Source organism: Franconibacter helveticus LMG 23732, assembly GCF_000463115.2.
GTDB classification, from domain to species: domain Bacteria; phylum Pseudomonadota; class Gammaproteobacteria; order Enterobacterales; family Enterobacteriaceae; genus Franconibacter; species Franconibacter helveticus.
On sequence record NZ_AWFX01000054.1, the window covers coordinates 115,777 to 171,199 of the forward strand.

Here is a 55,423-nt window from a genome sequence, read left to right on the forward strand (position 1 = left end):
GTAAACAGCAGCCCGTCGATATCGCGTTGCGAGGAGAGCGCCTGCCCGGTATCGCGCCCGCCCTGCACCAGGTTAAGCACGCCCGCCGGCAGCCCCGCCTGCTCCCAGAGTTTCATTACCGCTTCGCCGGTCTGCGGCGTTAATTCGCTCGGCTTGAACACCAGCGTATTGCCCGCCAGCAGCCCCGGCACAATGTGGCCGTTAGGCAAATGCCCCGGAAAGTTATAAGGCCCGAACACCGCCAGCACGCCATGCGGGCGGTGGCGCAGCGAGGCGGCGCCATCCGGCATCGGGCTTTGCTGCTCGCCAGTGCGGGTGTGATAAGCCTTTACGGAAATGCCCACTTTATTGATCATCGCCGTGACTTCTGTCGCCGCTTCCCAGCGCGGTTTGCCGGTTTCCCGGGCGATAATTTCGGTGAGCTGCGTTTTATTTTCATCCAGCAGCCCGGCAAACTTTTCCGCTATCGCCTGACGTTCGGCAAAGGGGCGTTTCGCCCAGCCGGGAAAAGCCTGACGCGCGCTGAGGCACGCCTGCGCCACCTGTTCAGCATCCGCCGCCCGTCCCTGCCAGAGCATTTCGCCGCTTACCGGGTTGGTTTTCTCAAGCTGCTCGCCGTTGCCGTTCAGCCACTGGCCGTTTATCCACAAACTCATGCTTTTTTCTCCTCAGGGCACAGACGAACCAGCCGCACGGTATCGCCGGGGCGGCATTTCAGCGCGTCGAGCGTAGCGCCGTCGAGCACCAGCCGGTCGGTATGGGGGTTTGCGCGAATCAGCATCACGCGGAACATGTCGTAATTTTCATTGGCTACCATGCAGGCCGGCAGCTCGTCACCCGTGGCGGGCTGGCCTTCCGCCACCTCCACCAGCCGGCTTTTGCGAATGGCGCGCACCCGGTCGATGTCGCATTCAAGGGTCGGGCCGCCGTCAAAGATGTCGACGTAATTGCGATAGCGAAACCCTTCAGCTTCGAGCACGGCGCGGGCAGGCGCCGTTTGCGGATGGACCTGGCCGATGACCTCCTGCGCCGCCTTGCTAAGAAAATGGGTGTAGATCGGGTGCTTGGGCATGAGCTCGGCGATAAACGCTTTCTGGCCGGTGCCGCACAGGTAGTCGGCGCGGCTAAATTCCATAGAGAAAAAGCGCTGGCCGAGGCTGTCCCAGAACGGCGAATAGCCGTGCTCGTCAATCACGCCGCGCATCTCCGCCACAACCTTTTCATTAAACCGGTCGCGAAAGGCGGCCATAAACATAAAGCGCGATTTGGAAAGCAGGTAGCCGTTGCCCTCTTTTCGCCACTGCGGGTCGAGAAACAGGGTACAGAGCTCGCTGCTGCCGGTATGGTCATTACTTAAAAACAAGGTGGGCAGCGCGTTATAAACATTCAGCTCTTTCGAGGCGTGCACCAGGGTGCCGACACGGTAGTTATACCAGGGGTCGTTCAGCCCCACCGCCACTTCAATGGCGCAAATACCCGCTACCGCGCCGCTTTGGGTCTCTTCCAGCACAAAAACATAGCCCTGATCGGCCTTCGAAAGGCCGCCTCGCCAGGTTTGCAGGGAACGTTCAATGCGGGCGCTGAGCGTGCCTTCGTCAACCGGCAGCGAAGTCAGCCCGCCGCCCGTTTTCCGGGCCAGCGCCAGCAGCGCGCCGATGTCGTTATGTTCAATGGGACGAATCACCATCATGATGAACCCTCCGCCAGAAAACGTGCGCACGCGCGGGAGAATCGTTCAAGCCCGGCGGCGATCTCTGCATCGCTGATGTTAAGCGCAGGCGCGAAGCGCACCACGTTGCCGCCAGCAATCAGCACCATCACCCCTTCTTGCGCGGCAAGCGTAGAGATAGCTTTGGCTTTGCCGGCGTGATCGTCGTTCAGCACGCAGCCCAGCAGCAGCCCAAGGCCGCGGATCTCTTTAAACAGATTCAAACGGCTGTTCAGGGCGTTAAGCTGTTCCACAAAAGCGTGGTGGCGCGCCTTTACCCCTTGCAGGGTTTCCGGGGTGTTGATGAGCGCCAGCACGCGCCCGGCTACTGCGCCCGCCAGCGGGTTGCCGCCATAAGTCGTGCCATGCGTGCCGACGCCCATGACCTGAGAAAAACGCTCCGTGGTGAGGATCGCGCCAATCGGGAAGCCGCCGCCCAGCGCTTTCGCCGTGGAAAGCACATCCGGCGTAACGCCATAGTGCATATAGGCATAGAGCGAGCCGGTACGGCCAACGCCGGTCTGCACTTCGTCAAAAATCAGCACCGCGTTGTGCTTGTCGCACAATTCGCGCAGCCCTTGCAGAAACGCCGGGTCGGCAGGCACCACGCCGCCTTCGCCCTGCATTGGCTCTACAATCACCGCGCAGGTCTCATCGGTAATCAGTTCGCGGGCAGAGGCGAGATCGTTATAAACGGCATGGGTAATCTGCGGCGGCAACGGCGCAAAGTCCTGCGAATAGGCAGGCTGACCGCCAGCAGAAACGGTAAACAGGGTGCGGCCATGAAAGGCATTTTTGAACGCCACGATGCCGCTCTTTTGCGGGCCGAATTTGTCGTGCGCATATTTGCGCGCAAGTTTCAGCGCCGCTTCGTTGGCTTCCGCTCCCGAGTTGCAGAAGAAAACGCGGTCGGCAAAGGTGGCGTCGATAAGCTGTTTAGCCAGCCTGAGTACCGGTTCGTTGGTATAGCCGTTGCCGGTGTGCCACAGCTTCGCCGCCTGCTCCTCCAGCGCTTTGCGCAGTTCAGGGTTGGCGTGGCCCAGCGCGTTAACGGCGATGCCGCCTGCGAAATCAATATACGCTTTGCCCTGCTGGTCCCACAGCGTGGATCCTTCAGCCCGTACCGGAATAAAAGGCGCCGGCGCATAAACCGGGATCATCCATTCATCAAAGTTCTGGCGGGTAATTGACTGCGTCATAGCGACCTCGTTCCGGTAAATTAAAAGTTGATTGTTTGTTAATAAATATGGTGTGTTTGCGCTCTTACAATAGATTGCAGACTTTGTGCCAGCCAGAGGGAAAAATGAATAACTTGAGCGCAACCATGAAAAATCAACAATTTACGAACCAGAATTATTCACTATTAGTGCATAATCAGTGAATATTCGCGTGATGCGCTGCGGTTGTAGAGAAATAAATAAGCAATGTTATGCATAAACCGAATATCATTCTGTATTTGTGATCGCAGGCAGGATTCAGCAGAAAAAAACGCCCTTTTTTGGGGCGCCTTGCGCTGAAATAGGGCGAGGTTCATTTGCGCTGTCGATTAAAAGGATTGCTGATGAGAGCAGCGATGCGGGGGCTTTTCTGGTAAGCTCAGGCCCTTGTTTAATCTGCAATGTGGCAGTGATTATGAAATTCGTCTCTTTTAATATCAACGGCCTGCGCGCCCGTCCTCATCAGCTTGAAGCGCTGGTGGAACAGCATCAGCCTGATGTCATTGGCCTTCAGGAAACCAAAGTGCACGACGACATGTTTCCTCTCGAAGAGGTAGCTAAACTCGGTTACAACGTTTTCTACCACGGCCAGAAAGGGCATTACGGTGTGGCGTTGCTGACAAAAGAGCCTCCTGTCGCAGTGCGCCGCGGTTTCCCGGGCGATGATGAAGAGGCCCAGCGCCGCATCATCATGGCGGAAATCCCTTCTGAGATTGGCAATATCACGGTTATCAACGGCTATTTCCCGCAAGGAGAAAGCCGCGACCATCCGGTGAAGTTTCCCGCTAAAGCGGCCTTTTATCAGAACCTGCAAGATTATCTGGAAAACGCGCTTCAGCGCGAAAACCCGGTAATTGTTATGGGCGATATGAATATCAGCCCGACCGATCTGGACATCGGTATTGGCGAAGAGAGCCGCAAGCGCTGGCTGCGCACCGGCAAGTGCTCGTTTCTGCCAGAGGAACGTGAATGGATGGGCCGCCTGCTTAACTGGGGACTGGTTGACACTTACCGCCACGCCAATCCCGACGCGGTTGATCGCTTCTCCTGGTTTGACTACCGCTCGCGCGGTTTTGACGATAACCGCGGTCTGCGCATCGATCTGCTGCTGGCAAGCGCGCCATTGCTGGAACGCCTTGAGGAAACGGGCATCGACTACGCTATTCGCGCCATGGAAAAACCGTCCGACCATGCTCCGGTGTGGGCGAAGTTCAGGCTGTAAACGCCAGCAAAAGCGGCTGCTTTTCCTCTCCCTTGCCGGGAGAGGGTTGTCTGGCGGACCGTTAATCTTTCAGGACGGGTTTATTAAAACAGATGAAAATCATTGACGTTGTCGCCGCCATTATTGAACGCCACGGAAAAATCTTGCTGGCGCAGCGCCCCGCAGGCGGCGACCAGCCGGGGCTGTGGGAGTTTCCCGGCGGCAAAGTGGAAAGCGGCGAAAGCCAGCCACAGGCGCTGGCCCGGGAGCTTAAGGAAGAGTTAGGCATTCAGGCGACGCCAGGAAATTATGTGGCGAGCCACGAGCGGGACGTTAGCGGTCGCCGTATTCATCTGCATGCCTGGCACGTGGCGGATTTCAGCGGCGAACCCATCGCCCATTGCCACAGTTCGCTGGTATGGTGCGAGCCCGCCGAGGCATTACGCTATGACCTTGCCCCGGCGGATATTCCGCTGCTCGTTGCGTTTATGTCCGCACGCGACGCCAGACCAGCGGGTTCGTACTAAGCGTTTTCTCGTCGCGCTGGCATTGCAGCACAATGCCGTCGGCGTTTACTACCGCCCCTTCTGAATAGTTCTGATCCTGATAAATACAGCACTGATTACAGGGCGGCGGGCGATGACCGCCGCTACTGAACACCTCCGGCGGCACGGCGACGCCGATATCCGGCGGATAACTCTCATCCGGATAACCACCCGACCCGGAATGGTAACGCTCTGCCGCTGCGCATAAACCTGTCAACAACAGCAACCCGCCTGCCAGCACTACGTTTAACTTAATCATGCATTTTCTCCTGATGGCCGCGGTTTCGCCGCTCCGTTATCGCTTACTGCGCCATATCTCACAAGTTTCGTCAATACATCCTCTTTTGCCATAAGTTTTCATGATGATAATAAAAACAATCGCCGGAACAGCAGGCAAATTTTGCTTGCTTTATCGCCTTTACCGGATGGTATAGTCAGCGGGCTGGTGCATTTTTATGCATTAATTAAGAAAATAAAGTCACTAAACTATAAACGGAGCTTATACCTTATGGGGCAACACCTTACTCTGGAACAGTTTCTCTCCTCCACGCAACAGCGCGACCCGCATCAACCGGAATTTGCCCAGGCGGTGCGAGAAGTCATGACCACCCTGTGGCCTTTCCTGGACGCTCACCCTCGCTATCGCGATCACGCCCTGCTGGCGCGTCTTGTGGAGCCGGAGCGGGTGATCCAGTTTCGCGTGGTGTGGGTGGACGATCGCAATCAGGTGCAGGTGAACCGCGCCTGGCGCGTGCAGTTCAACTCGGCTATCGGTCCTTTTAAAGGCGGTATGCGCTTTCACCCCTCCGTTAATTTATCGATTCTGAAATTCCTCGGCTTTGAACAGACATTCAAAAATGCCCTTACCACCTTGCCCATGGGCGGCGGCAAAGGCGGCAGCGATTTTGACCCGAAAGGCAAGAGCGAAGGCGAAGTCATGCGCTTTTGCCAGGCGCTGATGACCGAACTGTGGCGCCATCTCGGCCCGGATACCGACGTCCCGGCGGGCGACATCGGCGTCGGCGGACGTGAAGTCGGTTATATGGCTGGCATGATGAAAAAGCTCGGCAACCATAACGCCTGCGTTTTTACCGGCAAAGGCCTCTCTTTCGGCGGCAGCCTGATCCGCCCTGAGGCGACAGGCTATGGGCTGATTTATTTCACCGACGCCATGCTGAAGCAGCACGGCATGTCGCTTGAAGGGATGCGCGTGGCGGTCTCCGGCTCCGGTAACGTGGCGCAATACGCCATCGAAAAAGCGATGCTCTATGGCGCGCGCGTGGTGACCGCTTCCGACTCCAACGGCACGGTAGTGGATGAAGCGGGCTTTAACGCTGAAAAACTGGCGCGCCTTGCAGAAATCAAATCCAGCCGCGACGGCCGCGTAGCCGACTACGCGCGCGAATTTGGCCTCGCTTATCTCGAAGGCAAGCAGCCCTGGTCGGTGCCGGTGGATATTGCCCTGCCCTGCGCCACGCAGAATGAGCTGGATGCAGACGCGGCGCGCACGCTGATTGCAAACGGCGTGAAAGCGGTGGCTGAAGGGGCGAATATGCCAACGACCATCGAGGCGACCGACGCCTTTCTGGACGCGGGCGTGCTGTTCGCGCCGGGCAAGGCCGCTAACGCGGGCGGCGTCGCCACCTCCGGGCTGGAGATGGCGCAGAATGCCGCGCGCATGGGCTGGAAAGCGGAGAAAGTGGATGCGCGTCTGCACCATATCATGCATGACATTCACCATGCCTGCGTGACCTACGGCGAAGGCGAACGCCAGGTTAATTATGTTCGCGGAGCGAATATTGCGGGCTTTGTGAAAGTCGCAGACGCCATGCTGGCGCAGGGCGTTATCTAAGCCCGGCAGAAAAGCCTGCGTCGCAGGACGCAGGCCAGCCGCTATTCTTCCGTACGTCCTGATGCGGCCGCGTCGCGTTTCTTGCCGCGCACGGCGCTTTTTTTACCGCTTTTAAATTTACGCTGTCCCTTCGCCTGCGGCGCCGCAAGGCCGCGGAACTGGCGAACCGGCGCGCTTCGCGCCTGGTCTATCAGCGTATAGAGCGTTTGCACCAGCGGCGTCATGAAGTCCTGATAACGACACTGCTTTTCGCTGATTTGCGTAAGGGTGGATTCCCACTGCGCCGTCATGTCCGGGCGCGCCGCAAGCTCGGGGAGCGCATGGATAAGCGCCCGTCCGGGCTCCGTCGCGCGGATATAGCGCCCCTGCTTTTCCAGAAAACCGCGCTTAAACAGCAGCTCGATAATGCCCGCGCGCGTGGCCTCGGTTCCCAGCCCGTCGGTGGCGCGCAGAATTTTTTTCAGCGCTTTATCCTGCACAAAACGGGCGATGCCGGTCATGGCGGAAAGCAGCGTGGCGTCGGTAAAATGGCGCGGCGGCTGGGTCTGTCGCTCCACCACTTCGCCCTGTTCGCACAGCAGTTCGTCGCCTTTGGCTACTATCGGCAGCGGCGAGCCGTCGTTCTCTTCGTCGCGCTCTTTCGCCCCCAGCATGGCACGCCAGCCCGCCTCCGCCAGAAAGCGCGCTTTGGCGATAAACTTGCCGCCTGCGATATCCAGATCGATGACGCATTTACGAAAGACCGCATCGGCACAGAACTGCATCAGATACTGGCGGGCAATCAGCCCGTAGACCTTCGCCTCGCCGTCGCTCAGGGAAACAGACGCGCTGCGCGCGGTGGGAATAATGGCATGGTGAGCGTCCACTTTTTTATCATCCCAGCAGCGGTTGCGCCGGTCCGGATCAACGGCAGGCTGCGGCAGCAATTCGCTGGCGTGAACGCCAATTGCTTTCATCACCGCATGGCGACCGGCAAAATGCTCTTCCGGCAGATAGCGGCAGTCGGAACGCGGATAGGTGATGAGCTTGTGGGTTTCATAGAGTTTCTGGCAGATATCCAGCACGTTTTGCGCCGAAAGGCCGAACCGCTTCGCCGCTTCAATCTGTAAGACCGAGAGCGAAAAAGGCAGCGGCGCAGCTTCAGTTTCACGTTTGTCGCTGTAGGCGGTGACGTGGGCAGGCTGGCCGGCGATGCGCCTGACCACATGCTCGGCAAGCGCCCGGTTAAGCAACCTTCCCTCTTCGTCCTGATGCGGCTCGCAGGCCTCGCTGGGCTGCCAGATAGCGACGAAAAGCTCCTCTTTCGGCGTAACGATGTGGGCTTTTACTTCGAAGTAATCTTTGGGAACGAAGTTTTCTATCTCTTCGTCGCGCCGCACCACCAGCCCCAGCACAGGCGTCTGAACGCGCCCAACCGACAATACCCCCTGGTAGCCAGCGTTTTGCCCAAGCAGGGTATACGCGCGGGTCATGTTAATGCCGTAGAGCCAGTCGGCGCGGGCGCGGGCCAGCGCCGAAGTGCTGAGCGGCACAAAGTCACGGTTTTCACGCAGGCGGGAAATAGCCCGCTCTACCGCCTGCGGGTTAAGGTCGTTTATCAGGCACCGTTGTACCTGCCTGCGCTTTTCAGGGGCGAGTTGCAGATAGTCCAGCACCTCATCCACCAGCAGTTGCCCTTCGCGGTCCGGGTCGCCTGCGTGCACCACTTCGCTCGCCTCGCGCAGCAGCTTTTTGATGACGTTAAGCTGTTTTGTGACCGAAGCGCGCGGCTGAAGCTGCCATTTTTCCGGCACGATAGGCAGATCCGCCAGGTTCCAGCGCCCGTAGCGGCTGTCATAGGCGTCGGGCTGCGCCTGCTCAAGCAGGTGGCCCACGCACCAGGTGACTACCTGGCCGTTGCCGCATTCAATAAAGCCATCGCCTCTGCGGTGCGGCTTTGGCAGCACGTCGGCGATAGCGCGCCCGAGACTGGGCTTTTCAGCGATAAACAACCGCATGGCGTTAGCGGATCTCAATCATTGGACGCCCCGCACGGGCCTCTTTCAGTTCGCCAATGGCGGCGAGCGTGATGCCATGCTCCGCTGCGATGGCGGCGACCTCCGCCTCCGCCTGCGGCGTGACAGCCAGCAGCAGGCCGCCGGAAGTTTGCGGATCGCACAGCAGGTTACGCCAGGCTTCCGGCATGTCGCCCATCAGATGGCCATAGCTTGCGAAATTGCGCGCTGAGCCGCCCGGCACGGCGCCTTCGGCAATATACGCCTCTACGCCCGGCAGCTTCGGCACCTCCTGATACCAGATTTCCGCCTGCACGCCTGCGCCCTGGCATACTTCGCTCAGATGCCCAAGCAGGCCGAAGCCGGTTACGTCCGTCATGGCCTTCACGCCCTCGACGCGCGCGAAGTCCGCGCCTGCTTTGTTCATACGGCACATCACTTCAGCGGCAAGGCCTTTGTGTTCGTCGCGCAGCAGCGATTTTTTCTCCGCCGTGGTCAGCACGCCAATGCCGAGCGGCTTGGTAAGAAAGAGTTTGCAGCCCGCTTCAGCGGTGCTGTTTTTCTTCACGCGCTCGGTGGGCACCACGCCGGTCACCGCAAGGCCGAAGATAGGTTCCGGCGCGTCGATAGAGTGGCCGCCAGCCAGGCTGATACCCGCCAGCTGACAGGCGGCGCGGCCGCCCTCGATAACTTCACGGGCGATTTCCGGCGCCAGCGTATTGACCGGCCAGCCGAGAATCGCTATCGCCATGACAGGCTTGCCGCCCATGGCGTAAATATCGCTGATGGCATTCGTGGCAGCGATGCGGCCAAAATCAAAGGGGTTGTCGACAACAGGCATGAAAAAATCGGTGGTGCTGATGATGCAGGTGCCGTTGCCCAGATCATAGACCGCGGCGTCGTCGCGGGTTTCATTCCCCACAAGCAGGTTCGGGTCGACAAACTTCGCCTGCTCGCTGTGCAGGATCGTTTCCAGCACCTTCGGGGAAATTTTACAACCGCAACCGGCTCCGTGGCTGTATTGCGTCAAACGAATAGCATGCTCACTCATGGACCTCTCCTGTAGATGAACGGTGTCGCACCCAGCGGGCGGGACGACGCGCGCCTATGGTAGCGCCAGAAAGAGGGAGTGATAAGTACGGCTGTCTGAATTGCGCCGCTTTTGCTCACTATCCAGACAGCCAAAGGCGCTTTTATCAGAAATAACGGACAAAAGGCGCGGTATCGGGCACGGTGATGGTGGTAGACGCTTTCAGCTGCGGTGTGCCGAGGTAGAGGAAACCGACGATCTGATCCTGCTCGCGGCATTCGAATGCCTCGCGAACCTGCGGGCTTTCCGTTAATGCGCCGCTGCGCCAGATACCGTTAAACCCCTGGGCCAGCGCCGCCATCTGCATCGCCATAACCGCGCAGCTCGCAGAAGCCACCTGCTCCCACTGCGGCACTTTCGGGTGCGCTTCACAGTGCGCGACTACGGTGATAATCATCGGCGCGCGAAACGGCGCGTTGCGCGCTTTCTCAAGCGCTTTTTCATCCTGTCCCGCTTCCCGCGCCGCTTTTTCCAGCAGCTGGCTGAAGCGCTCGCGCCCTTCGCCTTCAATAATGAAGAAACGCCAGGGTTGCAGGGTGCCGTGATCGGGGGCGCGCATCGCTGCGCGCAGGATATTTTCCAGCGCCTCGCCCGCTGGCGCAGGTTCGGCCAGCCGGGAAGCGCTACGGCGGTTAACGAGCAGTTCAAGTGCGTCCATCAGGTCTCTCCTGTTATGCATTTTGTTTACAAAATTAACACAGCACTCTTTTTTGTTACAGCATCGCCCCTCTTTCCTGCTGACAAGCCGCCAGCCTCTATTTACACTTTGAGCGCACCCGCGTCTGATGCGGGCGGTTTACGGGATACCCCCGTTCACACGATTAGGGAGAGGACATGCGCACCCTGTGGCGAATTATTGCCGGTTTTTTTAAGTGGACATGGCGTCTGCTGAATTTTATCCGCGAACTGGTGCTTAACCTGTTCTTTATTTTGCTCATTCTGGTGGGCGTCGGCATCTGGATGCAGCTTGGCGGCGGCGAGTCGTCGCAGCCGGGACGCGGCGCTTTGCTGCTCGATATTACCGGGGTGGTGGTGGATAAACCCTCCGTTAACAACAAGCTTGGCGCGCTGGGCCGCCAGCTCTTCGGCGCCAACTCCGACAGGCTTCAGGAGAATTCGCTGTTTGATATTGTGGCCGCCATTCGCCAGGCGAAAAACGACCGCAACATTACAGGCATCGTGCTGGATCTGAAAGATTTCGCCGGCGCCGATCAACCCTCAATGCAATATATCGGTAAAGCGCTGCGCGAATTCCGCGACAGCGGCAAGCCGGTGCTGGCGGTGGGCGAAAGCTACACCCAGGGTCAGTACTATCTTGCAAGCTTCGCCAATAAAATCTGGCTGTCGCCGCAAGGTGAAGTGGACTTGCACGGCTTCGCCACTAACGGGCTGTACTATAAGTCGCTGCTCGACAAGCTTAAGGTAAGCACCCACGTTTTCCGCGTTGGCACGTATAAATCCGCCGTCGAGCCGTTTATTCGCGACGACATGTCGCCGCAGGCGCGCGAAGCGGACAGCCGCTGGATTGGCGAGCTGTGGCAAAACTACCTTAATACGCTCGCGGCTAACCGGCAGATCCCCGCCTCGCAAGTCTTCCCTGGCGCTCAGGGGCTGCTGGCCGGGCTGCAAAAAGTGGGCGGCGATACGGCGAAATATGCGCTCGACAATAAGCTGGTGGATGCGCTCGCCTCCAGCGCAGAGGTAGAAAAAGCGCTGGTGAAACAGTTTGGCTGGAGCAAGAAAGATAAAGACTTCAGCGCAGTGAGCCTCTATGACTACCCGGTAAACAAACCGGCCCAGCAAGGCGCGTCCGTGGCCGTGATTTTCGCCAACGGGGCGATTATGGATGGCGAAGAGACGCAGGGTAACGTGGGCGGCGACACCACCGCCTCGCAGATCCGCGACGCGCGCCTTGACCCGCAGGTCAAAGCGATTGTGCTGCGGGTTAACAGCCCGGGCGGCAGCGTGACCGCGTCTGAAGTCATTCGCTCGGAGCTGGCGGCAGCGAAAGCAGCCGGCAAACCGGTGGTGGTTTCAATGGGCGGTATGGCGGCCTCCGGCGGTTACTGGATTTCGACCCCTGCGAACTACATTGTGGCTAACCCCAGCACCCTGACAGGCTCCATCGGCATCTTCGGCGTGATCAACACCGTGGAAAATAGCCTGGATTCGATCGGCGTGCATACCGATGGCGTGGCTACGTCGCCGCTGGCGGATGTTTCCGTGACGAAAGCGTTGCCGCCGGAAGTGCAGCAGATGATGCAGCTCACCATTGAAAATGGGTATCAGCGCTTTATCAATCTGGTGGCGCAGTCGCGCAGCAAAACGCCGCAGCAGATTGACGAAATAGCGCAGGGCCACGTCTGGACCGGACAGGATGCGAAAAACAACGGCCTGGTAGACAGCCTTGGCGACTTTGACGACGCCGTGGCGAAAGCGGCGGAGCTGGCGAAACTGAAAAGCTGGCACGTCGATTATTATCAGGACGAGCCGACCTTTATGGATATGGTGATAAGCGGCGTAAGCGGTTCAGTGCAGGCGATGCTGCCCCAGGCGTTGCAGGCTTACTTGCCGGCGTCTCTTAGCGAGGCGGCCAAAACGGTGAAAGCGCAAAGCGATAAGCTGGCCGCGTTCAACGACCCGCAAAACCGTTATGCCTTCTGTCTGACCTGCGGCAACGTACGTTAATCTCTCCCCGGCCCGGCTTTTGCCGGGCTGTTTTTTTTGCCCCGCGCCACTATACTGCGCCTGTTTATGCACAACCTAAGCGATCCCATGCAAAAGAAATCGATTTACGTTGCCTATACCGGCGGCACCATCGGTATGCAACGCTCTGAACAGGGTTACATTCCGGTTTCCGGTCATTTGCAGCACCAGCTTTCGCAAATGCCGGAGTTTCACCGCCCCGAAATGCCGGATTTCACTATCCATGAATATGCCCCGCTGATGGACTCCTCCGATATGACGCCGCAGGACTGGCAACATATCGCCGAAGATATCAAGGCCCACTATGACGACTACGACGGCTTTGTCATCCTTCACGGCACCGACACCATGGCGTTTACCGCGTCAGCCCTCTCTTTCATGCTGGAGAACCTCAGCAAACCGGTTATCGTGACCGGCTCGCAAATCCCGCTCGCGGAGTTGCGTTCTGACGGCCAGACTAACCTCCTGAACTCGCTTTACGTCGCGGCGAATTACCCGATCAACGAGGTAACGCTCTTTTTCAATAATCGCCTTTATCGCGGCAACCGCACCACTAAAGCCCATGCCGACGGTTTCGATGCTTTCGCCTCGCCTAACCTGGCGCCGCTGCTGGAAGCGGGCATCCATATTCGTCGTCTTAATACGCCTCCCGCCCCGCACGGGCGCGGCGAATTGCAGGTGCACCCGATTACGCCGCAACCTATCGGCGTGGTGACTATCTACCCGGGCATTTCCGCTGATGTAGTGCGCAACTTCCTTCGCCAGCCCGTGCGGGCGCTTATCCTGCGCTCCTATGGCGTCGGCAACGCGCCTCAACACGGCGATTTTCTCAATGAGCTGCGCGAAGCCTGCGCGCGCGGCATTGTGGTGGTTAACCTCACGCAATGCATGTCAGGCAAGGTCAATATGGGCGGTTACGCCACCGGCAACGCGCTGGCGCATGCGGGCGTTATCAGCGGCTTCGATATGACAGTAGAAGCGACGCTGACTAAACTCCATTACTTGCTAAGCCAGGGGCTGGAAGCCCAGGAAATCCGCGAAGCGATGATGCGCAACCTGCGCGGCGAACTCACCCCGGACGAATGATAAGGAGACCTCCATGACTTTACGCGCCCTGCTGCTGGTCGATTTGCAAAACGATTTTTGCGCCGGCGGCGCGCTTTCGGTGCCGGAAGGCGACAGTACGGTGGATGTGGCGAATGCGCTTATCGAATGGTGTAAAGCGCGCAGCATTCCGGTGGTGGCGAGCCTGGACTGGCATCCGGCGAATCACGGCAGCTTTGCGTCGGTGCAGGGCACAGAGCCGTTTACTCAGGGCATGCTTGATGGCCTGCCGCAAACCTGGTGGCCTGTCCATTGCGTGCAAAATACCGAAGGGGCGCAGCTGCATCCGCTGCTGAATCAAAAAGCGATTGAAGCGGTATTTTACAAAGGCGAGAACTCTGCCATCGACAGCTACAGCGCCTTCTTTGATAACGGTCATCGTCAGAAAACGGCGCTGGACGACTGGCTGCGGGAACGCGGCGTCAGCGAGCTTATTGTCATGGGGCTTGCTACCGACTACTGCGTAAAATTCACCACGCTGGACGCGCTGAAGCTTGGCTATGAGGTGAACGTTATCACCGATGGCTGTCGCGGCGTGAACCTGCAACCGCAGGACAGCGCCCGCGCGTTTATGGAACTGGCGACGGAAGGCGCAACGCTCTATACGCTGGACGACTGGCGCGAAACGCAGGCGTGAGACGCTGAGCTTCCGGTTTGAATGCCGCCCAATAAAAAGCCCTCTTTGCAGAGGGCTTTTTGCGTTCAGCATAAAGTTCAGCTTTTTCAGCTTAGTCAGGTTTTAGCTTCGCGATGGGCGGCGGCACGATGCCGAATTCCTCTTTGAGCTGCTGTTTGCTCTTTGTCACGATAGCGCCGTCCGTGCCAATGGTCATGTGCTGGGGCGCCGTGTTATTGCGCATTTGCCACATCATCACCAGTTGCAGGCTGTTCTCTTTTTGCTCCGGCGTCAGCGCCACCCCATCCGGCCATTTCCCTAATTCCACCGCCGTGGCGAGACGCTGATAGACTTCCGGCGTCATGCTGCTGATAAGGTCATCAAGGTTCATAAAAGCAAGGCTCCTGGAATAATTTGCTGAATCGATTCTTCAGCCTTTGATTTGTTCGCTGCCGTCATCGTCGGAGAAGCTCAGCGAGGCGGAGTTAACGCAATAACGTTCGCCTGTCGGCTGCGGGCCGTCCGGAAAAACGTGGCCCAGATGCGCATCGCAGCTGCCGCAGCGAATTTCGATACGCTGCATACCATGCGAGTAATCATTAAGATAACGGATGGCGTTTTCGCTTACCGGCTCGTAAAAGCTCGGCCAGCCGCAGCCTGAATCATATTTAGATTGCGAGTTAAACAGCGGCGCATCGCACACCAGGCAGTGGTAAACGCCTTCCCGCTTGTTATGCAGCAGACGCCCGGTAAACGGCGGCTCGGTGCCGTGGTTCTGGGTGACGTAAAACTGCATTTCCGTCAGGTTTTTCTTGAGGTCGTCCGGGGAGTTTTGATTAGCCATAATTTACATCTCGGGGCAGGTTAAGCAGTCACATTATCTGGCAGATTCTAACAAAACATTAACAGTGGCGTGTCATCTTTTAGACTAAACTTAGCGCTGAAAGAAAGCCCAGGGGCTAAATGTGATGGTGTTCACGTTTTTGGTTTTATGGGCCTTTAAAATTCACCGCAACGTCCCCATGTGGGGTTGTAGCCCAAAAGGAATAGTGAGCGAGTCAGTCGAGCAAAGGTTGTGCACAGGATTGATTTGTCGCAATGATTGACACGATTCCGCTTGACGCTGCGTAAGGTTTTTGTAATTTTACAACCAACCTTTTATTCACTAACAAATAGCTGGTGGAATATATGACTATCAAAGTAGGTATCAACGGTTTTGGCCGTATCGGTCGCATTGTTTTCCGTGCTGCTCAGAAACGTTCTGACGTTGAGATCGTTGCGATCAACGACCTGTTAGACGCTGAATACATGGCTTACATGCTGAAGTATGACTCCACTCACGGCCGTTTCGACGGTACCGTTGAAGTGCAGGACGGCCACCTGATCGTTAACGGTAAAAAAATCCGCGTTACCGCTGAAAAAGACCCGGCTAACCTGAAATGGGATGAAGTGGGGGTTGACGTAGTCGCTGAAGCAACCGGTATCTTCCTGACCGACGAAACCGCTCGTAAGCATATCACCGCTGGCGCTAAAAAAGTGGTTATGACTGGCCCGTCCAAAGACAACACCCCGATGTTCGTACGTGGTGCCAACTTTGACAAATACGCAGGCCAGGACATCGTTTCCAACGCCTCCTGCACCACCAACTGCCTGGCTCCGCTGGCTAAAGTTATCAACGACAACTTCGGCATCATCGAAGGTCTGATGACCACCGTTCACGCGACCACCGCTACTCAGAAAACCGTTGATGGCCCGTCTCACAAAGACTGGCGCGGCGGCCGTGGCGCGGCTCAGAACATCATCCCGTCTTCTACTGGCGCAGCGAAAGCAGTAGGTAAAGTTCTGCCGGAACTGAACGGCAAACTGACCGGTATGGCGTTCCGCGTTCCGACTCCGAACGTATCCGTTGTTGACCTGACCGTTCGTCTGGAAAAAGCAGCGACCTACGAGCAGATCAAAGACGCAATCAAGAAAGCCGCTGAAGGCGAAATGAAAGGCGTTCTGGGTTACACCGAAGATGACGTGGTATCCACCGACTTCAACGGCGAAGTATGCACTTCCGTGTTCGATGCTAAAGCGGGTATCGCACTGAACGACAACTTCGTGAAACTGGTTTCCTGGTACGACAACGAAACCGGCTACTCCAACAAAGTTCTGGACCTGATCGCTCACATCTCCAAATAAGACGAGATGAGAATCTGATCCTAAGGGCGACTTCGGTCGCCCTTTTTTATGGCTTCGAGACAGAGGATTGCCCGAAATGATTAATAAGATTTTTGCGCTACCGGTAGTTGAACAGATTACGCCTGTCCTTTCCCGCCGCCAGCAGGATGAGCTGGAAGTAATTGTTGTTGACCATCCGCAGGTTCGCGCTTCCTTCGCCTTGCAGGGCGCGCATCTGCTCTCATGGAAACCGGCCGGGGAAGAAGAAGTGTTGTGGCTGAGCGACATTACGCCGTTTAAAAATGGCGTAGCGCTGCGCGGCGGCGTGCCGATTTGCTGGCCGTGGTTTGGCCCGGCGGCGCAGAAAGAATTACCGTCGCACGGCTTCGCCCGCAACCTGCCATGGACCTTAAGCGCGCATAACGAAGATGAGAATGGCGTCGTGCTGACGTTCGAACTACACAGCAGCGAAGCCAGCCGCCAGTACTGGCCGCACGAATTTACGCTCTACGCGCGTTTTAAAATCGGCAAAACCTGTGAAATGGAACTGGAAGCGCACGGCGATTTTGAAACCACTTCCGCGCTGCACACCTATTTCAACGTAGGCGATATCAGCCAGGTTAAAGTCAGCGGACTTGGCGACACCTTTATTGATAAAGTGAACGGCGGCGAGCAGGGCAAGCTCAGCGATGGCGTACAGACTTTCCCGGATCGCACCGACCGCGTTTACCTGAACGCCGAGGCGTGCAGTCTGATTCACGACGCCGGGCTCAAACGCTGCATCGAGGTCGTTCACCATCATCACAGCAACGTAGTCGGCTGGAACCCAGGGCCAGCGCTCTCCGTCAGCATGGCGGACGTTCCGGATGACGGCTATAAAACGTTCGTTTGTGTGGAAACCGCCTGCGTCACAGCGCCGCAAAAAACAAGCGAAGAGAAACCTTCACGTCTGTCGCAGACGCTGCGCGTTGTGAAAAAAGGGTAAGCGTGTTCCCCCTCGCCTGCTGGCGGGGGGATTCGCTCAGACGACATCCAGCCGCGTCTTTCCTTTCGGCGCCGGAAAAGCCCGATCCAGCCGCGCCAGTTCGTCATCACTTAATGTTATTTCCAGCGCCGCCGCATTTTCTTTTACATGCGCGACGCTACTGGCTTTAGGAATGGCCAGCACGCCCTGATGACTGATAACCCAGGCCAGCAACAGTTGCGCCACGGTAATGGAGCGCGCCTGCGCGATATCATTAACGACCGGATCGCGCATTAATCCATCACGCAATCTTCCTGCCTGCGCCAGCGGGCAATAAGCCATGACGGGCACCTGATGTTGCTGACACCAGGGCAGCAGGTCATGTTCTATTCCGCGAGAAGCAAGATGATAAAGCACCTGATCGGTAACGCACTCGCGACCGCCGCCGATGCGCCAGAGTTCCTGCATATCGGCATAATCAAGGTTTGAAACGCCCCAGCGGCGGATTTTCCCCTGCTGCATGAGCGTCTGCATTACCCCGACTGTCTCTTCCAGCGGGATATCGCCGCGCCAGTGCAGCAGGTAAAGGTCGAGGTAATCTGTGCCAAGGCGCTTCAGGCTTGCCTCACAGGCGGCAATCGCTTTCGCACCGCCTGCGTTCCAGGGATAGACTTTAGATACGAGGAAAACGTTATCGCGCTGACCGCGAATCGCCTCCCCCACCACCCTTTCAGCGCCGCCTTCGGCGTACATCTCGGCGGTATCGATAAGCGTCAGGCCGAGATCGATGCCCGCGCGCAGCGCATCCGCCTCGCTTTTCTGCTGACCTGCTTTCTCTCCCATGTACCAGGTTCCCTGGCCGATAGCGGGCAGGGCCAGCGCTTCAGGAAAAATCACCTCTTTTTTTGCCATGACATCCTCCGTCATTCTGCCGGTAAATTGCACCGCGGAAATGCAAACGGAGCGCGAACGCCCCGTTATCAAGCAATGTATGCACGACTTACTATCAGAAGGTATAAGTTACACCGGCTGACAGCAGACCAGACCAGGATTTATCAACCATCGGGCTGTCTTTGATTTCATCGCTAAGATGGGTATAGCGCCCGGTGCCGTATACTGTCCAGCTGTCTGTTAGCTGATAGCTGGCGGTCAGCTCGACATAGGGGTTCCAGCCATCTTCCGGATCGTAATCGTCAAGGCCGCTGCGGCGAGACTCTTTACGGCTTACGCCATAGTAGTACTCGTTCATGTTATCGCTGTTCCATTCGGCGCCGATGCCCGGCGTTAAGGTCAGGCCGCCGTTGGTATAACGATAAAGCCAGGCGATATCCCACAGGATGCCGTTGTTGTTGTCCAGCGTATCGCCCGCAAGCGAGGTGCGCAGGAAACCATATTGCGTGAAGTGGGTATAAGAGAAGCCCGCCATCATGGTGGATTTACGTTTATCCAGACGGCGAAGCTGTCTGTTATCGCTATCTCCCGGCTTAAAATATTGCGGCAGATAATAGGCCATAACAGAAAGCTTATCGGTCTGGTCGTTCCATAAATAGTAGCCTGCGCCCAGACCACGGAACCAGAAATTGTCACCCTCATAATTGACAACCGGCACAGGCCAGAAATCATTGTCATACTGCTTATAGGGGTTTTCAACAACGGCAACGCCAGCGCCGAGGCTAAACCGATCTTCCGCATGAACGGCGGTTACTGTCGAAGCGAGTAAAACGCCTAATGCCAGAAATTTGAATTTGCTCACAATCCATTACGTCCTTTCATCAAATAATCAGCGAAGTGAAGTGTAACCGCGCAACCCTCTCATCCCAAAATTTTTCATCATTCTTTACATCGCTACTTAACCCGTCAGGTTTACAAAACGGCATGACAAATGACTTGCAGTTTTATGACCCGTTGATGAATCAGCGCTTTGCCGCTTAAGTTGATAATGAAATGCTAAGGATGAGTTATTGATATGTATTTGAAATTCGCGTAAAGCGCCAGGCAAATTTTATAAATGCCATCTACGCTTTACCTTAAGAAGGTGCATTAACCTGATCGCAGTAGCACAGTGCAACGCGTAAAGAACGCACCAGTTGGCATAAGGGTTGCTGTACTCAGAATACGTCTTCCGGGAGCCTCCACTATTCATATGAACGGCTCTTTAACCTGTGCTAAAACGAAAGGACGGCATGCCATGAATATATTCGATCACTATCGCCAGCGTTATGAAGCTGCCAAGGACGAAGAGTTCACACTGCAGGAGTTTCTTACCGTTTGCCGGCAAGATCGCAGTGCTTATGCCAACGCGGCAGAACGGCTATTGATGGCCATCGGTGAGCCAGTGATGGTGGATACTGCCCAGGAACCACGGCTGTCCCGTCTCTTTTCGAACCGGGTTATCGCAAGATATCCGGCGTTTGAGGAGTTTTACGGCATGGAAGACGCCATTGAGCAAATTGTTTCTTACCTGAAACATGCCGCTCAGGGGCTTGAAGAGAAGAAACAGATCCTTTATTTGCTCGGCCCGGTGGGCGGCGGCAAATCGTCACTGGCGGAGCGTCTGAAAGCGCTGATGCAGCGCGTGCCGATTTATGTTCTGAGCGCTAACGGCGAACGCAGTCCGGTTAACGATCACCCGCTGTGCCTGTTTAACCCGCAGGAAGATGCGCAAATTCTTGAAAAAGAGTATGCCATTCCGCGTCGCTATCTCGGCACCATTATGTCGCCCTGGGCGGCGAAGCGGCTGCACGAATTTGGCGGCGATATCACTAAATTCCGCGTGGTGAAGGTCTGGCCGTCTATTCTTGAACAAATTGCTATCGCCAAAACCGAACCTGGCGATGAAAACAACCAGGACATCTCTGCGCTGGTAGGGAAAGTGGATATCCGCAAACTGGAAAACCACGCCCAGAACGACCCGGACGCCTATGGTTACTCGGGCGCGCTTTGCCGCGCCAACCAGGGCATCATGGAATTTGTCGAGATGTTTAAAGCGCCTATCAAGGTGCTGCACCCGCTGCTGACAGCAACCCAGGAAGGCAACTACAACGGCACCGAAGGCATTTCCGCCCTGCCGTTCAACGGCATTATCCTGGCGCACTCCAACGAATCGGAATGGGTTCAGTTCCGTAATAACAAAAACAATGAGGCGTTTCTTGACCGTGTTTACATTGTCAAAGTGCCTTATTGCCTGCGTATCTCGGAAGAGATCAAAATTTACGAAAAACTGCTTAATCACAGCGAGTTAACCCATGCGCCGTGCGCGCCTGGCACGCTGGAAACGCTGGCCCGTTTCTCGATCCTTTCGCGCCTGAAAGAGCCGGAAAACTCCAGCATGTACTCAAAAATGCGCGTCTATGATGGCGAAAGCCTGAAAGACACCGACCCGAAAGCGAAATCCTACCAGGAATATCGGGATTACGCGGGCGTCGATGAAGGCATGAACGGCCTCTCTACCCGTTTTGCTTTTAAAATCCTTTCGCGCGTTTTTAACTTCGATCACACCGAGGTCGCCGCCAACCCGGTGCATCTCTTTTATGTGCTTGAGCAGCAAATTGAACGCGAACAGTTCCCGCAGGAGCTGGCGGAGCGTTACCTGGAATACTTAAAAGGCTATCTGATCCCGAAATACGCCGAGTTTATCGGCAAAGAGATCCAGACGGCTTATCTGGAATCCTATTCCGAATACGGGCAGAACATTTTCGACCGTTATGTCACCTATGCGGATTTCTGGATCCAGGATCAGGAGTACCGCGACCCGGATACCGGCCAGCTGTTTGACCGTGAATCCCTGAACGCGGAACTGGAAAAAATTGAAAAACCGGCGGGCATCAGCAACCCGAAAGATTTCCGCAACGAAATCGTCAACTTCGTGTTACGCGCCCGGGCGAATAATAGCGGTCGCAACCCGAACTGGACCAGCTACGAGAAGCTGCGCACGGTTATCGAGAAGAAAATGTTCTCGAATACCGAGGAACTGCTGCCGGTCATTTCGTTCAATGCCAAAACCTCGACCGACGAGCAGAAAAAACATGACGATTTTGTCGATCGTATGATGGAGAAAGGCTATACGCGTAAGCAGGTGCGCCTGCTGTGCGAATGGTATCTGCGCGTACGTAAATCGTCATAACCACAGCCGTCTGACATCTGCCGCAGGTGCGACCTGCGGCTTTGCTGCGCTGGCATATATGCAGTCTGGGGGAGATATGGCCTATTTCATTGACCGGCGACTTAACGGCAAAAACAAGAGCATGGTGAACCGCCAGCGCTTCTTGCGTCGTTATAAAGCGCAAATCAAGCAGTCGATTTCCGAGGCCATCAACAAGCGTTCGGTAACCGACGTGGAGAGCGGCGAGTCCGTCTCCATTCCTACGGAAGATATCAGCGAACCGATGTTTCACCAGGGGCGCGGCGGCCTGCGTCATCGCGTTCATCCCGGTAACGATCACTTTGTGCAAAACGACCGCGTGGAACGCCCGCAAGGCGGGGGCGGCGGCTCGGGTAGCGGACAAGGCCAGGCAAGCCCCGACGGCGAAGGCCAGGATGAGTTTGTCTTTCAAATTTCGAAAGATGAATATCTGGACCTGCTGTTTGAAGATCTCGCCTTGCCGAACCTGAAGAAAAACCAGCACCGCCAGCTTAATGAGTACAAAACGCACCGCGCGGGTTTTACCTCAAACGGCGTGCCGGCGAATATCAGCGTTGTGCGTTCGCTGCAAAACTCGCTGGCGCGACGCACCGCCATGACTGCGGGCAAACGGCGCGAGCTGCGCGAGCTGGAAGAGAACCTTGACCAGGTTGCGAAGAGCGAACCGGCTCAGTTGCTGGAAGAAGAGCGGCTGCGTAAAGAGATTGCTGAACTGCGGGCGAAAATCGAGCGGGTGCCGTTTATCGACACCTTTGATTTACGCTACAAGAATTATGAAAAACGACCGGAACCTTCAAGCCAGGCAGTGATGTTTTGCCTGATGGACGTTTCCGGCTCGATGGACCAGGCCACTAAAGATATGGCCAAGCGCTTTTATATCCTGCTCTATCTCTTCCTGAGCCGGACTTATAAGAACGTGGAAGTGGTCTATATTCGCCACCATACCCAGGCGAAAGAGGTGGATGAGCATGAATTCTTCTACTCGCAGGAGACCGGCGGCACGATTGTTTCCAGCGCCCTGAAGCTCATGGATGAAGTCGTTAAAGAGCGTTACGATCCGGCGCAGTGGAATATTTACGCCGCGCAGGCTTCAGATGGCGACAACTGGGCAGACGACTCGCCGCTGTGTCACGAAATTCTGGCGAAGAAAATTCTGCCGGTGGTGCGTTACTACAGTTACATCGAAATTACCCGTCGGGCGCACCAGACGCTGTGGCGCGAATATGAACATTTACAGGCGAATTTCGAGAATTTCGCCATGCAACATATTCGCGATCAGGAAGATATTTACCCCGTCTTTCGCGAACTGTTTCATAAACAATCGAGCGAAGCCTACAGCTAACAGAGAAGCCAGCGATATCGCTGGCTTTTATTTTTTAATGAAGCAGTGCTTTATTAATTATTTAAGCCCCATTAACACTTCAACCTTAATAGCGCGAATTTTCAACTAACGCCCTGACACTTGTTTAATAACCTGCATAAATAATTGCAGCCCTCCTTTCAATCGCTATAGTGCTAATGTTTTATGCCCGTCGCACAGCGCTTCAGGATGATATGCTTCATGTCTCGCCGGATTAACCTGACTCTCAGCCACCTGCTGGTAACGCTGCTGGCCATTTTAACCAGCCTGGTTTTACTGTTGCTGGCTGCCCAGACTATCGCCTGGCGCCTGAGTGAAGCGAGAGTTGAAACATTCAGCGCTACCGTGCTTGAGCGTAGCGTTTATCTGCTGCAACAAGCCCAAAGCATCGCCCAGGAAAATGCCCATGAACCCGCCGCGCCGCCTTGCAGCGCGGCTGATATCAGCCACTTGCGTTCGCTGCTCTGGAATTATCAATTAATTAAAGATATTGGCCGGGTTAATAACGACGCGCTAACCTGCTCCGTTTTATGGGGACGACTTGATTCTCCGTTATCCCTCAGGCAGGAAGGCGAACAGGCGAAACATATCGCTGGCGCCGCTTTTTTGCAGCTGCCGGTGGCGAACGGGGTAGAAGCCACGGCGCTGCGCCGCCGCGACCTTATCATTTTTCTCTCCCCTTTTGCTTTCCGCCGTTTTGAAAGTGAGCCTGAGACGGCCTGGTTCAGCGCGCTGGCGGTGAATAAGTCAGGCGACGAACGCTATTTCACTGTGGGCAGGAACACAGAAGAGTTACAACAGGCTATCAACGGCAAAAGCCGCTGGGATTATATTGTCAGAAAAAGGTGTAGCCCGCAGTTTGATCTTTGCGCGGTCGCCGGCGCGCGCGCTACCGGCTTCTTTAATGAATCCGCGGTTATTATTGGCTTTGTCTTTTTTATCGCCCTGCTCACCGGCACGCTTGTCTCGCTGTGCTGGCATTTCTGGCGCAGCAAAAAAACCTCTCTTCCCGCGCGGTTGCAGCGGGCACTGGCGCAGGAAAAATTGCGCGTGGTTTACCAGCCGATCTGTGAGATTCAGTCCGCAAGGCTAACCGGCGTGGAAGCGCTCCTGCGCTGGGACGATGACGATATGGGCGCTATCTCTCCGGAGGTTTTCATTCCGCTCGCGGAAGAGGCAGGCATCATGCCGCAAATAACCCGCTACGTGACGACGAAAGCCCTTGCCGAAATGCAGGCGCTAATGCAGCGCTACCCTTTTACGCTCAGTATCAACGTAAGCCTTGCCGACCTCTTTTCTGCCGATTATTTGCCCTTTCTTATTGAGCAGACCCGCCAGCACAGCTTAACGCCCGGGCGGGTGATTCTTGAGATCACGGAACGTCAGGGAGCGAATCTGGAAAGTATGTCCAGCGCCATTACCCGCTTTAAGCAAGCGGGATTTGTTATCGCGCTCGATGATTTTGGTACCGGCTATTCAAATATCTCCTGGCTGTCGCAATTACCGGTCGATGAGATAAAAATAGATAAAAGCATTAGCGATTCGATATCCACCCACTCGCTGAATAAAACGCTGCTGATAAACTTAATGCTGCTGCTGAAGTCGATGTCGCAAAAAGTGGTATTTGAGGGGCTGGAAGAGACGTCGCAAATAACCTATTTGCGTACGCACTTTCCGCAGAGTTATGGTCAGGGATGGTGGTATTCGCGGCCGCTTGATGCCCCTTCGCTGCTGCGATTTATCGAAACGCAAAACAAAAACAGCAGCCCTTAAGGGCTGCTGTTGCGTTAATACCATGCAGGATTAACCTTATTTGCGATCCTTATCATGGCTATGCTGTCCCCCTTTCTTGCCCGCTTCAGAAGCGCGCTCGGGGTCGTTTTTAAAGTTGCCGCCGCTACGCTGGCCGCCCTTGCGGCCCGCTTCAGACGCTTTTTCGCGGTCTTCAGCAAAGTTGCCGGAGCCGCCACGATGTTCCGCCATACCCAACCTCCGTAAACACATTAATTACCCGAACCGATGTTGCCTCGATAATATAAAAGGCTGATTCACCGTCAGGCTGAAGCGTAATAGAAAAGCGCTTGCCGCCGCTCCTTTAATTCACAGTACATTGCCGTTCGCCATGAATAAAAGATAAGCCCTCCTCTTTTATTCCGCTGCTGCTTAACCGGATTGATTGACGGGCAGAAACAAGCTTTACACCGTGGCAACGCATTATTTTTACCCGCTACTCCACGATAATACAGTTCCATCAGGTAAGCCAAACGTGCAACGTCAATTCTCTGCCCTGTTTTATATATCTCGTTATTTTGAAGATAAATTTATTTTCGATTTTTACATTATTGCAATGTCACGCCGCGCTGCGTATCGTAAACGGTACAATTATCAACCGGCAATCAGCGGAGAAAATAATGACAGACAAAGGCGTGGCGGTGCATCAGCAACTGGTGGCGTTGCTGAAAGATAACGAAGCGCGCTACCGGGTGATGGACCACGAACCCGTCGGCAAATGCGAGGAGGTGTCGTTAATTCGCGGCACCGCGCTCGGACAGGGCGCCAAAGCGCTGGTTTGTAAAATCAAGGGCAACGGCGTTAAGCAGCACGTTCTTGCTATCCTGGCTGCGGATCAACAGGCAGATCTGACGCTGCTGGCGCAGCATGTCGGCGGTCTTAAAGCCTCGCTGGCGAGCCCGGCGGAAGTGGATGCGCTAACCGGCTGTGTCTTCGGCGCGATCCCCCCGTTTAGTTTTCACTCAAGCCTGAAACTCGTGGCGGACCCGCTTCTTTTTGCCCGTTTTGACGAAATCGCCTTTAACGCCGGTCTGCTGGAAAAATCGATAGTGATGGATACGGCGGATTATTTGCGCATCGCCCGTCCCGAACTGATCGATTTTCGCCGTAGCTAACGATTTCAGACCAAAGCGGCCATTTTCTGACCCGAACCGCTGCGGTTTCGCTCTACTTTTTCCTTTAATAAAAAGGGTTCAGGCAAGGAACTCCTATGTTTGACAGCACGCTGTTGATTTTACTGGCGCTGGCGGCGCTCGGTTTTATCAGCCATAACACCACCGTTGCCATCTCCGTTCTGGTGCTGATAGTTATCCGCATGACGCCGCTGCAACAGACATTTCCCTGGATTGAAAAACAGGGGCTGACCATCGGCATTATTATTCTCACCGTCGCCGTGCTGGCTCCCATCGCCAGCGGCACGCTGCCCGCTTCCACGCTGTTTCACTCTTTCCTGAACTGGAAATCGCTCGTGGCCATCGCCGTAGGCGTATTTGTCTCCTGGCTTGGCGGACGCGGCGTCACGCTGATGACCGGCCAGCCCAGCATCGTGGCCGGGCTGCTGGTGGGAACCGTATTAGGCGTGGCGCTGTTCCGGGGAGTGCCGGTCGGGCCGCTGATTGCCGCCGGGCTGGTATCGCTACTGATTGGCCGCCAGTAAACGCCCGCTCAGAGGCCGGAGGCAGGCGTTTGCGCGTCACGCAGGTAACGCCCCGGCGTTTGTCCCAGCGCTTTTTTGAACATGGTGATAAAGGCGGTGGTGGAGTCGTAGCCCAGCGCCTGAGCCACCTGCGTGACCTGCTGGCCATCAATAAGCAGACGCAGGGCGACAATAAGCTGAAGCTGCTGGCGCCAGCGGCGAAAACTCAGCCCTGTTTCCTTTACCACCAGCCGGGCGAGGTTGCGTTCGCTCATGGCGAACTGCGCCGCCCAGGCCGCGAGCGTACGACGATCGTCCGGTTTTGCCGCGAGCGCCTCGACCATAGCGCGAATTTTTGGGTGTCTGGAGACGGGCAACTGAAGCTGTTCCACCGGCTGGCGCGCAAGCTCATCGAATAATACCTCAACCAGGCGCGCCAGCTGAGCGGGCTCGCTTTGCGTTTTTCGCCGTTCCGCCAGCGTTAAAATCAGCTCGCGCACCAGCGGCGAAATTTTAAGCGTGCAGCACGATCGCGGCAGGTTCACCGCGCCGGGTTCGATAAAAAGAAAACAGAGTTGCGCGTTCGCCGTGGCGCGATTGCTGTGGGCAAGTCCGCCAGGCAGCCAGACGGCATACTGCGGCGGCACCATCCAGACCCCCTGCTCCACTTCGCAGGCAATGCCGCCATGAAGCGCAAGGATCAGCTGCCCCTTACGATGGTGATGAAACGGGATCTCCTGTTCGCTTTCGCCCACGCGAATGCGAAACGCCACCGCCGGGTCGGCATGAAGATCCGGGTTGTAGCCTTCAAGTTCTAAGCCCTGTTCCATGAGGTTGTCCGAATTTAGCGATTAACTGGCATTTTAGCTTGATTCCATAATCCCGAAGAAGCGTTATGCTCTGCATCACGTTTTTTAGATGAGACAGCCTGATGACTTCCACTACGCTTGCCCGTCCCCGCGCTCTGTTGTTGCTGGCGGGCATTCTGACTATCGCCACCACGCTTCGTGTGACGTTTACCGGCGCGGCGCCGCTGCTGGACGCCATTCGCGATGCTTTTGACCTCTCTACCGCCAGCACGGGCGTGCTGACGACGCTGCCGCTGCTGGCTTTTGCGGTGGTTTCCCCGCTGGCGGCTGGCGTGGCGCACCGTTTTGGCATGGAGCGCAGCCTGTTCGGCGCGCTGCTATTGATTTGCGCAGGCATCGCGCTGCGATCGGCAGGCGGCGCGACCGGGCTTTTCGTTGGCACCGCCGTCATCGGCTGCGGTATCGCGCTCGGCAATGTCCTGCTGCCGGGGATGATCAAGCGCGATTTTCCAGGCCAGGTGGCGCGGCTTACCGGCGCCTATTCCCTGACCATGGGCGCGGCGGCGGCGCTTGGCTCGGCGCTGGTGGTGCCGGTCGCGGCGCTCGGTTTCGGCTGGCGCGGCGCATTGCTTGCGCTGATGGCTTTCCCGCTGCTGGCGCTGCTGCTGTGGCTTCCTCAGCTGCGTCAAAAGCGCGCATCGACGGTAAACGGCCCGTCGCCGCGCGAGCAGCGCGCCCTGTGGCGCTCATCGCTCGCCTGGCAAGTCACGCTTTTTCTCGGCCTCAACTCGCTTATCTATTACGTGGTGATTGGCTGGCTGCCCAGCATGCTGATAAGCCAGGGCTACAGCGAGGCGCAGGCGGGTTCGCTCCACGGATTGCTGCAACTGGCGACGGCGGCGCCAGGCATTGCGGTGCCGATTATCCTCTCGCGGCTTCGCGATCAGCGCGCTATTGCGGTCGGCGTCTCGCTGCTTTGCGCGGTCAGCGCGATCGGGCTATGGCTCGTACCAGGCCAGGCGGGGCTGTGGGTGGTGCTGTTCGGTTTTGGATCAGGAGCGACCATGATCCTCGGCCTGACCTTTATCGGGCTGCGCGCCAGCTCCGCGCATCAGGCGGCGGCGCTTTCCGGTATGGCGCAGTCGGTAGGCTATTTGCTCGCAGCAGGCGGTCCGCCGGTTATGGGGAAACTGCACGATCTGCTGGCAAGCTGGAGCCTGCCGCTTATTCTCTGCGCGCTGCTGTCGGTCATTATGGCGACATTCGGCGCATTCGCCGGGCGCGACCGGGAGATCCATGTCGAGTGATCGGGCCAGGGGCGCCCCCCTGGCTTCGCGGCATTAACGCTGAGCGGCGCGTAAAAACGCCTGCACCAGCGGCGCGGGGCGGCCATCCAGCGCCGCGCGCTCATGCTGGAACAGCGTGGCGACGAAAAAGGGGTGCGTCACCAGCTCAACGGCGCGGATTTCGCCTTCATCATCCCAGCCGGTCACTTTCAACGGCTGCTGCGCCAGCGCTTCGGCAAACAGCGGCGCAATGCCGTAGTTACAGTGATAGCCCTCTTCAATTTCCAGCTGGCCATAGGCTTTGGCGATAAGCGTATTGGGACGAAGTTCGATGGTGTCGCGCTTTTCCACCAGCGAACAGGTCAGCGGCGCAATCACCAGCCGCCCTTCGCTGTGCGTTTCGCCATGGGCGGCGTCGCTCCAGCCCATGACGTTTCGGGCATAGTCGATAATAGCGTGCTGGAAGCCGCCGCAGGTGCCGAGAAACGGCACGCTGTTTTCGCGGGCATAGCGAATGGCGTGAAAGGCGCCGTTTTCATTTTTATAGGGACTTGCCGGCACCACCCAGATAGCGTCGTAGCCGACCAAATCTTCCGGGCTTGCAATGTCCGGCGTGGCGAGCCAGTCGTAATCGGCGGTCACATCCAGCACGGCGGCGGCGTCGTCAATCGCGAGGGGAATAGCCTGATGCGCCAGCACCTCGGGGTTATAGTCGCCAACCAGAGCGATACGCAGAGTGGATTTCAGGGGAGAGTTTTCCATGAGGGTTTCCTTATGCAGAGAACGGTGATGCATAACATAAGGAACCTCAGCATACAGATCCGGGCGCGCGCTAACAACACTAAAAAATAGCAGGGTTTTCAGGGAGCTCGGGTTTGGCGCAGACAAATCGCCAGGCGTAGAATGTGCTGGCTGAAACAGCGGCTTTGTGTTTGCGAGGAACCATGATCCAGATAAAACGTGTTTACGACGCGCCTGCCCCGCAGGATGGCTACCGGGTGCTGGTCGACCGGCTCTGGCCGCGCGGCGTGAAAAAAGAGGCGCTGAAGTGCGACGAATGGTGCAAAGCGCTCGCCCCTTCAACCCGGCTACGTAAAGACTTTCACGCGGAACTTATTGATTTTGCCGCCTTCAGCCAGGCTTATCGCGCGGAGCTTGAGACGCTGAAAGCGCAGGCGCAACGGCTTGCAACCCTTTCGCGCACGCAGCCTGTGACGCTGCTTTATGGCTCACGCGATACGCAGCAAAACCATGCGCAGGTGCTGGCAGACTTTTTACGTGCTCTGGCATAGTCGCTGCGACGAAAGAATTAGCCTCGCCGCGCTCTGGCGCTGCCATACTGTGAAAAGTTTGACGGAGGAGAAAGCGATGGCGGCGCGTTGGTGGCAAACCGGATGGGTGGTGTTGGGCGGGCTTGTCTGCCTGAATCTGTTACAAAACGGCGTCCCGGCGGGCATTTTTTTCCTGCTGGCGATGGGGCTGATTTTTCCGCTGGCGGTGGCCATGCGTTTGCACCAGCTCACCGAGTCGGGCCTGGTGCTCATCCCGCTTGAATATCTCGACAGCGGCAATGGCTCGCGCCAGGCGCGCTTTCGCCGCAGCCTCACTAACCCCTGCTTTTACAGCGCGGAGCGCGCAAGAGCGTTTTTCGCCAGCGCGTTAGGCATAAGGCTGGCGTTACAGTCGTCGATTTTACTGATGCTGGTGGCGCAGTCGCGCATAGTTATGCCGCCGCTTGCGCTGCTGAGCGCGTTTCTCGGCGCCGGATGGCTGCTTTACGGCATGGTGCGATCCTGCGTCTGCCTGCATGCGGTGCTAAGCCGAAGCTGGAGCGTAGAGCAGCTCGTGTCCGACAGCCAGAGCGAGTGGTATCGCGCCTACCTGTGGTGGCAGAATGCGCGTACGCCGGCGCTGGATACGCTGCTCAGCCTTAGCTGAGGAAAAGCGCCTCTTCTCTGGCGGGCGCCAGGTCGCCATCCAGCGGCATTAAATGTTCGGCGCGCACAAAGGCAAAGCCATGCTGTCTGTCAAATGACACTACATCGCCCGTCACCAGCCACAGGGCGCGAACGCCTTCGCGCGGCATTTGCGTCGTCACGCCATTAACGGGATTGATAAAACGCTCTCCCGGCTGGCACAGCGCAAAGAGCTCAACGGATTTACCGACATTCACCCGCCCGGCGGCGGTACGCGCGCCAATAATCATGGCAAGCGATCCCGGTTTTAACTGGAACATTGTATTACTCGCAGGAACAAAAAAAGAACGCGCAGATCAGAACATTCCTAACGGCGGTTGTAAATAATGCGTGTGCCGCAGACCGCACTTTTTACCCCCCTGTAAGCAAAATTCACCGTTTCTCCATATTTGCAGCCCGGCGCTGCATTACCCTCGAAGCGTTCTGTCGTTGGACCACGGAACGCCATTCTCAAATTTAATGAATTGAATTTGCCCCGCGCACCCTGCGGGGCATTTTTTTTGATGGGATCAGAAGAGAGATGACCGGGTAGGCGAAGAGCGCCCGTCAGGCATTGTCCCAGCCGAACTGCTGGCGGATAACGCGCCGGTAAGGGGTATCGAGTTGGGCCGGAACCTGCTCAATGTACTGGCGCGCATGTTCCCGGACATCGCCCGTCAGGCTCTCCAGATAAGCGACCGCTTGCGCCGCGGTGGGAATTTGCCCTTCGTTATGGCCTACGCGCGGCGGCAGGGCGGTCCAGATAAGCGCATCGATATGGCGCTCCCGCGCCCAGGCAGCCAGTTCTCCCACAGCCTGTTCGTCAATAAGCAAAAGACCCGTGCCGTCTTTTCGCTCTGGCGGAATAGCTTCCCTTTCGCGCAGGGCGAGCGTCGCCTCTTCTTGTGAATTCACGGCAAGCTGCGCCCATAATACAGGCACGCGCGGCGCGTTCAGGCAGATGGCGGTCGCCAGTTCGCCGCCGTCGCTCATGCGTGAAAATTCCACCGGCAGCCGCGGCCCATCCTGATGCCACTCTCCCGCCACGGGCAGCGGGTCGGGCTTCCAGATAAGCGATCCCCAGCCGAGACACACAATATTCATCAGTACCGCTCCTTACTGCAAAAAGTTAGCGTTCCTTATATTTATAGCTCTCCAGGCGAAGCGCGGTGAAAGAAATAAACCGGCGAAGCCTCGCGCTTTCGTTAAGTCTCATCTTTACCTTTTTCAGACGCGCGTTTATAGTGCATTCCCGCTGTATATAAACCCAGTACCCGAGGTTCCCTGATGTTTGTTGAACTTGTCTATGACAAACGTAACGTTGCCGGTCTGCCTGGCGCCCAGGAGATTATCCTGAACGAGCTGACCCGCCGCGTTCACCGTATTTTTCCTGACGCTGATGTGCGCGTGAAGCCCATGCAGACCAACGGCCTGAACTCCGACGCCAGCAAAAACGATCGCGAAAAGCTTAACCGCATGCTGGAAGAGATGTTTGAAGAGGCGGATATGTGGCTGGTAAGCGAATAATTCGCCTTTCTGTTTGATAAACCAGGGCGGGCCTTGCTCTCTCCCGCCTTTGCTCACGGGCTGCCCTGCCGTCTGTTGTTTCCTTTCTTTTCCTTTTCGGGCTGCGCAAAATGTGCGTGAAGAGACGTTTTCTGCCTGCTCAGGTTGCGCCCTGCGTCTCTCTGATGGCATAAAGGCCGCTTCCTCAGAACCCTGCAAAACAAGGACTAACAACAATGAGAAAGACCACGCTGATACTGATTGTCGTGGCGGCTATCGCCTGGGCAGGCGTCGCGTTCGGCTGGTGGTAATTACGCCTGCCATTTATGGTGGGCAGACAAAGGCCGGCAGCACGCTATACTCAGTGACAAATAAAAAAGACCCCGTGTATTCTCCCGGCCTGGCCGGGTTTTTTTTCGCCTGTTAATCCCCAGGCTGGCTTTCAGGCGCGGCCTGCATGGCGCTCGCCAGCAACGCTATCTCTTAAGCGACCTGGTGCAAGTCATATTCGGTTCGCGCGCCTGCTATGCCGTTTCCCGCGCCGCCGCGACTGCCAACAAACGCTTTCTCTGCGCATCGGTCGCCAGCGCCTCCTGGTCATTCTCCGGCCTCGTCACCCCCTTTCGCCCGCTATCGCACAGTGATTTACAGCGTTTCGATAAGAATAAAGTGTTCAAACACCAGCTCCATGTCAGGCGAAAATGTGCCTTCGCGTTCGAAAAAAGCGCGATGTTCTTGCTGCCAGTAGCGCAGGCTAAGATCGCCCTCGCCTTCCAGCTGCGCCAGCTCCGCCGTTACGTCGTCAAAGCGGATAAGTTGCATTGCCTGGGTGCGAATGACGCAAACGGGTTGTTGCTCGCCGTTCAGCACAATGTGATAGCAGCCCGGCCAGGGACGGACGGTCTCCTGCTCAAAGCTCGCCAGCGAACCGCAGGTTGCGCGTTTTTTACCGGCAACCACCAGCGCAGCAAGCTCATTCGCCATAGCGGCTGAATCGCCGAATGACCACCGGAAGGCATTGGGATATTTTTGCGAGAGCGCCTCATTCTGCGCCATAACCTTTCCTTTTTACGTAAAAAAATAAACGGTAATGCCGCTAAGTAAAACTCAAGCCGTCTCTGTTTTCACCTACGAAATCTAAGGAAGCAGTGGTCATCCTTAGGCTTTGCCAGCCCCTATCTTCGCGCCAGGGCAGGCCTTTTTAGGCGCATTAAATTCATGGTTATAAAAAGGTTTACAAGCAAAATGAGAATGATTATATTTTGCGTATCGAATAGTTGAGTGTTTCACTCAGGTATTCGATACGACATTGCTCACATTGCTTCCAGTATTTCTGGCCCGCCTCGTTATCTGTGCGGGCTTTTTTTTATCTGCCATTTGCTTTCTTTGCCTGGGCGCACGTGTTGCCTGACCGATTTTGTCGGTTACGCTTGTTTACCCACACAGTAAGCACGGCTAAATAATATCGACCTGAAACTTTATCTGTAGCGCTGAATAAATGTAAAAGCGGGAAAAGGTGAATAACAAATTAAGCGGTCATCAATGAACGCTGCCGGTATGGCTGACTTTTCCTGACAAATTTATCCGTAACCGGTTGCAGAATATTTAAAGTGCATAATTAAGAGATTAGGCCCGCAAAAAAGCAATAACGAAGCGGAATATTATTACCTGGCGCAAATTAGCCGCGCTTTACCCTATCTAATTGATGAAAATTCAGCCAGACTAAGATTTCTGGAATGTTTACTGTATTCCTTCTTGTTAAGGTCTCTATGAAATATCTCAACACTGAAACGGTATGCGCCATGACGGGCGTATTGCCGACTACGCTTAAAAACTGGAAGCGAGCGGGGCTTATCTCGCGCGCGGAAGATCTTAAGCGCGGATATAGCTGGAGCCAGTACATCAGAATTAATCACATCCTTGTCCTGACTTCCCGTGGCGATACCCTGGGCGAAATTTATAATCTGATTTATGCCCCACGCCATTATCATCACAGCGGCTGGGGATATCGTCTTGAAGAGTTGTTGCTGCTGCTTGATTACGCCGATGATGTCGCGCTGGATAAACATTTGCGGCGCCTGATGCGTGACTACAGCAGTGAAAATTGCGTGAATTATTTATTAAAGCCGCTTAACGATTTACTTCATAAGGAAAGTTTGTCGGGTAGCGCATTAAGACACTCACGGTTTCATCGTGCTGTTGTACAGCAAACCCTGAACAGTATGCAGAATAGCGAACGGCAAAAAGCGGTGCCGCTGTTTCTTGAAGCAGTCAGCGTAAACAATGAAACGGAAATCTGGCTGGAAGCCCTTCGTCTGACAGGGCTTGGATTTCGCGTTGAAATCGCCTCTGAACCGGGAATGCGTCCCGCAGTGGCGGCCCGCCGGTATGACCATCATTTTATGTGGTGCGGCGCCGGCATTAGTCCAGGCATGAAGCGTCATTTTTCACAGCGGCTGGAAGCAGGCGACCCGATAATGCTTTGCGGCCCCGATAAAGCCGAGCGTGTCTGAAAGCGCGCCTCGCCAGCCTCCATAAAAACCGCCTCCGGGCGGTTTTGTTTTTCAAGCCGCTATTTCTGGCGGGCTTGCCTGCTGGATCCGCCAGCGCAAACAGCATCGCGCTTAGTAAAAACCCTGTTATGCATATGCTTTTTACCTTTCGTTATTCAGTAAATACCAGCCGACAGAAGAGAGACAAAGCGCGTAGCCGAAAAACTCTACGCCCTCTTCCACCATATTTTTGACCAGCCGGTTATATCCCTCTTCCATGACCTGCTCCCAGAGAATATGCATACCGAAAAGACGAGAAAAGATCAGGATGCACAGCAGGCCGGAAAACATCATGCCGTAGGAGGGGTGACGCATAAAGCGAGCCAGCTGTCGCACCGTGTCGCGAGGCCGGGTAAGACAATAGCCGATGCTGGAAAGCGCGGCGACAAGCGCAAACCAAACCCACGCACCGTGCCGGATTTCATCAAATAAAAAATCCATTTCCCGGATAAGCATGCAGCTAAAGAAACCGGCGATGAGAAAAGCGCCTTGCCGCATTTCCCGCTCCCGGTAACCGTGACGCAAAAGAAGAAAAGCAATAGCTGCCAGCATCACTTCCTGCATTATCTCTGTGATGGACGTTTCGTTAATGCCGTCATGAAGCCAGGCGATATCGATATACAGGGCGCTGACAGTAAGCAAAACCAGAAGTGCGGAGGCGAAAAACGAGAGGATATTTTTTAAAACAAAAGACATAACAACCAGCAATTAAGTAAATACTTAATTGTACTGAAATAACGGCCACCAGGTTCGCGTTATGTGCGTAATTCGGCTGCATCTTGCTGTAATGCGCCAGGAAATGCCATTTTTTGCCAAATAAAAACGCTGACAACGCGCTGATAACGTAAATGAAATAAAGACCCCGTTCTCGATCATTCCATTTCGTTTTCTTCAGGTGGTTGCAGCGGGCCGCTGAGTACGCTCACTTCATTACCGTATGCAATAACATCTCCCGCGCCCACAAAATGCCACACGCCGGTAATGATTTCGCCCGTTAAATAATCCCGCGTTTCTTCGTTAGCATACCAGGCCACGACTTTAGCGCCCGCATAGCGCACCCAGTAAAATCCCTCTTCCATGTTTTTCTCTACCATTAAAGGAGTAAGTGCTCAGTATACGCCTGGATAAAACGGCAGCGTCGTGAGCCAGCTCCCTTCTTTTCCAGATACAAAAAGGTTCATAAATCCTGGTTTCCAGGGCTGCGTCTGGCGCTCTGCTACACTTAACACTTACCGAGTAACGTTTCAGGAGGGAAATATGTTTGGTAAAGCCGATGATAAACTGAAAGAAGTATCAGGTATTGCTCAGGAAGCTTATGGGCGCGTCACCAACAGCCATCAAGATGAAGCGAAAGGCGCGGCGCGTCGGTACGCGAACCAGGCAAGCTATGCGGTGCGCGACGCAGCAGACACCGTACGTGACCAGGTGACCTCCAACCCGTTTAGCGGTCTTGCTATTGCAGCCGCCGCAGGCGTTGTGCTGGGTTATCTGTTAGCGCGCAAATAATCTTTCGGGGCCGCCATGCGGCCCTGCTTTTTCCCCCGTTTCGCTTTTTCTCCTTCCCGCTTTTCTTTATTTCCATAAGTTTTTGTTATCTCCGCCCTTTGCGGCCTTCGCCCCTGCCCACAGGCTTTTTTTAACGCTTTTTTCGCCAGCAAAGATATATTCTACAGGCTGTAACTTTATATATAAGTTATTGATATTCAACATAAAACAATTAAAAGGCCGATACGGATTATTCTTACTTCCCTAACCGCAATCAGCTTCTATATTTAATCGTGTAGCAACGATGCAGTAGCATTTAACGCTACTTTTACTTTCCTGGATGAAACTAAATCTGGAGGTTTATATGGCCGAACATCGTGGTGGTTCTGGTAACTTCGCAGAAGATCGTCAGAAAGCTTCTGAAGCAGGTAAAAAAGGTGGTCAGCATAGCGGCGGCAACTTCGCTAATGACCGCGAAAAAGCCTCTGAAGCAGGTAAGAAAGGTGGACAGAACAGCCATGGCGGTGGACGTAAGTAAGTCTGAGCTCATGCGCTAACCCCCTTTCAGGGAAAGAAAGTGTATAAAGCCTCTTCCTGGATAAACCTCCAGGGAGAGGCTTTAACATTGGGGCGACTGACTTCTGGCCGTTTCCCCGTACGGTAAGCATCATCATTTTTTCTTATGATTTTTGTGGCGGTTACGCAGGCGCAGCCTGACGCCGCGCCGCGTTTATTCACGCTTTACTGGTCTTGCTCACGTTGCGCCTTGCGATGATCGTCATGGCTGAGCGTATCGTCTTCCTCGTAAGCATTCCCCCCTTTTGGCGCCGCCTCCGGCAAGCCTTTGCTCACTTCGCCTTCTTCTTTACGATGCGTATTGGAATCTTTATCAACCATCTGAACCTCCTGACCTGTAGGAGCGGTAAGTTTAGCTCACCGCCTTCACTTGCCTTTTGCCACGCCAGTTAACGCGCAAGCCAGGGCATGCCTGGCTTACTCTGCCTTACTCTGGCGCGCCGCCGCTACCCTGCTGTGAGGGCCATTTCCAGCCGCGAACTTCCGGTAAATCCTCGCCGTACTCACGCACGTAAGCGTGGTGCGCGGCGATTTTCTCCTGCAATTCATCCAGAATGGCGTCTGCCTTACCCTGCAATTTCGCCACCCGCAAAATCGCTTCCTGGGCCAGATGGAAGCGGTCCAGCTCGTTCATCACGGTCATGTCAAAGGGCGTGGTAGTCGTCCCCTCTTCCATAAAGCCGCGCACATGGAAATTTCGGTGATTATTACGCAGATAAGTTAAGCGATGGATAAGGCTGGGGTAGCCGTGAAACGCGAAGATAACCGGCTTATCCTGCGTAAAGAGGTTATCAAACGCCTCTTCGCTCAGGCCGTGCGGGTGATGCTCTTTCGTTTGCAGCGCCATGAGATCCACCACGTTAACGACCCGTACGCGCAGGTCCGGCAGATAATTACGCAGCAGATCCACGGCGGCCAGCGTCTCCATGGTAGGCACGTCGCCCGCGCAGGCCATTACCACATCCGGCTCCTGGCCCGGCTGTTCATTTCCTGCCCAGGGCCAGATGCCCATCCCCACTTCGCAATGTTTCGCCGCCTCTTCCATCGTCAGCCACTGCGGCTCTGGCTGTTTACCTGCCACGATAACATTGATGCGATCCCAGGTTTTCAGACAGTGGTCAGCCACCCACAGCAGCGTATTCGCATCGGGCGGCAGATAAATGCGCACGATATCCGCTTTTTTATTGGCGACATGGTCCATGAACCCTGGGTCCTGGTGGCTGTAGCCGTTGTGATCCTGACGCCAGACGTGCGAGGAAAGCAGGTAAGTGAGCGAGGAGACCGGTTTGCGCCATGGCAGCTTGCGCGTCACCTTCAGCCATTTCGCATGCTGGTTGAACATGGAGTCGACAATGTGAATAAACGCTTCATAGCAGTTAAACAAGCCATGACGACCGGTTAACAGATAGCCCTCAAGCCAGCCCTGACACTGGTGCTCGCTCAGGATTTCCATTACGCGGCCATCCGGCGAGAGTTGTTCATCGTAAGGTTTAACCGGCTCCTGCCAGGTGCGGCTGGTGACTTCAAATACGTTGCTCAGACGGTTGGAGGCGGTTTCATCCGGGCCGAAGAGGCGGAAGTTATCCGGGTTGCGCGTAAAAATGTCGCGCAGGTAGCTGCCGAGCACTTCTGTCGACTGGACCTGCGGCTCGCCAGGGGTGGTAATTTCCACGGCGTAATCGCTGATAGCCGGCGTTTGCAGTTCGCGGCGAAGCCTGCCGCCATTGGCATAAGGGGTGGCTCCCATACGTTTATCGCCCGCAGGCGCGAGCGCCCGTAGCTCAGGTTTCAGTCTGCCCTGCTCATCGAAAAGATCGTCAGGGTTATAGCTGCGCATCCAGTTTTCCAGGATCTGCCGGTGTTCGTCGTTTTCACGGCATGAAGCGACAGGCACCTGATGGGCGCGCCAGAAATCTTCCACCTTTTTGCCGTCTACCGTTTGCGGCCCGGTCCAGCCTTTTGGGCTGCGTAAAATAATCATTGGCCAGCGCGGGATAGCCTGCGCCTCGCCGCCGCTGCGCGCCTGCTGCTGGTAGCGGCGGATTTTATCCAGCGCCTGGTCCAGGGTTTGCGCCATGAGCTGGTGCATTTTTTCCGGCTCATGCCCGCTGACAAACAGCGGCTCGTAGCCATATCCGCTGAAAAGCTGTTGCAGATCTTCATCACTGGCGCGGCCAAGGAGAGTCGGGTTGGCAATCTTGTAACCGTTAAGATGAAGAATGGGTAACACGGCGCCATCACGCGCGGCGTTAAGGAATTTAATTCCGTGCCAGCTTGACGCCAGCGGCCCGGTTTCCGCCTCGCCATCGCCTATGACGCAGGCGGCGATGAGATCCGGATAGTCAAATACCGCGCCGAAAGCATGCGAAAGCGAATAACCCAGCTCGCCCCCTTCGTTGATGGAACCTGGCGTTTCCGGCGCGGCGTGGCTCGGAATGCCGCCGGGGAAGGAGAATTGCTTAAACAGCTTTTGCATGCCCTGGGCATCTTCGCTGATATCCGGGTAAATTTCGCTGTAGCTTCCTTCAAGCCAGGTGTTTGCCACCATACCCGGCCCGCCGTGGCCTGGCCCGCAGATGTAAATCATCTCAAGATCGCGGCTGCGAATGACCCGGTTAAGGTGCGCGTAAATAAAATTCAGCCCGGGCGTGGTTCCCCAGTGGCCAAGCAGGCGCGGCTTGATATGCTCCGGGCGCAGCGGTTCGCGCAGCAGCGGGTTGTCCATCAGGTAAATCTGTCCAACAGAAAGGTAGTTGGCGGCGCGCCAGTAACGGTCGAGCAGCGCCAGCTCTTCATTAATGGCTGTTTGAGACGTTGGTTGCGTCATGCTTTCCCTCCGGTGATGGTGATGCACATCTGGAACAAAACGTTCCTGCGCAATCAGTACTGCTTTAACCCTAATAGAAGATTGGAGGTGTGGCGAAAAAATGGCTGAGATTCAGGGGGGCGCTCAGGGGGCGAAGGGGCTGACAAGGCGTGTGGGCAAAATGGTCCGCCGACGAGGACTCGAACCTCGCACCTCTGTTAGTCAACAGTGGCTCTTACCTGATGAGCTATCGGCGGAGAGAATTGTGCATAACTGAAATTAAGCGACGTGCGTAAATAATGTTAAAAGCAAACTATGCGCTGTGACGCTGAAATAGCCGTTGTTAACCGGGCCGAGATAAAGTTAAGCATGTCTGATAAAAGCCAAAAGCGCAAATCCGTCATTTATTATCTTTTTGCAACGTTTTAAATCTCTACAAACTTTTATGAATGTACAAATTCGCGGTTATTATTTGTGCAACAAAAATCAACAGAGAAAAAAAACCCGCCTGAACAGGCGGGTGTGAATACCAGGAATAATTCGAAACAAGAGAGGAAAACCGACAAAATAAACATAGTCAGATATGAATTAAGATTCAACACTTAACGCAAATTAATGTAATAACTATAAGTTATTTTAAACTGTGCTGACATCTTTCTCCTTTTATTAATACTGTCTGCATCCTGAAAGACGACAGCAGCAGGCCATCTGCAATGCCGTGTTCAGCGCTGCGGGCGACGAAAGCCAGGCCCTGGCACAAGCCGACAGACCACGGTTGCGGCAGGAGACGCCCGGGCGGGTTCCGGCTGAAAGTAAGTCAACAAAATCCCTCTGGCTTCCACAATAGTAAATAAAAAAGCCATTGGTTTACCTTTTGTTTATACGAACAGACTAAAAAGATGGTAATAGCGCTGAAGTTAATCTCCTTTTTATTCAAAAAGAAACTCATCGCTGCAAACATATAAATATAACGCCTTGTTTTGAAAGCAATTTCAAATGCAAAATAAAGACCACGGCGCATTCACCAAAAAAATTAAGCCCCCGCCCGCCCCTGTTTTTAAATAAAAGCTAAACAGCTTTTATTAATATCCCGGCAGTGATTACCTGCCCGTTTTTACATCCTTATAATAAAAATAAAACGACTTCAGGATAACGATTTTGACAGACACCAACCTGCCTTTTTCATGCGATCCACAGCCGCGTGAGCACCTCATCGCCTCGTTGATCACCGGTAAATTTGTTCCAGGGCCTGTCTGGAGCAAGTGGGATTACCGGCTGAAATTTTTTCTTCGCACGCTGCTGTTTTACCCTTCCACGCGCAGGATGCTTTCTGGCCTGGCCGGGCGGGCAGACTTCGGGCAACTGTTGCAGTCCCAGGTTACCTTGCCGGGCAAGACCCACCGGCTTTATCTGGCGCGGGGCCTGTCCGCCGGCCAGCGCGCGGACGCCATTGTGAGCCATTATCAGTTCATTGCCACCCTGGCGACGCCGCTTGCCAGCGCTTTTACCGCAATGGAAGAGACGCCATTGCTGCATTTACAGGGCAAGGAAGAGACGCAGTTCACCCTGTACGCCTCCTGCGCCAGGAAAGCGGAACGCGAAGGCGAATGCACGCTCTGGCTGCGGGACGGCAGCCAGACGCTGCTCGCCAGCCTGACATTCAGCGTAACGGGCGGGCTGAATCAATGGCGAATCGTTATCGGCGGGTTGCAGGGGCCGCGGCGCAACGTCACCCATGATGCGATTAAGCAGGCAACGCGCGCCTGCTATGGCCTGTTCCCTAAACGCATACTGATGGAATTTCTCTGGCTGCTGGCCGCCCGAACGGGCATTGGCGCGATAGATGGCGTGAGCAATCGCGGCCATGTTTTTCAGGCGCTGCGCTACCGGCTCAGCAAAGCTCGTCATTTTCATGCCAGTTACGATGAATTCTGGGCTTCTGTAGAGGGCGTACGCGATGGCGCTTATCGCTGGCGGTTGCCGCTGCAACTGGAGAGAAAAACGCTGGAGAGTATTCCCAGCAAAAAACGGGCGGAGTATCGCCGACGCTTTCAGCTGCTCGACGAGATGGCTTTGCAGGTCGACGGGCTGAGCGGCAGCCAGCGCTGATTGTCACCCTTTACTTTGCGCTCGCCGCGTAAAGCTGCGCCAGGGTCAGGCAGGGTTTTCTGCTGTCAGATACTGTCGCAGCCACCTTCCCGCCGCGCCAGGCGGCGTTCGCTTGTTCCAGAGCAGATCGATGGATAAGGCGCGCGGCCAGCCCGGCACGGGCAAAGTCACAAGGCTGCCCGGCGGCGCAAACTCATCAACCAGCGCGCAAGGCAACATGCACCAGCCGTGCCCCTGCACCGCCATACTTAACAGCAACAGATAATTGGGCGCCGACCACACCGGCCCGCGGCAGACGTTATCGGGCCGTTCAAGATAGGTGTTTAGCTGTAATTCGCGCCAGGCATGCAGCTCATCAAAAGTCAGCTGCTGGCGCTGCGCCAGCGGATGACCGCAGGCGGCATAAATCCCCATGCGGGTTTGTCGCGGCAACCGGCTAAAACCAATATCGACCGGATAAGACGATCTCGCCTCTGTTAAACCGATCTGCGCGCGCCCTTTTTGTATCAAATCGATAACGTCTTCATCTTCGCCGATCAGGCATTCAAACTCCGTATGCGGAAACGCCTCATCGAAGCGGGCCAGCAGGTTTTCCAGCACTTTGGGATCCAGCGTATCGGAAAGGACAAACGACAACCGCGGCTCCGTCTCGCCAGATAACGAGACCGCCAGCGCATCGAGCCGCTCGCTGGCGGCAAGAATGGCCTGAACGTAGCCAAAAACCTGGTGCCCCTGTTCAGTCAGCACGGGTTGCCTGGCCGAGCGGTCAAATAACGTCACGCCGAGATCGGTTTCCAGGTTGGCTATGGCTGTACTGACGGTGGACTGGCTTTTTCGCAGCCTGCGCGCCGCTGCGGAAAACGATCCTGCGGCGACGGTTTCAACAAAGGCCGTTAACGCTTCCGGTGAGTAACGCATGAAGTATCGCTTTTATCGATGGAACCTCACTTCAGGTTATCACCATTGCCGATAGAATTCACAGCTTGTGGTCTATTACCGAGTGAAGGCAGACAAAATATGCACGCTACCGAACCCGAAAAACGCTCCCTGGCAGAACGCCTTTTTCACGCAATCTGTTTTGAAGGCATCGCCACCCTCATACTTGCCCCTGCCACCGCCTGGCTGATGGGCCGCCAGGTGATGGAAATGGGCGGCCTTACCATTTTGCTGGCGACCGCCGCCATGATCTGGAATGTAATCTACAACGCGCTATTCGACCGGCTCTGGCCCGCGCATCGCGTAACGCGCACGGCGAAAGTCCGGGCGTTGCATGCCGTCGGCTTTGAAGGCGGTTTTATTACTATTGGCGTCACTCTGGCGGCTTTCTATCTGGGTATTAGCTTCGCAGCCGCGTTTGTGCTGGAGATTGGCTTTATTCTTTTCTTCCTGCCTTACACCATGCTTTATAACTGGGCCTATGACATGCTGCGGGCTCGCCTGGTCGGGCAGCGGAAAGCGGCGAAAAAAAACGTTACGGCATAAAGTAAAAGGGCGCCATTGCAGCGCCCTTTTCTCCCGGCTTTACCCGCGATCGTCTTTCGGCCCCAGAAAATAGAAAGCGAAGGGCAACGAGGTAATAAAGGTAAAGACGATGGTGTAAATCAACACCCATGCGCCCTGCATAATAAACATGGTATGCGTCCATTTCTCCATTGGCAGATTGTATTGATCCACCACACCCTGAAACGTGACTCTTGAAATAACCGTCAGCGCGATCAGAAACAGAATAACCGCCGCTGCAATAAATTTTTTCCCGTCACGGGTGCGAAGTTTTTCCAGCATGAAGATCTCCGGGTTGAGGCTTTTGAAAGGTTATCAAAAGGTATTATTTCAGGCGGGTTGCGCCTTGCTGATTCTGGCCCGATGGTAACCTTTTTCAGGCGAAGTTTTAAACGCGGCGGCCTTAATGCTTCGCTTGCGGGGAATTGCCTTTATCCAGGTTCTGCAAAGCGTCGAGCTGTTTTTGTAGTTCTGAAATCAGGGCTTCGACCATTTCAGGAGGAAAGGCGAAAAACTGCGATCGATGTTCCGTGCCATTGCCCGCAGCCGAATGGGTAAGGTAGGTGAGTTTGAGAGCGAGTGCGTGGTAGCCGGGCAGAGGGCCCGCTTTCCAGTGCGTGACCGGAAAGACAGAAGTATGATCTTTAAGCGCCATGTAAAAACCTTAGTGGGCAGGAAAAGAGAAAGATTAACCGAATCCCTGCGGTTGAAATAACGGCTAAATCATACACCAACGCTAACAATTATTTAAGCTAACAAAAATTGTAGGGGTTAAATCCTGTGATGCCAGTCCGTATTTTTATGCAACAGATGCCAGCATGAGCCGCGCTTTGCAACCTGTTGTTTCGACCGGGCCAGGCCCGGAGAACTAACGCGGGAGTGTATTCGTCAACAGCGCTTTTATCGTGCGTGTTTGCTGCTACTTCCCTTTCACTTAGCGCTAAGCGCGCCGGGTTGAAACGGGCGCAGGCTTACCCTCTTTTGATAAACCCCTGATGAGAAGAATTAGCCATAAAAAAACGGGAGCGCGATGGCTCCCGTTCTTCTTTAACCCGCCAAGCGGATTACATGTTCGCGATGATCGCGTCGCCAAACTCTGAACATTTCAGCAGTTTAGCGCCTTCCATCAGACGCTCGAAGTCATAGGTCACGGTCTTGTTGTTGATAGCGCCTTCCATACCTTTAACGATAAGGTCAGCCGCTTCGAACCATTCCATATGACGCAGCATCATTTCTGCGGACAGGATGATTGAACCCGGGTTGACTTTGTCCTGGCCTGCGTATTTCGGCGCGGTGCCGTGGGTCGCTTCGAACAGCGCGCATTCGTCGCCGATGTTTGCGCCCGGGGCGATACCGATACCGCCAACCTGCGCCGCCAGGGCGTCGGAAATATAGTCGCCATTCAGGTTCATACAGGCGATAACGTCATACTCCGCCGGGCGCAGCAGGATCTGTTGCAGGAAGGCGTCAGCAATCACGTCTTTGACGACGATTTCTTTGCCGGTGTTCGGGTTTTTGATTTTCACCCACGGGCCGCCGTCGATCAGCTCGCCGCCGAACTCTTCGCGAGCCAGCTGGTAGCCCCAGTCTTTAAAGGCGCCTTCGGTGAACTTCATGATGTTGCCTTTGTGCACCAGCGTCACAGAATCACGATCGTTGGTGATCGCGTATTCAATCGCCGCGCGCACCAGGCGCTTAGTGCCTTCTTCAGAGCACGGCTTAATGCCGATGCCGCAATGTTCCGGGAAGCGAATTTTCTTCACGCCCATCTCATCGCGCAGGAATTTAATGACTTTGTCCGCTTCGGCGCTGTCTGCTTTCCACTCGATGCCCGCGTAAATATCTTCGGAGTTTTCACGGAAGATAACCATGTCGGTCAGTTCCGGGTGTTTTACCGGGCTTGGGGTGCCCTGGTAGTAACGCACCGGGCGCAGGCAGACGTACAGATCCAGCTCCTGGCGCAGGGCCACGTTCAGGGAGCGAATGCCGCCGCCAACAGGCGTAGTCAGCGGGCCTTTAATCGCTACGCGATATTCACGAATCAGATCCAGGGTTTCCTGCGGCAGCCAGACATCCTGGCCGTAAACGGTGGTCGACTTCTCACCGGTGTAAATTTCCATCCAGGAAATTTTACGCTCGCCCTTGTAAGCCTTCTCAACCGCGGCGTCCACGACTTTCAGCATGGCCGGCGTTACGTCCACACCGATGCCATCCCCTTCGATAAAAGGAATAATCGGGTTATTGGGAACATTCAGCTTGCCGTTTTGCGCTGTGATCTTCTGACCTTCCGCCGGAACAACTACTTTGCTTTCCATTCACCTCTCCTTCGAGCGCTACTGGTTGTGACTCATTTTGTTAATGATTTGTAATAGGCGTGTCAATACTAACTCAATGTCGTGCCCCATGCCACGCTATTGTGATTCCGCTATAATGCGGCAATCCATAACATCTGAAAATAGTATGCAAAAAACTTCTTCGAAAAATCACCAGCTTAAGCGTTTCAGCAACCGTAAAGCCGGCAGACAGCGCCAGCCCGAGGGGCCAAAGCGGCTTATTTTGTTCAATAAACCTTATGACGTACTGCCGCAGTTTACCGATGAGGCCGGCCGGCAAACGCTGAAGGATTTTATCCCTGTGCCGGGCGTTTATGCTGCAGGCCGCCTCGATCGCGACAGCGAAGGGTTGCTGGTGTTAACAAACGACGGCGCGTTGCAGGCGAAACTGACGCAGCCTGGCAAGCGTACCGGCAAAATCTATTACGTGCAGGTGGAAGGCGAACCGACGCAAGAGGCGCTGAGCGCCCTGAGAAACGGTGTTACGCTTAACGACGGCCCCACCCTGCCCGCAGGCGTTGAGCTTGTCGCCGAGCCGCACTGGCTGTGGCCGCGCAACCCGCCGATACGTGAGCGTAAAGCCATTCCCACCGCCTGGCTTAAAATAACGCTTTACGAAGGGCGTAACCGCCAGGTGCGAAGAATGACCGCCCACGTAGGTTTTCCGACGCTGCGCCTGATTCGCTACGCCATGGGCGAGTATACGCTGGACAACCTCGCCAACGGCGACTGGCGCGAAGTCGCGCTCTGAAAGGGCTCTCTGAAAAAGGAAATGTGAATGTTTAAACCTCATGTCACCGTCGCGTGCGTTGTGCATGCGAAAGGCAAATTTCTTGTTGTTGAGGAAACCATTAACGGCAAAGCGCTGTGGAACCAGCCTGCGGGCCATCTGGAAGCAGATGAAACCCTGGTGGACGCGGCGCGGCGCGAACTCTGGGAAGAGACAGGCATTACCGCCGAGCCGCAGCATTTTTTACGGCTTCATCAGTGGATTGCGCCAGACAATACCCCTTTCCTGCGCTTTCTGTTCAGCCTTGAACTGGAAGATGTCCTCCCTACCCAACCGCATGACAGCGATATTGACTGCTGCCGCTGGGTAAGCGCGGACGAAATCCTTAACGCCGCTAACCTGCGCTCGCCGCTGGTGGCAGAAAGCATTCGCACCTGGCAGCAAGGCGAGCGTTATCCGCTTTCTGTTATCGGCGCGTTTAACTGGCCCTTTGGCTAATGCTTTCGCCGTGACGGGGCGTTGAACGCCCTGTTCTGGCTTTTTTGTTGCCCGGCGAAATATTTAACCCCAGCTAAACCTGCTATCCATATCCGCTACATTTAGCGCTTTTATTTGCTACCGGCGCATTGCCCTGCGTTTGCCTGCTGCTTTCCCCGCAAAAAGCCCCTTTTTCCGCCGCTCACCGCCACCCTGCGCTCGCTAAAGAACAAAAAATCACCGCCGATAGAAAAGTGACATGGAGGCGATGACTGATAAGGAACGGAAATAATTTTGTCGGGTTTACCCTGAGGAGCCGTGATGGCCAGACCGTTTGTTTTAAAAAAAATGAGTACACGGGCGCAGATGTTGTGGACAGGCGCTTTAACCATCACGCTGGGTTTTGTGGTGACTATCGGGGTACTGAGCTGGCAATCCAGCGCCGAGCAAAAAACATTAGCTGAAAGTTATTTACAGCAAATTGCCCGCAGCGAAGCGCTTAAAATTCAACAGGAACTTAATTACGCCCGCGATGTGGCGCACAATCTTGGCCATAGCATGGCGGCTTTGCCTCGCGCTGGCATAACCGACCGCAATGTCGCTAATAAACTGCTGGAATCCGCGCTGCGCGATAATCCCGACTACCTTTCCGTGTCGGTTATTTTTGAAGAAAACGCTTTTGACGGGCGCGATGCGGAGTTTGCTGATAAACCCGACCAGGCGCCGAAGGGCCGCTACGCCTTCTTTGTAGACCACGACCAGGCGGGCGCCTATAACTTTCACCCCCTGCTCTCTTACTCGACGCCCGGACAGGGCGATTATTATCTGATCCCGCAAAAGACCCAAAAAGATACCCTGATCGAGCCTTACAGCTACCCCTACAATGGCGTGCCGACGCTGCTCACCTCTGTAGCGTCGCCCATCGTAAACGAAGGCCAGTTGCAGGCGGTAGTAACCGCCGATATTTCACTGGCCTCGTTACAGAAAAAAGTGAATCAAATTAAACCCTGGGAAGGCGGCGGCTACGCCGTGCTGCTCTCCAGCGCCGGTAAGGTTATCTCCTCGCCCGACGCCAGCCTCACCAGCAAAGCTTTTCCTGGCGATACCGCCGGTTTTAGCCGCAACGTTACCGAACGACCCGATCCTGTGCTTGGCGAAGAGGCATTGAGCACCTGGCAGCCGGTGAGCATTGGCAACAGTACGGATAGCTGGTATCTGGGCATTGTGGCGCCGGTAAGCCAGGTCATGGCGGCCGCTAACCAACAGCTCAGAAACGCCATTATCATGATGGTGGTAAGCATCCTGCTGGTCAGCGCGCTACTGGGGATTGTCTTTAGCCGTAAAGTGCTTAAACCGCTCGGCGGCGAACCGCGTGAAGCGGCCACCATCGCGCTGGCGGTGGCGGAGGGCAAACTGGACAACGCGATAACGATTAAGACCGGCGACCAGGGCAGCCTGTTTTATGCGCTGCACACCATGCAGGCGCAACTGCGCCAGATTGTCGGGCAGATCAAAGCGGCCAGCAGTTCGGTTCGCGAAGGCGCAAGCGAAATTGTCAGCGGCAACATTAACCTCTCCTCCCGCACCGAACAGCAGGCGGCCGCGCTGGAACAGACCGCCGCCAGCATGGAGCAGATCAGCGCTACCGTGAAACACAACGCCGCTAACGCCCACCAGGCTACGGCGCTGACGGCGAACGCTACCCGCATAGCCAGCCGCGGCGAAGCGCTGGTAGGCCAGGCAGTGCAGACCATGGCGCAAATAGACGACAGCGCGAAGAAGATTAGCGATATCACCACCATGATCAACAGCATCGCATTTCAGACCAATATCCTGGCGCTTAACGCGGCGGTGGAAGCGGCGCGCGCAGGCGAACAGGGCCGCGGTTTCGCCGTGGTGGCTTCTGAGGTTCGCAATCTGGCTCAGCGCAGCGCCAGTGCAGTAAAAGAGATCGCCGCGCTGATTGAAGAATCCAGCCTGCGGGTGGAAAACGGCGTTCAACTGGTTAACGACGCCGGTAAAACCATGCAGGAGATGACCCAGGCGGTGCAGTCGGTGCAAACGATTATTGGCGAAATCGTCAGCGCCTCGGATGAACAGGCTAAAGGCATCAGCCAGGTGACAATCGCCGTTAATGAAATGGACGGCGTTACCCAGCAAAACGCCGCGCTGGTGCAACAGATGGCCGCCGCCGCCAGCTCGCTTGACGCGCAAGCCCGCCAGCTTGGGCAAACCGTTGAGCAGTTCTCGCTTGAGGAGCGCTACGCCTAACAGCCCGGCGGGGATCGTTCTGCGGTTCCCGCCGCCGCATTCCTTCACCTTTTCCCGCTTTATCCGCCAATACACAATTGGCAATTGTTGCCGCTAAGTTGCTTAATTTCGCCTGCGCGGGCCCGGCGGCATGCTCAGGGGGTGTCTGCGCCGCCAGTGCGTGTTAGAATACGCCGCCTTTGTTTCAAGTCGTGAGTGGTGCAATGTCTGATAATAGCCTGAAAAAAGTGATCGTCGGGATGTCCGGCGGCGTTGATTCCTCCGTTTCCGCCTTCCTGCTGCAACAGCAGGGCTATAAGGTGGAAGGCCTGTTCATGAAGAACTGGGAAGAGGATGATGGCGAGGAATACTGCACCGCCGCCGCCGACCTTGCCGACGCGCAGGCGGTGTGCGACAAGCTCGGCATTGAACTGCACACGGTGAACTTCGCCGCAGAATACTGGGATAACGTGTTTGAGCATTTTCTCGCGGAATACAAAGCGGGACGCACGCCGAACCCGGATATCCTCTGCAACAAAGAGATCAAATTCAAAGCCTTTCTGGAGTTCGCCGCCGAAGACTTAGGCGCGGATTATATCGCGACCGGTCACTACGTGCGTCGCGCGGATGTCGACGGTAAAAGCCGTCTGCTGCGCGGTCTCGACGGCAATAAAGATCAAAGCTACTTCCTCTATACGCTCGGCCATGAGCAAATCGCCCAAAGCCTGTTCCCCGTTGGCGAACTGGAAAAGCCGGAGGTGCGCCGCATCGCCGAAGATCTGGGGCTTATCACCGCAAAGAAAAAAGACTCCACCGGCATCTGCTTTATCGGCGAGCGTAAATTCCGCGAATTCCTTGGCCGCTATCTGCCGGCTCAGCCTGGCAAAATAATCAGCGTTGACGGCGATGAAATCGGCGAGCACCAGGGACTGATGTACCACACGCTCGGCCAGCGCAAAGGGCTTGGCATCGGCGGCCTGAAAGATGGCGGCGAAGAGCCATGGTACGTGGTGGATAAAGACGTTGAGAACAACGTGCTTATCGTCGCGCAAGGCCACGACCACCCGCGCCTGATGTCTGTTGGGCTTATCGCTCAGCAGTTGCACTGGGTAAGCCGCGAGCCGCTTACCGCTGAGCTGCGCTGCACGGTGAAAACGCGCTACCGTCAGACCGATATTCCCTGCATTATCCGCCCGCTTGACGACGAGCGCATTGAAGTGCGCTTTGACGAGCCGGTCGCCGCGGTAACGCCGGGCCAGTCCGCCGTCTTCTATCTTGGCGACGTCTGCCTTGGCGGCGGCATTATCGAACAGCGCCTGCCGCTGCCTTTGTAACCGGTAAACAGCGCACGTAAAGGAGGAAGTGTGGCGAAGAATTATTATGATATTACGCTGGCGCTGGCAGGCATCTGCCAGTCCGCCCGCCTGGTTCAGCAACTGGCGCATCAGGGACACTGCGACAGCGAAGCCATGCGCGTGTCGCTAAGCAGCGTTATCGACTTAAACCCGGCCTCAACCCTTGCGGTGTTTGGCGGCAATGAAGCGAACCTGCGCACCGGTCTTGAAACCCTTATCGGCGTGCTCAATGCCAGCAGCCGTCAGGGGCTAAGCGCTGAACTTACGCGCTACACCCTAAGCCTGATGGTGCTTGAGCGTAAGCTTGAGGGCAGCAAAGGCGCGATGGATACCCTGGGCGAGCGCATCGCCGGTCTCCAGCGCCAGCTTGATCATTTCGATCTCGAATCCGACACCCTGCTCAGCGCCATGGCGGGAATTTATGTCGACGTCATCAGCCCGCTCGGGCCGCGCATTCAGGTCACCGGTTCGCCCGCCGTACTGCAAAGCCCACAGGTGCAGGCGAAAGTGCGCGCCTGCCTGCTGGCGGGCATCCGCGCCGCCGTGCTCTGGCACCAGGTCGGCGGCGGCCGCCTGCAATTAATGTTTTCCCGTAGTCGTCTGGTGAACCAGGCGAAACAGATTCTTGCTCATTGTTAACCTCCCGGAGTTGTGAATTATGGAATTATCCTCACTGACCGCCGTTTCCCCCGTTGATGGACGCTACGGCGATAAAGTCAGCGCGCTGCGCGCGATTTTCAGCGAATTTGGTTTGCTGAAATTCCGCGTACAGGTTGAAGTCCGCTGGCTGCAAAAGCTGGCCACGCACGCAGCGATCAAGGAAGTTCCTGCTTTTGCCAGAGAAGCAAACGATTACCTCGACGAAATCGTTGCGCAGTTCAGCGAAGAAGATGCCGCGCGCATCAAAACCATCGAGCGCACCACCAACCACGACGTCAAAGCGGTGGAATATTTTCTCAAAGAGAAAGTGGCCCAGGTGCCAGAACTGCATGCGGTGTCGGAATTTATCCACTTCGCCTGTACTTCTGAAGATATCAACAACCTCTCCCACGCGCTGATGCTGAAAACCGCACGTGAAGAGGTGGTGTTGCCGTACTGGCGTAAAATCATTGATGCGGTGAAAGATCTGGCGCACCAGTATCGCGACATTCCTTTGCTCTCCCGCACCCATGGCCAGCCTGCAACCCCATCCACCCTGGGTAAAGAGATGGCGAACGTGGCCTACCGCATGGAGCGCCAGTTCCGCCAGCTGGAACAAGTGGAGATCCTCGGTAAAATCAACGGCGCGGTTGGCAACTATAACGCCCACATTGCCGCTTACCCGGAAGTGGACTGGCATCAGTTCAGCGAAGAATTTGTCACGTCGCTTGGCATTCAGTGGAACCCGTACACCACGCAGATTGAACCGCATGATTACATTGCCGAGCTGTTTGACTGCATCGCGCGCTTTAACACCATTCTTATCGATTTCGACCGCGACATCTGGGGCTACATCGCCCTGAACCACTTCAAACAGAAAACCATCGCCGGTGAAATTGGCTCGTCCACCATGCCGCACAAAGTCAACCCTATCGACTTTGAAAACTCCGAAGGCAACCTGGGCCTTGCCAACGCCGTGCTGCAACACCTGGCGAGCAAGCTGCCGGTCTCCCGCTGGCAGCGCGACCTGACGGATTCCACCGTACTGCGCAACCTGGGCGTGGGCGTGGGCTACGCGCTTATTGCGTATCAGTCGACCCTGAAAGGCGTAAGCAAGCTGGAAGTTAACCGCGACCGCCTGCTGGACGAGCTTGACCATAACTGGGAAGTGCTGGCCGAGCCGATCCAGACGGTTATGCGCCGCTACGGCATTGAGAAGCCTTATGAGAAGCTGAAAGAGCTGACCCGCGGCAAACGCGTCGATGCCGATGGGATGAAGCAATTCATCGATAGCCTCGCGCTGCCGGAAGAAGAGAAAACCCGCCTGAAAGCAATGACGCCAGCCAACTATATTGGCCGCGCGATTCAGATGGTAGACGACCTTAAATAAGCCGCAAGACGCCACCTTCGGGTGGCGTTTTTTTTTAGCGTAAAGTCAATATTATGCATGCCTTCGACAGCAGGCTTAAATAATCAGAGAAGTCATTTAATTACTATCCGAAAAACAGTGCAGGAAGGGTAAATAACACTATTTCCCGCATTGATATTAACAGGGCATCATAACCAACACGCTGCTGGCAGAATTCCCCCCTTCGGTGGTCACGCCTGACAACAGATCCTCTCTTTTTAACGTTGATGAGCCAGACGGCAGTTCGAATTTGCTGTGCGGCGGTTTATTATCCACCTTAATTTCTGCTTTCCCCGACGGGCTTAAACAGACGTAAGGTTGATCGCCAGTCAAATGAAACTCAACGGCGATTCGCGTTGAACAAAATAGATATCGCCAGGGCCATATCCCGGGAAAGAAATAAGCAAATCGTTATATTCAGAACTGAACACTTTGAACCAAACTGTATCATTCAGACGATTTAATTATTAATGGCTCACGGATGAGCATTAAATCTCAAAAAAAATAAAAATAACAGTAAACAATACCAGTAAAAGAAACGTTTTGTTTCAATTTAAAAATGCTCATCAATAAGCTGTATTTATTCCGTAATTTCCTCTCCTCTCTTCGTCATTTTATATAGCCTGTAAATATTTAATCTTGAATGACATATTGACGTTCAATATGAGACAGGGAATTTTTTGACCGTTTTTCGGCACAGTGTTTCTTGTATTTAACAGTTTGGTTCAAAGTGTTCGGTTTTGTTCTGTTCCTCCCCCTTTTTTTATTTATCCCACACGCCATAAAATCGCTGCGCATTACTCGCAGTGTATATCACCGTATGTTTTATATTCCGGTGGCCTAAGTAATCCTGGATTAGTCGCGTATCCACCCCCAGATCTGCCAGCGCATAGCCGCAGGCGTGGCGCAGCATATGGGGGTGCGGGTGAATACCCAGGTTCGCCATCTCTCCATAGCGTCGCAGCAGGCCATACACCTGCTGGCGCGAAAGCGCCCTGCTTTTTTGCGATAAAAACAGCCAGGGCAACGCGTTTCCCTGGTAAGCGCGGCGGGCTTCCAGCCAGGCCTGCAAAGCGGGAAGCACCTCCTGCGTCAGGGGATGGGTGGTGGACAGGCCATTTTTAAGGCGCCGGATATAGATAATTTTTTGATGTATATCCAAATCGGTCAGCCGAAGCCCACAAAGCTCAGAGACCCTGAGTCCGTGATAAAAGCAGAGCCTGAACAGGCAAGCGTCACGTTCAGGGTGCACGCCAAAGGCGGTGGCGTTGAGGATTTGGTTAATTTCATGCCGGGTCAGATATTTTCGCTGCTTCATTGGTTTCCCTTACTGGTAATAGAAAAGATTCGTACTTCACCATGAAGATTATGTCATATATCAAAAAGTTACCTGACAACTCTGGTTTATTAGTTTCATCAGGGAGTAACCGGCCCGTTAACCTTTTCAGCCGTTCGTATGGCTTTCAGGCGCTAACGCTGCAAGAAGTGACTAAACCTGTCGCCGCGATAACGGCCCTGCTGAATGGCTTGCTTCCCGCCAGCACGCCTTGCGATAGCTGGCCAGCGCAAAACGCAGATCCGCATGAAAAAAAGATCTACCTGATAAGCGCTGGCCGGTTCGATACGTTTCGCATAACCGATCGTCTCTATACCGGAACGGGCTGTGGGCCTGACATCATCGGCCTTTCAGATCTTTTCACGGATATTCCCGGCCGTCACACTATTGAGGTGGATGAAGACGCCACCGTACATTGCCTGCCTGTCAGCCAGGCGAAAAGGCTGATTGAACGGCACGATCTCTGGAAAAGCGCCAGCCTGGTGCTCACTCACGCGCTGATGCATATGGTTTATCGCGATGAGAGCGTGATAGGCAAAAGCGCCTACAGCATCGTCAGAACCCGGCTGAGGGAATATATGCAAAGCCGCGAACGTTATATCAGGCAAAAAATCAGCATCGGGGCGTTTATCCAGCAAACCACCCCCCTTTCCCGCAAGCTGATTTATAAAATCCTCGCTGAACTGGCCGACCATGGCCATATTGTGATTAGCAGAGGACGCCTTGAAAAAATCGTGCGCCTCCCGGAGCACTATTAACGCGGCGCCGGAACACCGCGAAATTATCCCCTTATTATCCGCCATGCCGCACAGGCGGCAGCGCCACGCTGGTTTACATAATGTTTATCACGCTGGCGGCATAATTAGCGTTACACTATTTATGCGATTGATATAAGAGGATTCACGATGCGCGTGCTGGTTGTGGAAGATAACGCCCTGCTGCGTCACCATCTCAAGGTGCAGCTGAGCGAACTGGGACATCAGGTTGATGCCGCGGAAGACGCGAAAGAGGCGGATTATTTTCTGAATGAACACCTGCCGGACATCGCCATCGTGGATTTGGGCCTGCCGGACGAAGATGGGCTGAGCCTTATCAAACGCTGGCGCAGCCACGAGGTGACCCTGCCGGTGCTGGTGCTAACCGCCCGCGAGGGTTGGCAAGACAAAGTAGAAGTACTGGGCGCGGGCGCCGACGATTACGTCACCAAGCCTTTTCATATTGAAGAGGTGGTGGCGCGTATGCAGGCGCTGCTGCGGCGCAACAGCGGGCTTGCCTCGCAGATTATCTCGCTGCCACCTTTTCAGCTGGATCTTTCCCGTCGCGAACTCTCCATCCACGACAACCCCATCAAACTGACCGCCTTCGAATACACCATTATGGAAACGCTTATCCGCAATGTCGGCAAGGTCGTCAGCAAGGAGTCGTTGATGCTGCAACTCTACCCCGACGCCGAGCTGCGCGAGAGCCATACTATCGACGTGCTGATGGGGCGCCTGCGTAAGAAAATCCAGGCAGAGCACGCCGCTGAGGTCATTACCACCGTACGCGGTCAGGGTTACCGCTTCGACCTGCAATAAAAATGAAACGCTTGCTGCGCCACGTCATGCCGCTCTCTTTGCGGGTCCGCTTTTTGCTGGCGACCGCCGCGGTAGTGCTGGTGCTTTCACTCGCCTATGGCGTTGTGGCGCTGGTGGGCTACAGCGTCAGCTTCGACAAAACCACCTTTCGCCTGCTACGGGGGGAAAGCAACCTCTTCTATACCCTTTCAACCTGGCAGGGTAACCGGCTTAGCGTCGAGATCCCTGAAAATCTCGATATTCAAAGCCCGACGATTGCGCTTATCTACGACGAGAAAGGCCACCTGCTCTGGGCGCAGCGCAACCTGCCGTGGCTGATAAAACAGATCCGTCCTGAATGGCTCGCTGCTAACGGCTTTCACGAACTGGAAGCCAATTTCGTTGCCAGTAGCGACCTGCTCGGCTCGAATCGCTCCCTGCAAAAGCAGCTTAACGATTTTCGCCGCGAAGAGAACGACAACGAAATGACCCATTCTGTGGCGGTAAACCAATACCCCGCCACCGACAGAATGCCCGCGCTGACGGTGGTGGTGATAGACACCATTCCTGTGGAGCTTAAAGGCAGTTATACCGTCTGGAACTGGTTTATCTACGTGCTTATCGCCAACCTGCTGTTGGTTATCCCGCTGCTCTGGCTGGCCGCCTG

The 55,423-nt window shown here is 55.3% G+C and carries 59 protein-coding genes and 1 tRNA gene (2 of these 60 running past the window's edge); 32 read left to right on the forward strand and 28 right to left on the reverse strand.

What is annotated here, in order from left to right:
* The 3 genes in view from astD to DW56_RS18520 are tightly spaced (each overlapping or abutting the next) and all read right to left on the reverse strand, a layout consistent with a single transcriptional unit that may run on beyond the window.
* Positions 1–656, reverse strand: the 5' end (the start) of a protein-coding gene (gene astD, locus DW56_RS18510; RefSeq protein ID WP_024562145.1) for a succinylglutamate-semialdehyde dehydrogenase. 820 nt of this gene lie to the left of the window's left edge; 656 of the gene's 1,476 nt are visible here — the first part of the coding sequence; the start codon lies at positions 654–656; the stop codon falls past the left edge of the window.
* Positions 653–1,690 (reverse strand): arginine N-succinyltransferase, encoded by a 1,038-nt coding sequence (gene astA, locus DW56_RS18515; protein WP_024551817.1) that lies wholly within the window; start codon positions 1,688–1,690, stop codon positions 653–655. Before astA ends, astD begins: the two co-directional genes overlap by 4 nt.
* A complete protein-coding gene (locus DW56_RS18520; protein ID WP_024551816.1) occupies positions 1,687–2,907 on the reverse strand; it encodes an aspartate aminotransferase family protein in 1,221 nt (406 codons plus the stop codon). Before DW56_RS18520 ends, astA begins: the two co-directional genes overlap by 4 nt.
* Positions 2,908–3,340: 433 nt before the next feature.
* On the opposite strand from DW56_RS18520, the gene xthA reads away from it, so the two are divergent.
* A complete protein-coding gene (xthA, locus tag DW56_RS18525; RefSeq protein WP_024551815.1) occupies positions 3,341–4,147 on the forward strand; it encodes an exodeoxyribonuclease III in 807 nt (268 codons plus the stop codon).
* Positions 4,148–4,239: 92 nt separating this feature from the next.
* Positions 4,240–4,653, forward strand: a complete 414-nt coding sequence (locus DW56_RS18530) for a pyrimidine (deoxy)nucleoside triphosphate diphosphatase (RefSeq protein WP_024551814.1) — start codon at positions 4,240–4,242, stop codon at positions 4,651–4,653.
* Here the strand turns inward: DW56_RS18530 and DW56_RS18535 are convergent.
* The gene (locus tag DW56_RS18535; RefSeq protein WP_411431223.1) at positions 4,613–4,927 is read right to left on the reverse strand and encodes a YnjH family protein; all 315 of its coding nucleotides are present in this window, start codon (positions 4,925–4,927) and stop codon (positions 4,613–4,615) included. The genes DW56_RS18530 and DW56_RS18535 overlap by 41 nt on opposite strands.
* A gap of 252 nt (positions 4,928–5,179) precedes the next feature.
* Here DW56_RS18535 and gdhA point away from each other — a divergent pair, with 252 nt between their 5' ends.
* Complete coding sequence (gdhA, locus tag DW56_RS18540; protein WP_024551812.1) at positions 5,180–6,523, forward strand: NADP-specific glutamate dehydrogenase; 1,344 nt, start codon at positions 5,180–5,182, stop codon at positions 6,521–6,523.
* A 41-nt stretch (positions 6,524–6,564) separates the two neighbouring features.
* Here the strand turns inward: gdhA and DW56_RS18545 are convergent, their stop codons facing one another.
* The 3 genes from DW56_RS18545 to DW56_RS18555 form a co-directional block, all read right to left on the reverse strand.
* Complete coding sequence (locus DW56_RS18545) at positions 6,565–8,520, reverse strand: DNA topoisomerase III (RefSeq protein WP_024551811.1); 1,956 nt, start codon at positions 8,518–8,520, stop codon at positions 6,565–6,567.
* A 4-nt stretch (positions 8,521–8,524) separates the two neighbouring features.
* Positions 8,525–9,568: a selenide, water dikinase SelD gene (selD, locus tag DW56_RS18550; RefSeq protein ID WP_024551810.1), complete on the reverse strand. Its 1,044-nt coding sequence runs from the start codon at positions 9,566–9,568 to the stop codon at positions 8,525–8,527.
* 145 nt (positions 9,569–9,713) lie between these two features.
* The gene (locus DW56_RS18555) at positions 9,714–10,265 is read right to left on the reverse strand and encodes an NAD(P)H nitroreductase (RefSeq protein WP_024551809.1); all 552 of its coding nucleotides are present in this window, start codon (positions 10,263–10,265) and stop codon (positions 9,714–9,716) included.
* 176 nt (positions 10,266–10,441) lie between these two features.
* Between DW56_RS18555 and sppA the strand changes: the two genes are divergently transcribed.
* The 3 genes from sppA to pncA all read left to right on the forward strand — a co-directional run bounded on the left by sppA (position 10,442) and on the right by pncA (position 14,054).
* On the forward strand, positions 10,442–12,295 hold the full coding sequence (sppA, locus tag DW56_RS18560; protein ID WP_024551808.1) for a signal peptide peptidase SppA: 1,854 nt from the start codon (positions 10,442–10,444) through the stop codon (positions 12,293–12,295).
* An 87-nt stretch (positions 12,296–12,382) separates the two neighbouring features.
* Positions 12,383–13,399: an asparaginase gene (gene ansA / locus DW56_RS18565; protein WP_024551807.1), complete on the forward strand. Its 1,017-nt coding sequence runs from the start codon at positions 12,383–12,385 to the stop codon at positions 13,397–13,399.
* Positions 13,400–13,412: 13 nt separating this feature from the next.
* Entirely contained in the window at positions 13,413–14,054 is a 642-nt protein-coding gene (gene pncA / locus DW56_RS18570; protein ID WP_024551806.1) for a bifunctional nicotinamidase/pyrazinamidase, read from the forward strand.
* Positions 14,055–14,145: 91 nt separating this feature from the next.
* Here pncA and DW56_RS18575 read toward each other — a convergent pair whose 3' ends face one another.
* On the reverse strand, positions 14,146–14,424 hold the full coding sequence (locus tag DW56_RS18575; RefSeq protein ID WP_024551805.1) for a YeaC family protein: 279 nt from the start codon (positions 14,422–14,424) through the stop codon (positions 14,146–14,148).
* A 39-nt stretch (positions 14,425–14,463) separates the two neighbouring features.
* The gene (msrB, locus tag DW56_RS18580) at positions 14,464–14,877 is read right to left on the reverse strand and encodes a peptide-methionine (R)-S-oxide reductase MsrB (RefSeq protein WP_024551804.1); all 414 of its coding nucleotides are present in this window, start codon (positions 14,875–14,877) and stop codon (positions 14,464–14,466) included.
* Between the two features lie 344 nt (positions 14,878–15,221).
* Between msrB and gapA the strand changes: the two genes are divergently transcribed.
* Positions 15,222–16,217, forward strand: coding sequence for a glyceraldehyde-3-phosphate dehydrogenase (gene gapA, locus DW56_RS18585; RefSeq protein ID WP_024551803.1), 996 nt, complete (start codon positions 15,222–15,224; stop codon positions 16,215–16,217).
* Positions 16,218–16,293: 76 nt separating this feature from the next.
* The gene (locus DW56_RS18590) at positions 16,294–17,181 is read left to right on the forward strand and encodes a D-hexose-6-phosphate mutarotase (RefSeq protein ID WP_024551802.1); all 888 of its coding nucleotides are present in this window, start codon (positions 16,294–16,296) and stop codon (positions 17,179–17,181) included.
* A gap of 36 nt (positions 17,182–17,217) precedes the next feature.
* Here DW56_RS18590 and DW56_RS18595 read toward each other — a convergent pair whose 3' ends face one another.
* Positions 17,218–18,072 (reverse strand): aldo/keto reductase, encoded by an 855-nt coding sequence (locus tag DW56_RS18595; RefSeq protein WP_024551801.1) that lies wholly within the window; start codon positions 18,070–18,072, stop codon positions 17,218–17,220.
* A 94-nt stretch (positions 18,073–18,166) separates the two neighbouring features.
* Positions 18,167–18,913: a MipA/OmpV family protein gene (locus tag DW56_RS18600; RefSeq protein WP_024551800.1), complete on the reverse strand. Its 747-nt coding sequence runs from the start codon at positions 18,911–18,913 to the stop codon at positions 18,167–18,169.
* A gap of 435 nt (positions 18,914–19,348) precedes the next feature.
* Between DW56_RS18600 and yeaG the strand changes: the two genes are divergently transcribed.
* The 3 genes from yeaG to DW56_RS18615 all read left to right on the forward strand — a co-directional run bounded on the left by yeaG (position 19,349) and on the right by DW56_RS18615 (position 24,434).
* Positions 19,349–21,283, forward strand: a complete 1,935-nt coding sequence (gene yeaG, locus DW56_RS18605) for a protein kinase YeaG (RefSeq protein WP_024551799.1) — start codon at positions 19,349–19,351, stop codon at positions 21,281–21,283.
* A 58-nt stretch (positions 21,284–21,341) separates the two neighbouring features.
* On the forward strand, positions 21,342–22,643 hold the full coding sequence (locus DW56_RS18610) for a YeaH/YhbH family protein (RefSeq protein WP_071789720.1): 1,302 nt from the start codon (positions 21,342–21,344) through the stop codon (positions 22,641–22,643).
* A 219-nt stretch (positions 22,644–22,862) separates the two neighbouring features.
* Complete coding sequence (locus DW56_RS18615) at positions 22,863–24,434, forward strand: EAL domain-containing protein (protein WP_051179316.1); 1,572 nt, start codon at positions 22,863–22,865, stop codon at positions 24,432–24,434.
* 36 nt (positions 24,435–24,470) lie between these two features.
* Here DW56_RS18615 and DW56_RS21905 read toward each other — a convergent pair whose 3' ends face one another.
* Positions 24,471–24,644 carry a con-10 family general stress protein gene (locus DW56_RS21905; protein WP_024551796.1) on the reverse strand — a complete coding sequence of 58 codons (174 nt, stop codon included), beginning with the start codon at positions 24,642–24,644 and terminating at the stop codon, positions 24,471–24,473.
* A gap of 283 nt (positions 24,645–24,927) precedes the next feature.
* Here DW56_RS21905 and DW56_RS22525 point away from each other — a divergent pair, with 283 nt between their 5' ends.
* From DW56_RS22525 to DW56_RS18625, 3 genes are all read left to right on the forward strand, one after another.
* Entirely contained in the window at positions 24,928–25,128 is a 201-nt protein-coding gene (locus DW56_RS22525; RefSeq protein ID WP_152976864.1) for a hypothetical protein, read from the forward strand.
* On the forward strand, positions 25,073–25,567 hold the full coding sequence (locus DW56_RS18620; protein ID WP_024551795.1) for a YbaK/prolyl-tRNA synthetase associated domain-containing protein: 495 nt from the start codon (positions 25,073–25,075) through the stop codon (positions 25,565–25,567). Before DW56_RS22525 ends, DW56_RS18620 begins: the two co-directional genes overlap by 56 nt.
* A 95-nt stretch (positions 25,568–25,662) precedes the next feature.
* Positions 25,663–26,109 (forward strand): DUF441 domain-containing protein, encoded by a 447-nt coding sequence (locus tag DW56_RS18625; protein ID WP_024551794.1) that lies wholly within the window; start codon positions 25,663–25,665, stop codon positions 26,107–26,109.
* Positions 26,110–26,117: 8 nt separating this feature from the next.
* Here the strand turns inward: DW56_RS18625 and DW56_RS18630 are convergent, their stop codons facing one another.
* Positions 26,118–26,918, reverse strand: a complete 801-nt coding sequence (locus DW56_RS18630) for an AraC family transcriptional regulator (protein ID WP_024551793.1) — start codon at positions 26,916–26,918, stop codon at positions 26,118–26,120.
* A 101-nt stretch (positions 26,919–27,019) separates the two neighbouring features.
* Here DW56_RS18630 and DW56_RS18635 point away from each other — a divergent pair, with 101 nt between their 5' ends.
* A complete protein-coding gene (locus tag DW56_RS18635) occupies positions 27,020–28,204 on the forward strand; it encodes a CynX/NimT family MFS transporter (protein ID WP_029697441.1) in 1,185 nt (394 codons plus the stop codon).
* A gap of 33 nt (positions 28,205–28,237) precedes the next feature.
* On the opposite strand, the gene DW56_RS18640 is transcribed toward DW56_RS18635, so the two are convergent.
* Positions 28,238–28,945 (reverse strand): CTP synthase C-terminal region-related (seleno)protein, encoded by a 708-nt coding sequence (locus DW56_RS18640; protein WP_024551791.1) that lies wholly within the window; start codon positions 28,943–28,945, stop codon positions 28,238–28,240.
* 182 nt (positions 28,946–29,127) lie between these two features.
* Between DW56_RS18640 and DW56_RS18645 the strand changes: the two genes are divergently transcribed.
* Both DW56_RS18645 and DW56_RS18650 read left to right on the forward strand, forming a co-directional pair.
* On the forward strand, positions 29,128–29,475 hold the full coding sequence (locus DW56_RS18645) for a DUF488 domain-containing protein (RefSeq protein ID WP_029590166.1): 348 nt from the start codon (positions 29,128–29,130) through the stop codon (positions 29,473–29,475).
* A 76-nt stretch (positions 29,476–29,551) separates the two neighbouring features.
* A complete protein-coding gene (locus DW56_RS18650) occupies positions 29,552–30,121 on the forward strand; it encodes a hypothetical protein (RefSeq protein ID WP_024551789.1) in 570 nt (189 codons plus the stop codon).
* On the opposite strand, the gene DW56_RS18655 is transcribed toward DW56_RS18650, so the two are convergent.
* Complete coding sequence (locus DW56_RS18655; RefSeq protein ID WP_024551788.1) at positions 30,114–30,419, reverse strand: hypothetical protein; 306 nt, start codon at positions 30,417–30,419, stop codon at positions 30,114–30,116. The genes DW56_RS18650 and DW56_RS18655 overlap by 8 nt on opposite strands.
* 286 nt (positions 30,420–30,705) lie before the next feature.
* Positions 30,706–31,242 carry a hypothetical protein gene (locus DW56_RS18660; protein ID WP_024551787.1) on the reverse strand — a complete coding sequence of 179 codons (537 nt, stop codon included), beginning with the start codon at positions 31,240–31,242 and terminating at the stop codon, positions 30,706–30,708.
* Positions 31,243–31,425: 183 nt separating this feature from the next.
* Between DW56_RS18660 and DW56_RS18665 the strand changes: the two genes are divergently transcribed.
* Entirely contained in the window at positions 31,426–31,665 is a 240-nt protein-coding gene (locus tag DW56_RS18665) for a DinI family protein (RefSeq protein WP_024551786.1), read from the forward strand.
* A gap of 624 nt (positions 31,666–32,289) precedes the next feature.
* Here the strand turns inward: DW56_RS18665 and DW56_RS18670 are convergent.
* Positions 32,290–32,700, reverse strand: a complete 411-nt coding sequence (locus DW56_RS18670) for an ASCH domain-containing protein (RefSeq protein WP_024551785.1) — start codon at positions 32,698–32,700, stop codon at positions 32,290–32,292.
* 713 nt (positions 32,701–33,413) lie between these two features.
* On the opposite strand from DW56_RS18670, the gene DW56_RS18675 reads away from it, so the two are divergent.
* Positions 33,414–34,157 carry a hypothetical protein gene (locus tag DW56_RS18675; RefSeq protein WP_024551784.1) on the forward strand — a complete coding sequence of 248 codons (744 nt, stop codon included), beginning with the start codon at positions 33,414–33,416 and terminating at the stop codon, positions 34,155–34,157.
* Positions 34,158–34,298: 141 nt separating this feature from the next.
* On the opposite strand, the gene DW56_RS18680 is transcribed toward DW56_RS18675, so the two are convergent.
* On the reverse strand, positions 34,299–34,892 hold the full coding sequence (locus tag DW56_RS18680; RefSeq protein WP_029697439.1) for a hypothetical protein: 594 nt from the start codon (positions 34,890–34,892) through the stop codon (positions 34,299–34,301).
* A 176-nt stretch (positions 34,893–35,068) separates the two neighbouring features.
* On the reverse strand, positions 35,069–35,290 hold the full coding sequence (locus DW56_RS18685; protein WP_234409182.1) for a hypothetical protein: 222 nt from the start codon (positions 35,288–35,290) through the stop codon (positions 35,069–35,071).
* A 163-nt stretch (positions 35,291–35,453) separates the two neighbouring features.
* On the opposite strand from DW56_RS18685, the gene DW56_RS18690 reads away from it, so the two are divergent.
* Positions 35,454–35,702 carry a glycine zipper domain-containing protein gene (locus DW56_RS18690; RefSeq protein ID WP_024551781.1) on the forward strand — a complete coding sequence of 83 codons (249 nt, stop codon included), beginning with the start codon at positions 35,454–35,456 and terminating at the stop codon, positions 35,700–35,702.
* 343 nt (positions 35,703–36,045) lie between these two features.
* Complete coding sequence (locus DW56_RS21910) at positions 36,046–36,219, forward strand: con-10 family general stress protein (RefSeq protein ID WP_071789719.1); 174 nt, start codon at positions 36,046–36,048, stop codon at positions 36,217–36,219.
* A gap of 203 nt (positions 36,220–36,422) precedes the next feature.
* On the opposite strand, the gene DW56_RS22735 is transcribed toward DW56_RS21910, so the two are convergent.
* The 4 genes from DW56_RS22735 to DW56_RS22645 all read right to left on the reverse strand — a co-directional run bounded on the left by DW56_RS22735 (position 36,423) and on the right by DW56_RS22645 (position 39,926).
* Complete coding sequence (locus tag DW56_RS22735) at positions 36,423–36,578, reverse strand: hypothetical protein (protein WP_162838668.1); 156 nt, start codon at positions 36,576–36,578, stop codon at positions 36,423–36,425.
* Positions 36,579–36,684: 106 nt separating this feature from the next.
* Complete coding sequence (locus DW56_RS18700) at positions 36,685–39,084, reverse strand: phosphoketolase family protein (protein WP_024551779.1); 2,400 nt, start codon at positions 39,082–39,084, stop codon at positions 36,685–36,687.
* 161 nt (positions 39,085–39,245) lie between these two features.
* Positions 39,246–39,320: transfer RNA gene (locus tag DW56_RS18705), tRNA-OTHER, on the reverse strand.
* 465 nt (positions 39,321–39,785) lie between these two features.
* Complete coding sequence (locus DW56_RS22645) at positions 39,786–39,926, reverse strand: hypothetical protein (protein ID WP_159102093.1); 141 nt, start codon at positions 39,924–39,926, stop codon at positions 39,786–39,788.
* Between the two features lie 295 nt (positions 39,927–40,221).
* Here DW56_RS22645 and DW56_RS18715 point away from each other — a divergent pair, with 295 nt between their 5' ends.
* Positions 40,222–41,172 (forward strand): VirK/YbjX family protein, encoded by a 951-nt coding sequence (locus DW56_RS18715; protein ID WP_024551777.1) that lies wholly within the window; start codon positions 40,222–40,224, stop codon positions 41,170–41,172.
* Positions 41,173–41,217: 45 nt separating this feature from the next.
* Here the strand turns inward: DW56_RS18715 and DW56_RS18720 are convergent, their stop codons facing one another.
* Complete coding sequence (locus tag DW56_RS18720; RefSeq protein ID WP_024551776.1) at positions 41,218–42,090, reverse strand: LysR family transcriptional regulator; 873 nt, start codon at positions 42,088–42,090, stop codon at positions 41,218–41,220.
* A 99-nt stretch (positions 42,091–42,189) separates the two neighbouring features.
* On the opposite strand from DW56_RS18720, the gene DW56_RS18725 reads away from it, so the two are divergent.
* Positions 42,190–42,654, forward strand: coding sequence for a multidrug/biocide efflux PACE transporter (locus tag DW56_RS18725; RefSeq protein ID WP_024551775.1), 465 nt, complete (start codon positions 42,190–42,192; stop codon positions 42,652–42,654).
* Between the two features lie 39 nt (positions 42,655–42,693).
* Here DW56_RS18725 and DW56_RS18730 read toward each other — a convergent pair whose 3' ends face one another.
* The 3 genes from DW56_RS18730 to icd all read right to left on the reverse strand — a co-directional run bounded on the left by DW56_RS18730 (position 42,694) and on the right by icd (position 44,987).
* On the reverse strand, positions 42,694–42,954 hold the full coding sequence (locus tag DW56_RS18730; RefSeq protein WP_024551774.1) for a DUF2534 family protein: 261 nt from the start codon (positions 42,952–42,954) through the stop codon (positions 42,694–42,696).
* A gap of 121 nt (positions 42,955–43,075) precedes the next feature.
* Positions 43,076–43,327 carry a hypothetical protein gene (locus DW56_RS18735; RefSeq protein WP_024551773.1) on the reverse strand — a complete coding sequence of 84 codons (252 nt, stop codon included), beginning with the start codon at positions 43,325–43,327 and terminating at the stop codon, positions 43,076–43,078.
* Positions 43,328–43,736: 409 nt separating this feature from the next.
* Positions 43,737–44,987 (reverse strand): NADP-dependent isocitrate dehydrogenase, encoded by a 1,251-nt coding sequence (icd, locus tag DW56_RS18740; protein ID WP_024551772.1) that lies wholly within the window; start codon positions 44,985–44,987, stop codon positions 43,737–43,739.
* Between the two features lie 115 nt (positions 44,988–45,102).
* On the opposite strand from icd, the gene rluE reads away from it, so the two are divergent.
* The 6 genes from rluE to purB all read left to right on the forward strand — a co-directional run bounded on the left by rluE (position 45,103) and on the right by purB (position 51,846).
* Positions 45,103–45,756 carry a 23S rRNA pseudouridine(2457) synthase RluE gene (rluE, locus tag DW56_RS18745; RefSeq protein WP_071789718.1) on the forward strand — a complete coding sequence of 218 codons (654 nt, stop codon included), beginning with the start codon at positions 45,103–45,105 and terminating at the stop codon, positions 45,754–45,756.
* Positions 45,757–45,783: 27 nt separating this feature from the next.
* The gene (locus tag DW56_RS18750) at positions 45,784–46,233 is read left to right on the forward strand and encodes an NUDIX hydrolase (protein ID WP_024551770.1); all 450 of its coding nucleotides are present in this window, start codon (positions 45,784–45,786) and stop codon (positions 46,231–46,233) included.
* Between the two features lie 300 nt (positions 46,234–46,533).
* The gene (locus tag DW56_RS18755; RefSeq protein WP_024551769.1) at positions 46,534–48,483 is read left to right on the forward strand and encodes a methyl-accepting chemotaxis protein; all 1,950 of its coding nucleotides are present in this window, start codon (positions 46,534–46,536) and stop codon (positions 48,481–48,483) included.
* A 191-nt stretch (positions 48,484–48,674) separates the two neighbouring features.
* Positions 48,675–49,796, forward strand: a complete 1,122-nt coding sequence (gene mnmA, locus DW56_RS18760; RefSeq protein WP_324606303.1) for a tRNA 2-thiouridine(34) synthase MnmA — start codon at positions 48,675–48,677, stop codon at positions 49,794–49,796.
* Positions 49,797–49,826: 30 nt separating this feature from the next.
* A complete protein-coding gene (gene hflD / locus DW56_RS18765; RefSeq protein ID WP_024551768.1) occupies positions 49,827–50,456 on the forward strand; it encodes a high frequency lysogenization protein HflD in 630 nt (209 codons plus the stop codon).
* A gap of 19 nt (positions 50,457–50,475) precedes the next feature.
* Complete coding sequence (gene purB, locus DW56_RS18770) at positions 50,476–51,846, forward strand: adenylosuccinate lyase (RefSeq protein WP_024551767.1); 1,371 nt, start codon at positions 50,476–50,478, stop codon at positions 51,844–51,846.
* Positions 51,847–52,627: 781 nt separating this feature from the next.
* Here the strand turns inward: purB and DW56_RS18775 are convergent.
* Complete coding sequence (locus tag DW56_RS18775) at positions 52,628–53,182, reverse strand: tyrosine-type DNA invertase (RefSeq protein WP_024551766.1); 555 nt, start codon at positions 53,180–53,182, stop codon at positions 52,628–52,630.
* Positions 53,183–53,349: 167 nt separating this feature from the next.
* On the opposite strand from DW56_RS18775, the gene DW56_RS18780 reads away from it, so the two are divergent.
* The 3 genes from DW56_RS18780 to phoQ form a co-directional block, all read left to right on the forward strand.
* A complete protein-coding gene (locus DW56_RS18780; protein WP_159102092.1) occupies positions 53,350–53,958 on the forward strand; it encodes a helix-turn-helix domain-containing protein in 609 nt (202 codons plus the stop codon).
* 147 nt (positions 53,959–54,105) lie between these two features.
* Positions 54,106–54,777 carry a two-component system response regulator PhoP gene (phoP, locus tag DW56_RS18785; protein WP_024551764.1) on the forward strand — a complete coding sequence of 224 codons (672 nt, stop codon included), beginning with the start codon at positions 54,106–54,108 and terminating at the stop codon, positions 54,775–54,777.
* A gap of 2 nt (positions 54,778–54,779) precedes the next feature.
* Positions 54,780–55,423, forward strand: the start of a protein-coding gene (phoQ, locus tag DW56_RS18790; protein ID WP_024551763.1) for a two-component system sensor histidine kinase PhoQ. The gene runs 862 nt beyond the window's last position; 644 of the gene's 1,506 nt are visible here — the first part of the coding sequence; it begins with the start codon at positions 54,780–54,782; the stop codon falls past the right edge of the window.

Coding starts and splice junctions, on each gene's coding strand:
- astA (WP_024551817.1), bottom strand. CDS start 1,690: ATGATGGTGATTCGTCCCATTGAACATAACGACATCGGCGCGCTGCTG.
- DW56_RS18520 (WP_024551816.1), bottom strand. CDS start 2,907: ATGACGCAGTCAATTACCCGCCAGAACTTTGATGAATGGATGATCCCG.
- xthA (WP_024551815.1), top strand. CDS start 3,341: ATGAAATTCGTCTCTTTTAATATCAACGGCCTGCGCGCCCGTCCTCAT.
- DW56_RS18530 (WP_024551814.1), top strand. CDS start 4,240: ATGAAAATCATTGACGTTGTCGCCGCCATTATTGAACGCCACGGAAAA.
- gdhA (WP_024551812.1), top strand. CDS start 5,180: ATGGGGCAACACCTTACTCTGGAACAGTTTCTCTCCTCCACGCAACAG.
- DW56_RS18545 (WP_024551811.1), bottom strand. CDS start 8,520: ATGCGGTTGTTTATCGCTGAAAAGCCCAGTCTCGGGCGCGCTATCGCC.
- selD (WP_024551810.1), bottom strand. CDS start 9,568: ATGAGTGAGCATGCTATTCGTTTGACGCAATACAGCCACGGAGCCGGT.
- DW56_RS18555 (WP_024551809.1), bottom strand. CDS start 10,265: ATGGACGCACTTGAACTGCTCGTTAACCGCCGTAGCGCTTCCCGGCTG.
- sppA (WP_024551808.1), top strand. CDS start 10,442: ATGCGCACCCTGTGGCGAATTATTGCCGGTTTTTTTAAGTGGACATGG.
- ansA (WP_024551807.1), top strand. CDS start 12,383: ATGCAAAAGAAATCGATTTACGTTGCCTATACCGGCGGCACCATCGGT.
- pncA (WP_024551806.1), top strand. CDS start 13,413: ATGACTTTACGCGCCCTGCTGCTGGTCGATTTGCAAAACGATTTTTGC.
- DW56_RS18575 (WP_024551805.1), bottom strand. CDS start 14,424: ATGAACCTTGATGACCTTATCAGCAGCATGACGCCGGAAGTCTATCAG.
- msrB (WP_024551804.1), bottom strand. CDS start 14,877: ATGGCTAATCAAAACTCCCCGGACGACCTCAAGAAAAACCTGACGGAA.
- gapA (WP_024551803.1), top strand. CDS start 15,222: ATGACTATCAAAGTAGGTATCAACGGTTTTGGCCGTATCGGTCGCATT.
- DW56_RS18590 (WP_024551802.1), top strand. CDS start 16,294: ATGATTAATAAGATTTTTGCGCTACCGGTAGTTGAACAGATTACGCCT.
- DW56_RS18595 (WP_024551801.1), bottom strand. CDS start 18,072: ATGGCAAAAAAAGAGGTGATTTTTCCTGAAGCGCTGGCCCTGCCCGCT.
- yeaG (WP_024551799.1), top strand. CDS start 19,349: ATGAATATATTCGATCACTATCGCCAGCGTTATGAAGCTGCCAAGGAC.
- DW56_RS18610 (WP_071789720.1), top strand. CDS start 21,342: ATGCAGTCTGGGGGAGATATGGCCTATTTCATTGACCGGCGACTTAAC.
- DW56_RS18615 (WP_051179316.1), top strand. CDS start 22,863: ATGTCTCGCCGGATTAACCTGACTCTCAGCCACCTGCTGGTAACGCTG.
- DW56_RS21905 (WP_024551796.1), bottom strand. CDS start 24,644: ATGGCGGAACATCGTGGCGGCTCCGGCAACTTTGCTGAAGACCGCGAA.
- DW56_RS18620 (WP_024551795.1), top strand. CDS start 25,073: ATGACAGACAAAGGCGTGGCGGTGCATCAGCAACTGGTGGCGTTGCTG.
- DW56_RS18625 (WP_024551794.1), top strand. CDS start 25,663: ATGTTTGACAGCACGCTGTTGATTTTACTGGCGCTGGCGGCGCTCGGT.
- DW56_RS18630 (WP_024551793.1), bottom strand. CDS start 26,918: ATGGAACAGGGCTTAGAACTTGAAGGCTACAACCCGGATCTTCATGCC.
- DW56_RS18635 (WP_029697441.1), top strand. CDS start 27,020: ATGACTTCCACTACGCTTGCCCGTCCCCGCGCTCTGTTGTTGCTGGCG.
- DW56_RS18640 (WP_024551791.1), bottom strand. CDS start 28,945: ATGGAAAACTCTCCCCTGAAATCCACTCTGCGTATCGCTCTGGTTGGC.
- DW56_RS18645 (WP_029590166.1), top strand. CDS start 29,128: ATGATCCAGATAAAACGTGTTTACGACGCGCCTGCCCCGCAGGATGGC.
- DW56_RS18650 (WP_024551789.1), top strand. CDS start 29,552: ATGGCGGCGCGTTGGTGGCAAACCGGATGGGTGGTGTTGGGCGGGCTT.
- DW56_RS18655 (WP_024551788.1), bottom strand. CDS start 30,419: ATGTTCCAGTTAAAACCGGGATCGCTTGCCATGATTATTGGCGCGCGT.
- DW56_RS18660 (WP_024551787.1), bottom strand. CDS start 31,242: ATGAATATTGTGTGTCTCGGCTGGGGATCGCTTATCTGGAAGCCCGAC.
- DW56_RS18665 (WP_024551786.1), top strand. CDS start 31,426: ATGTTTGTTGAACTTGTCTATGACAAACGTAACGTTGCCGGTCTGCCT.
- DW56_RS18670 (WP_024551785.1), bottom strand. CDS start 32,700: ATGGCGCAGAATGAGGCGCTCTCGCAAAAATATCCCAATGCCTTCCGG.
- DW56_RS18675 (WP_024551784.1), top strand. CDS start 33,414: ATGAAATATCTCAACACTGAAACGGTATGCGCCATGACGGGCGTATTG.
- DW56_RS18680 (WP_029697439.1), bottom strand. CDS start 34,892: ATGTCTTTTGTTTTAAAAAATATCCTCTCGTTTTTCGCCTCCGCACTT.
- DW56_RS18685 (WP_234409182.1), bottom strand. CDS start 35,290: ATGGTAGAGAAAAACATGGAAGAGGGATTTTACTGGGTGCGCTATGCG.
- DW56_RS18690 (WP_024551781.1), top strand. CDS start 35,454: ATGTTTGGTAAAGCCGATGATAAACTGAAAGAAGTATCAGGTATTGCT.
- DW56_RS21910 (WP_071789719.1), top strand. CDS start 36,046: ATGGCCGAACATCGTGGTGGTTCTGGTAACTTCGCAGAAGATCGTCAG.
- DW56_RS22735 (WP_162838668.1), bottom strand. CDS start 36,578: ATGGTTGATAAAGATTCCAATACGCATCGTAAAGAAGAAGGCGAAGTG.
- DW56_RS18700 (WP_024551779.1), bottom strand. CDS start 39,084: ATGACGCAACCAACGTCTCAAACAGCCATTAATGAAGAGCTGGCGCTG.
- DW56_RS22645 (WP_159102093.1), bottom strand. CDS start 39,926: ATGGCTTTTTTATTTACTATTGTGGAAGCCAGAGGGATTTTGTTGACT.
- DW56_RS18720 (WP_024551776.1), bottom strand. CDS start 42,090: ATGCGTTACTCACCGGAAGCGTTAACGGCCTTTGTTGAAACCGTCGCC.
- DW56_RS18725 (WP_024551775.1), top strand. CDS start 42,190: ATGCACGCTACCGAACCCGAAAAACGCTCCCTGGCAGAACGCCTTTTT.
- DW56_RS18730 (WP_024551774.1), bottom strand. CDS start 42,954: ATGCTGGAAAAACTTCGCACCCGTGACGGGAAAAAATTTATTGCAGCG.
- DW56_RS18735 (WP_024551773.1), bottom strand. CDS start 43,327: ATGGCGCTTAAAGATCATACTTCTGTCTTTCCGGTCACGCACTGGAAA.
- icd (WP_024551772.1), bottom strand. CDS start 44,987: ATGGAAAGCAAAGTAGTTGTTCCGGCGGAAGGTCAGAAGATCACAGCG.
- rluE (WP_071789718.1), top strand. CDS start 45,103: ATGCGGCAATCCATAACATCTGAAAATAGTATGCAAAAAACTTCTTCG.
- DW56_RS18750 (WP_024551770.1), top strand. CDS start 45,784: ATGTTTAAACCTCATGTCACCGTCGCGTGCGTTGTGCATGCGAAAGGC.
- DW56_RS18755 (WP_024551769.1), top strand. CDS start 46,534: ATGGCCAGACCGTTTGTTTTAAAAAAAATGAGTACACGGGCGCAGATG.
- purB (WP_024551767.1), top strand. CDS start 50,476: ATGGAATTATCCTCACTGACCGCCGTTTCCCCCGTTGATGGACGCTAC.
- DW56_RS18775 (WP_024551766.1), bottom strand. CDS start 53,182: ATGAAGCAGCGAAAATATCTGACCCGGCATGAAATTAACCAAATCCTC.
- phoP (WP_024551764.1), top strand. CDS start 54,106: ATGCGCGTGCTGGTTGTGGAAGATAACGCCCTGCTGCGTCACCATCTC.